Here is a 41,666-nt window from a genome sequence, read left to right on the forward strand (position 1 = left end):
TGGTCCTGAGAGCCGCTGATGCCTGGACGAGTAGCACTTGGTGCAAGGGAGCTTTGGTGGCATGGGCGTTTGTTTTGGCAAGGGAGCTTGTTGTGGCAAGGGAGTTTTCTGTGGCAAGGGCGCTTGTTGTGGCGAGGGAGCTTGCTCCCGCTGGGCAGCGTAGCGGCCCCAAGATCTTGGGAGCGCTGCGCACTCCAGCGGGAGCAAGCTCCCTCGCCACAGGTATTTCAACAATAAGAAAAGGGACTCTTCATGATCACTGGTTCACCTCGCTTCAAACCCTTCACCGCAGGCTCCTTGCTGCTGCTGTCAGTGGCGGCCCACGGGCAGTACATCGAAGCCGGCAAAGTCGGCGACCCCGGCAGTTGGCGTTCCGCCGAGTTCCAGAGCGACTGGGGCCTGGAGCGGATGAAAGCCAACGAGGCCTATGCGAGCGGCATCACCGGCAGTGGCGTGAAGATCGGCGCTCTGGACTCGGGTTTCGACCCCAACCATCCCGAAGCCTCAAAAGACCGCTATCACGCGGTCACCGCCAGTGGCACCTATGTCGATGGCAGCCCCTTCACGACCACCGGCGCGCTCAACCCAAACAATGACTCCCACGGCACCCACGTCACCGGCACCATGGGCGCGGCCCGCGATGGCGTGGGCATGCACGGCGTGGCGTACAACGCGCAGATCTACGTCGGCAACACCAACGCCAGCGACAGCTTCCTGTTCGGCCCCTCGCCAGACCCCAAGTACTTCAAGGCGGTGTACAGCGCGCTGGTGGATTCCGGCGTGCGCGCGATCAATAACAGTTGGGGCAGCCAACCCAAGGATGTCAGCTACCAGACCATTGGCGACCTGCACGCTGCCTATGCCCAGCACTACAACCAGAACACCTGGCTGGATGCCGCTGCGGAGGTGGCCAAGGCCGGGGTGATCAACGTGTTCAGTGCTGGCAACAGCGGCTACGCCAACGCCAGCGTGCGTTCGGCCTTGCCTTATTTCCAGCCGGAGCTGGAAGGCCACTGGCTGGCGGTATCGGGCCTGGACAAGGCGAACAACCAGAAATACAACCAGTGCGGCATCGCCAAGTACTGGTGCATTTCCACCCCCGGGGCGTTGATCAACAGCACCATTCCCGATGGCGGTTATGGGGTGAAATCCGGCACCTCGATGTCGGCGCCCCATGCCACCGGCGCACTGGCGCTGGTGATGGAACGCTATCCATACCTGAACAACGAACAGGCCTTGCAGGTGCTGTTGACCACGGCCACCCAGCTCAATGGCGCGGTCACCGATGCACCGACCACTCAGGTCGGCTGGGGCGTGCCGGACCTTGGCCGAGCAATGCACGGGCCCGGGCAATTGCTCGGGCCGATGAATGTCACGTTGGCGGCCGGGCAGGGCGATGTGTGGAGCAATGCGATCTCCGACAAGGCGCTGATCCAGCGTCAGGCCGAAGACAGCGCCGAAACCCTGGCCTGGCAGCAAACCCTGCGCGACAAGGGCTGGGAGAACGGCGTGGGCGCCGGCGCGAGTCAGCAGGACCAGACGGACTATGCCGTTGGCACTGCCCGTGCGGCAGCCGCGGCCCAGCGTATCTACGAAGGCAGCCTGACCAAGTCCGGTGCGGGCAGCCTGATCCTGGCGGGCGAAAACACCTACCGTGGCCCGACCACCGTGAATGGCGGCCGGTTGGCGGTGAATGGCTCGCTGACGTCCGCGGTGACGGTCAATGACAGCGGCACGTTGGGCGGCTCCGGTCGCATCGCGGCGTTACAGGTCAATAGCGGCGGCACCGTGGCGCCGGGCAATTCCGTGGGCACCTTGCAGGTGGCCGGGGATGTAAACCTCGCCGCCGGCTCCACCTATGCGGTCGAACTCACCCCCACCACCAGCGACCGGATTGTCGCCACGGGCAAGGCAATCCTCGGCGGCGGCACCGTGACCCTGGCCCTGGAAAACAGCCCGACCCTGCTCAGCCTGCAACAGGCGGAAAGCCTGGTGGGGCGCCAGTACAACATCCTCCAGGCGGCTGGCGGGATCCAGGGCCAGTTCGGTGCCGTGTTGCCCAACTACCTGTTCCTCGGCGGCACCCTCGACTATGCCGCCAACGGTGTGCAACTGGGCATTGCCCGCAGTGATGCGAGTTTCGCCAGTGTCGGTGCCACTCGTAACCAGCGTTCGGTGGCGGCGGCCGCCGAGCAGTTGGGCGCCGGTAATCCGGTGTACGAAAGCATCCTGCGGTCAGACTCGGCAGCCACGGCGCAGTCGGGTTTCCAGCAGCTGTCGGGAGAAATCTACCCGGCCATCGGCACAATGCTGATCAATGACAGCCGCCAGGTACGCGATGCCGTGGGCGAGCGCCTGCGCCATACGCCGGTTACCGGTGAGAGCAACGTGTGGGTCAAGGCGCTCGGCAGTTGGGGCAAGACCGACAGCCGCAGCGACACGGCAGGCTACACCAGCTCACTGGGCGGCATGCTGGCCGGTGTCGACGGCGCGCTGGACGAGCAGACCCGTGCCGGTCTCGTGGCCGGTTACAGCGACAGCTCGCTGAACATGGGCAGCGGCACGCATTCATCGGCGTCCATCGACAGCTACCACCTCGGCGCCTACGCCGGGCATGAGCTGGGCAATTGGCGCTTGAGCGTCGGCGGTGCCTACAGCTGGCATCGCGGCGACGTGAAACGCGACTTGCAGTACGGCGAAGTCAGCGGCAAGCAGAAGACCAAGCTGGATGCGCGCAGTGCCCAGGTATTTACCGAAGCGGCCTACCGTTTGAACGTGTCCTCGGTGGCGCTGGAGCCGTTCGCCAACCTGGCTTACGTGCATCTGGACAACGAGCGCTTTCACGAGAAAGGCGACGCCGCCGCGCTGGAGCGTGGCAGCGATAGCCGCGATGCAGTGCTGAGCACCCTGGGCCTGCGGGCGGCAAAAACCTTCCCCCTCAATGACCGCCAGCAACTGGACGTTTCCGGCTCGCTGGGCTGGCAGCACAGCCTGAGTGCCGTTGAATCCGAAGAGCATCTGGCGTTTGTCGCCGGAGGGCCGTCGTTTGCGGTGCAAAGCTCGCCGTTGATGCGCGACGCGGCATTGGTGGGCGTGCAGGCGAGCCTGGCGTTGAGCAAAAGCACACGGGTCAACCTCGACTACACCGGCCAATTGGCTGGCCGGGAAAAAATCCAGGGCGTGGGGCTGAGCCTGAACTGGCAGTTCTGAGCAAGATCCTGAGGCCGAAAGAGGTCAACTGTGGGAGCGGGCTTGCTCGCGAATGCGGTGTGTCAGTCGACGCACCTGTAACTGAGCCACCGCATTCGCGAGCAAGCCCGCTCCCACATTGGGTCGGCGACGCTTGGGAGAAACGTGATTTATACAAGTGCAATAAAAACTAAGGAAGGTCACCGTGAAAAAAACAAAACGAGGGTTTCAATCCGCCATCCCAACAGGCCCGGGCTACCCGCTCAAGGCCCTGAGCTGCGTGCCATACGGCGCGTTGCTGTGTTGCCTGGCCAGCCTGGGTACCGCCCAGGCCGCACCCTACGTGGAAACCGGAAAACTGGGAGATGCTGCCAGTTGGCGCAGTAATGAATTCAAGGCCGATTGGGGCCTGGGCGCCGTGCATGCAGACGCCGCCTACGCCGCCGGCTACACCGGCAAGGGTGTGAAGCTGGGGATCTTCGACCAGCCGGTGTATGCCCAGCATCCGGAATTCGCCAGCCCCGGCAAAGTCGTCACGATCGTGACCGAAGGCATTCGCCAATACACCGACCCGTACATCCCGGTGAAGGCCGGGGACGCGTTTCGCTACGACGGCACGCCTTCCCTGGGTTCCAACGGCAAGCTCGGCAATCACGGCACCCACGTAGGCGGGATCGCTGCGGGTAACCGCGACGGCGGGCCAATGCACGGCGTGGCGTTCGATGCGCAGATCATCAGCGCCGAAAACGGTGACCCGGGCCCCGAAGACGGGATCATCCTGGGCAACGACGGCGCGGTCTACAAAGCCGGTTGGGACTCGCTGGTGGCCAGCGGCGCACGCATTATCAACAACAGCTGGGGCATCGGCATCGGTGACCAGTACGCCAAGGGCGGCCGAGATCCGGCATTCCCCAACTTCACGGTCAATGAAGCCCAGGCGCAGTTCAATAACATTCGGCCGATCCTTGGGACGATCGCAGGTGGCGCTTATCAGGGCGCCATTGATGCGGCCCGCAGCGGCGTGCTGACGATCTTTGCCGCCGGCAACGACTACAACCGCAACAACCCGGATGCGATCTCGGGCCTGGCGTACTTCGTGCCGGAGATTGCACCCAACTGGCTGTCGGTGGCGGCCTTGCAACAGAATCCCGACACCGCCAGTTCCGATCCTTACGTGATCAGTACGTTTTCCTCGCGCTGCGGGTATGCCGCCAGCTTCTGCGTCGCGGCCCCCGGCACCAAGATCTACAGTTCGGTGATCAACGGCACCTCCCTGGAAAACCTGACCACCGACTACGCCAATTTCAACGGCACCTCCATGGCCGCGCCGCATGTGGCCGGCAGTGCAGCGGTGTTGATGGAGCGCTTCCCGTACATGAGCGGCGACCAGATCTCCACGCTGCTGAAAACCACCGCGACCGACCTCGGCGCACCGGGCATCGACTCCCTGTACGGTTGGGGCATGATCAACCTGGGCAAGGCCATCAACGGCCCGGGGATGTTTGTGACGGCTGAGGATATCCCGGCGGAGTTTCGTATCGACGGCGCCTACGGCTCCGGCCAGTTTGTCGCGGACCTGCCAGGGATTGGCGCCGTGGTGGATGCCGGCAAACCGACCCAGCGCACGTGCACCGATGTGCATTGCGGGCTGGATGTGTGGAGCAACGATATCTCCGGGCATGGCGGCCTGACCAAGCAGGGCATTGGCGCGCTGGTACTGACCGGCACCAACACCTACAGCGGCCCGACCCTGGTCAACCAAGGGTTGCTGGCGATCAATGGCTCGATCACCTCCAACGTTACCGTCAGCAGCAGCGGCGTAGTGGGTGGTTCCGGGCGCATTGGTTCGCTGACAGCGAACAGCGGCGGTACCGTGGCGCCGGGCAATTCCATCGGCACCCTGAACGTGGCCGGGGATGTGAGCTTCGCGGCGGGCTCCACCTATGCGGTGGAGTTGTCGGCCACCAACAGTGATCGCATCGTCGCCGGTGGCAAGGCCACCCTCAGCGGCGGCACGGTGACCCTGGCCCTGGAAAACAGCCCGACGCTGCTGACCCAGACCCAGGCCGAAAGCCTGATCGGTCGCCAGTACAACATCCTGCAGGCTGCGGGCGGGATTACCGGCAGCTTCGGTTCGGTGCTGCCCAACTATCTGTTTATCGGCGGCACCCTGAACTACGCCGCCAACGGCGTGCAGCTGGATGTGGGGCGCAATGCCAACACCTTTGCCAGTGTGGCCGCCACCCCGAACCAACGTTCGGTGGCCGCTGCTGCCGAGCAGTTGGGCGCGGGCAACGCCGTGTACGAAAGCCTGTTGCTGGCGCCGAATGCGGCTTCGGCCCAGGGTGCATTCCAGCAGCTGTCCGGGGAGATCTACCCGGCGCTGGAAACCGCGTTGGTGAATGACAACCGCTACCTGCGCGAAGCCGTGGGCGAGCGCTTGCAGCAAGGGGCGATGGGCGCATCGAGCCAGACCGTCGACAGCCGTGGCAACGTCTGGGTCAAGGCGTTGGGCGCCTGGGGCAAGACCAACAGCGGCAGCGATACGGCGGGCTACACCACCTCCATCGGCGGCATGCTGGCGGGTGTGGACGGCGCGCTGGATGAAGACACCCGTGTAGGCCTGGTGGCGGGGTACAGCGATACATCGCTGAACATGGGCAGCGACACCCATTCCCGGGCATCGGTGGACAGCTATCACCTGGGTGCGTATGCCGGGCATGAAATCGGTGCCTTGCGCTTGAGCGGTGGTGCGACCTACAGCTGGCACCGAGCCGATGTGAAGCGCGAGCTGCAATACGGTGAAGTCGCCGGCAAGCAGAAAGCCAAAGTGGATGCCCGCAGTACCCAGGTGTTTACCGAAGCGGCGTATCGCCTGAACCTGCAACCCCTGGCCCTGGAACCGTTCGCCAACCTGGCGTACGTGCATCTGGATGCCGATGGGTTTACCGAGAAGGGTGATGCGGCGGCCTTGAAGGGCCGGGATGACAGCCGCGATGTGGTGTTGAGTACCCTGGGTGCTCGAGCGCTGAAAACCTTGAATATCAATGACCATCAGCAACTGGAGCTTTCCGGCACCCTGGGTTGGCAGCACAACCTGAGCAGCGCCGATTCCGAGCGGCACCTGGCGTTTGCCTCGGGCGGCCCTTCGTTCACTGTGGAGAGTTCGTCGATGGTGCGTGATGCGGCATTGGTGGGGGCGCGGGTCAGCCTGGCGTTGAGCAAGGATGCGAAGGTGAATCTGGATTACAACGGCCTGCTGGCCAGCAAGGAGAAAGTCCATGGGGTGGGTTTGAGCCTGGACTGGGCTTTCTAAACACCGCAGTTGGAAATGTGGGAGCGGGCTTGCTCGCGAAAGCGGTGGATCAGTCAACCCATCCACCGACTGGCACACCGCCTTCGCGAGCAAGCCCGCTCCCACATTGATCCGGTTCCAATCGTCCATTTGTGCAGATTCGGCTTTCTCGACAATTCCAACAAAAGAGAGGCAATACCATGGGTGTTTTCGACTATAAAAACCTCGGCACCGAGGGCTCCAAAGCGTTGTTCGCCGATGCCATGGCGATCACGCTGTACTCCTATCACAACCTGGACAACGGCTTTGCCGTGGGTTACCAGCACAACGGTTTTGGCCTGGGGCTGCCCGCCACTCTGGTGGGGGCGCTGCTGGGCAGCACCGATTCACAGGGGGTTATTCCAGGGATTCCCTGGAACCCCGACTCGGAAAAAGCCGCCCTTGAGGCGGTCAACAAGGCTGGCTGGACGCCCATCAGCGCCAGTACCCTGGGCTACGGCGGCAAGGTGGACGCCCGGGGCACGTTCTTCGGTGAAAAGCCCGGCTACACCACCGCGCAGGTGGAAGTGCTGGGCAAGTACGATGGCGACGGCAAGCTGCTGGAAATCGGCATTGGTTTTCGCGGGACTTCGGGGCCTCGGGAAACCTTGATCAGCGACTCCATCGGCGATCTGGTCAGCGACCTGCTGGCGGCGCTGGGGCCCAAGGATTATGCGAAAAACTACGCCGGCGAAGCCTTCGGCACCTTGCTCAAGGATGTCGCGGCGTATGCCGGCAGTCATGGCCTGACGGGCAAGGACGTGGTGGTCAGCGGTCATAGCCTGGGTGGCCTGGCGGTCAACAGCATGGCCGACCTGAGCGGCAATAAATGGTCGGGGTTCTACAAGGACTCCAACTATGTGGCTTATGCCTCGCCAACCCAGAGTGCCGGCGACAAGGTGCTGAACATCGGTTATGAAAACGACCCGGTGTTTCGCGCGCTGGACGGTTCGTCGTTCAACTTCTCCTCACTGGGCGTGCACGACAAGCCCCATGAGTCGACCACGGACAATATCGTCAGCTTCAACGATCACTACGCGTCGACGCTGTGGAATGTCCTGCCGTTTTCCATCGTCAATGTCCCCACCTGGCTTTCTCATTTGCCCACCGGGTATGGGGATGGCATGACGCGGGTCCTGGACTCGCAGTTCTACGACCTGACCAGCCGGGACTCGACGATTATCGTGGCCAACCTGTCGGACCCGGCCCGGGCCAATACCTGGGTGCAGGACCTCAACCGCAATGCCGAGCCGCACAAGGGCAACACGTTCATCATCGGCAGTGATGGCGATGACTTGATCCAGGGTGGCAAGGGTGTGGATTTCATCGAGGGCGGCAAGGGCAATGACACGATCCGCGACAACAGCGGGCATAACACCTTTCTGTTCGGCGGGCAGTTTGGGCAGGACCGGGTGATTGGTTATCAGCCGACCGACAAGCTGGTGTTCCGGGACGTGGAGGGCAGTGCGGACTGGCGTGACCACGCCAAGGTGGTGGGGGGCGATACCGTGCTGAGCTTTGGCGCGGACTCGGTGACGCTGGTTGGCGTTGGGCTCGCCGGGGTTTGGGGCGATGGGGTTTCCATCGGCTAAGTAGCGCCACGGATTGATCGTTCCCACGCTCTGCGTGGGAACGCCGCCCCGGACGCTCTGCGTCCAACGGCCAACCCACGGTTCATGTCTTGCGCAGTGGTGACGCGGAGCGTCACGGGATGCATTCCCACGTAGAACGTGGGAATGATCATTGCAAAGAAACGATCATGGCCAAGAAAAGTGGGAGCCGACGGGCTCCCACTTTTTATTTCTCCTTCATCACGGTCGCGACGTCATCGGCCTTGACGCGAATATGCTTGCCGGCGATATCGGTGAATTCGTAGAAGCCATCGGCCGTTTTCGCGTTGGGCACGTCCTTGGTCAGGTATTGAGTGCCGTTCTGCAACGTCACCACCGTCTGCGTGGAGCAACCGGCCAATACCAGCAACGTGAACATACCCACCGCCAGACCCAAATTCTTCATGCTCATAACCCTTACCCTGATCCTTCGAAAACCCCGCACCTGAGCGGTCGGGGGAGACTCATTTAATGTGGCTGACAGCCATCTGATCATTATTACGCAAAAAGTTGCGTGTGCCTTTGATCTATTACTGATTGCAACAGTCGGTCAGGGACGGCACTCTGTATGCATAAACAGTGGTTGATCCAGTGCCTGACATGTCCAATCCCCTAGAAGATCCGCTCTATTACCTGCATAACTTCCGCCAAGTGCTCGCCTGGCTGGGGCAGCGTTATGCCGATTTGCTGGCCCCGGACGAAGAGCATTTCATTCAGCAATTTGACAGCTTGCCGCAGGCATCCCAGGCGTTACTGGTACGCATGGTGATGCGCAAGGGCGCGCATTTCCGGGCGGGCAAGCTCAACTATGTCGAGATCGGCGCGGTGCACGAGGCGGTCGTGCCTTTGCTGGAACAGGGTTGGGTGACGGACCAATGCCTGTTGTCGTTCGGCGAGCTGTTCGGCCTGTTGCAGAAAGCGGAAATCCTGGCGGCGTTCAAACCCTGGATCGAGCAACCCAAGGCCAGGAAGGCTGACTGGCTGGAAACGCTGTCAACGCAGTTTTGTGAACTGCGTCACTTCCGGCACTGGTGCCCGGACCTGGCCGATCAGCTTTACAGCCTCACCGTGATGGAACTGTGCGACCGCCTGCGTCTGATGTTCTTCGGTAATCTCTATCAGGACTGGTCAGAATTTGTGCTGGCGGACCTGGGGATCTTTACCTACGAGAAAGTCGAATTCTGCGCCGAATCCCGCGGTTTGCGCAGCCGTGACGATGTGCACGGCTTCCTGTTCCTGCATCAGTGCCAGCAGGCCTTTGAAGCGGGCGAGGCACTCGATGGCGTGCTGGAACAAATCGCTACCTTGCACACCGACAACCCCTGGCTGGAGAAACGTCGGGCCAAGCTGTTGTTCCAGGTGGGCCAGTATTGTGAGCGCAGCGCCGAGTTGGCCCTGGCGGAAGCTATCTACCGGGGCTGCACCTATCCCGGCGCACGGGCGCGGCTGATCCGGGTGCTGGAGCGCCAGGAGGATTTTGCCCAGGCGATGGGGCTGGCCCGTGAGGCGCAACAGGCCCCGGAAAGCGCTGCCGAACAGCAGCACTTGCTGCGCGTGATACCCAGGCTGCGACGCAAGCTCGGCGAGCCGGCGCTGCCCAGGGCAAAACCCCGCGAGATCGTGCGCCTGGACCTCGAACTGCCGGCCCCGGAACCGATGATGTCGGTGGAGTATTGCGTACAGGCGCACCTCAGCGACCATGGTGCACCCGTGCATTACGTCGAGAACAGCCTGATCAATTCGCTGTTTGGCCTGCTGTGCTGGCCGGCGATTTTCGCGCCGTTGCCGGGGTCGTTTTTCCACCCGTTCCAGCGCGGGCCGGTAGACCTGCACAGCGAGGATTTTCATCTGCGGCGCGCCGAGCTGTTCGCCGAGTGCCTGGGCCAACTGGACGATGGGCGCTACAAGCACACCATTCGCCAGCGTTATGTAGACAAATGGGGCATCCAGTCACCCTTCGTGTTCTGGAACGTGCTCAGCGAAGAACTGCTCGACCAGGCCCTCGACTGCCTGCCAGCGGCGCACCTGCGCCACTGGTTCGAACGCCTGCTGCTGGATATCCGCGCCAACCGCGCCGGCATGCCCGACCTGATCCAGTTCTGGCCCGAAGAAAAAACCTACCGCATGATCGAAGTCAAAGGCCCCGGTGATCGCCTGCAGGACAACCAGCTGCGCTGGCTGGAGTTCTGCGGCGAACACCAGATGCCCGTCACTGTGTGTTATGTGCGCTGGGCGGGGCAGGCCGCTTGAGCTACAGCGTCGCGGTGCGTGCATTATGTGAATTCACCGCCAAGGTCGGCGACCTCGACCTGCGTTTTACCCCGTCTCCCAGTGCCCAGGAAGGGATTGTCGGCCACCGCACGGTGGCCTCGCGGCGCAGCGCCCATTACCAGAATGAAGTCGCGCTGGAGGGCGAATACCAGCAGTTGAAAGTCCGGGGCAGGGCGGATGGCTACGACCCGGACCGCAACCAGCTGGAAGAGGTGAAAACCTATCGCGGCGACCTGGACAAACAACCGGCCAACCACCGGCAACTGCACTGGGCCCAAGTCAAGGTCTACGGCTGGTTGATGTGCCAGAAGCTCGGGTTGTCGGAGATTGTCCTGGCGCTGGTGTACTTCGACATTGTCGGCGAGCACGAGACGCTGCTCAGCCAACGGTTTCAGGCTTATGACCTGCAGGCATTCTTCGTGCAGCAATGCACCCTGTTCCTCGGCTGGGCCGAACAGGAAATGCACCAGCGCGAAGCCCGCAATGCCGCAGCGGTTGCCCTGGGCTTTCCCCATGCGGCGTTTCGCCCGGGCCAGCGCGCCCTGGCGGAAACGGTCTACAAGGCGGTCAGCACCGGCCGCTGCCTGATGGCCCAGGCGCCTACCGGAATTGGCAAGACCGTCGGCACGATTTTCCCGATGCTCAAGGCCATGGCGCCGCAACAGCTGGACAAGGTGTTCTTCCTGACCGCCAAGACCCCGGGCCGCAAACTCGCGCTGGATGCGGCGCAGGTGCTGTATGACAGCAGCCCCGATCTGCCATTGCGGGTGCTGGAGCTGGTGGCGCGGGACAAGGCCTGCGAACACCTGGACAAAGCCTGCCACGGCGACTCCTGCCCACTGGCGAAGGGTTTTTATGACCGCTTGCCGGCGGCCCGCGAAGCCGCTTCCCGCGTGCGCCTGTTGGACCAGCGCAACCTGCGGGAAGTCGCCTTGGCCCATGACGTCTGCCCCTATTACCTGAGCCAGGAAATGGCACGCTGGGCCGACGTGGTGGTCGCCGACTACAACTATTACTTCGACTTCGGCGCCATGCTGTTCGGCCTGGCCCAGCTCAACCAGTGGCGCGTCGCGGTGCTGGTGGACGAAGCCCACAACCTGGTGGAGCGTGGCCGCTCGATGTACAGCGCGGCCCTCGACCAGTACACGCTCAAGACCCTGCGCAAGATCGCACCCGAGCCGCTGAAAAAGCCGCTCCAGCGCCTGAACCGTGAGTGGAATGCCCTGCACAAGGAGCAAGTGGCACCTTATCAGGCCTACGCCCAGAAACCCGACAAACTGCTGCAGGCGCTGAGCCTGTGCACCAGCGCCATGGGTGAATATTTCAACGACCATCCCGAGGCACTCAATGGCGAACTGCAAGCCTTCTACTTCGAGGCCTTGCAGTTTGCCAAGGTCGCCGAGCTGTTCAACGAACACTTCATTTTCGACATCAGCAAACGCGAACTCAGCGGCAAGCGCAGTTCATCAAACCTGTGCCTGCGCAACGTGGTGCCCGCCGAATTCATTCGGCCCCGGCTGACAGCGGCCCGCAGCAGCGTGTTGTTTTCCGCAACCCTGAGCCCGCGGCACTACTACGCGGACTTGCTGGGGATGCCGCCTGACACCGCCTGGGTGGATGTGGAATCGCCGTTCAAGGCCGAGCAGCTGCGGGTGCATATCGTCGACCGGATCTCCACCCGGTTTGTGCATCGCCAGGCGTCCCTGGAGCCCATCGTCGAGCTGATTGCAGCGCAGTTTGCCCAGGCGCCGGGCAACTACCTGGCGTTTTTCAGCAGTTTTGATTATCTGCAGCAAGTGGCGCATTTGCTCGCCGAACGGCACCCGCGCATCCCGCTGTGGCAGCAGTCACGGGGCATGGCCGAGGCGCAGCGCCAGGGGTTTCTCGACCAGTTCACCCAGCACAGCCAGGGCATCGGTTTTGCCGTGCTCGGCGGGGCATTCGGCGAAGGCATCGACCTGCCGGGCACCCGCCTGATCGGCGCGTTTATCGCCACCCTGGGTCTGGCGCAACTCAACCCGGTGAACGAGCAGCTCAAGCTGCGGATGGGCGCGATTTTCGGCGCCGGTTATGACTACACCTACCTTTATCCGGGCATCCAGAAGGTGGTGCAAGCCGCGGGCCGGGTGATCCGCAGCCAGCAGGACCGAGGGGTGGTAATGCTGATTGATGACCGGTTTGGCGAAGCGCGAGTGCGGCAGTTATTGCCGCGCTGGTGGTCGATCACTGCGGCGGATACACCGCATCCCGCAACTGGTGGGTGAACTGGCCGGACATGCCTTCGTAAGCCGTATTGGTCAGTGCCACCACCGTAAGCTTCTGCTGCGGGTCGACAAACCAGCTGTGACCGTAGGCGCCGCCCCATTCAAAGGTGCCCCGGGATTGCGGTGTGCCTGTCAACGCCGGGTCATCCAGCACCGCCCAGCCATAACCGAACCCCCAGCCCGGGTCCTGGGTTTGCGCCTTGGCGCCGACCGAATCGGTGACCATCAACTGCACGCTGTGTGCCGACAGGATCGGAGCGCCGCCCCGGCGAATGGTTTCCAGGAACCGCGCAATATCACCTGCCGTCCCGGCCATGCCTGCGCCGCCGGAAGGGTAGGACTGGGGATCGAGAATCCGCCGCACATCAAACAGCGCGGTGCTGTTGCCCGAGGTGATCGTGGCCTTGTCGACCATGCGCAACGGCTGTGGCGAGCCATCCTGATAGGCGGCGGCCAGCCGCGTGAGGTCGGTCACGGCAAACCCGGTATCGCGCAGGCCCAGAGGCCCGGTCACCGACTCGCGGATCAATTCCGGCAAGCGCTGGCCCGACGCCTCTTCCAGCACCGCACCCAGCACATCGGTGGCCATCGAATACTGCCAGCGGGTACCCGGCGGGTAACTCAAGGGCACGCTGGCGATGCGCTTCAGGTTCTCGGCAAAGCTGATTTCCGGCTCGCCCAAACCATCGGAAACCCCGGCGGTGCGGTAGGGTCCGTGCGGGCTTTCCAGAAATCCGTAGCTGAGGCCGGCGGTGTGGTTGAGCAACTGGCTGACGGTGATCACCGGGATGGTGCCATCCGCCAGCTTGGGATTGAAGTCGGGCAGCCAGCGGCTGACCGGATCGTCCAGGCCCAAGCGACCTTGTTCCACCAGGTGCATCGCGGCGGCGGATACCAGCGGTTTGGTCACCGATGCCAGGCGAAAGATCGTGTCCTCTGTCATCGGGCGCCCGTCTTCGCGGTCCGCCAAGCCGGCAGCACGGTGATAAACCAGCTGCCCGTCCCGCAGCACCAGCACCACGGTGCCCACCAGGCGATTGTCGGCAATGGCGCTGTCGACCACCGCATCCACGCGCTTGGCGAGCAGTGGGTCGTGGCTGTCGGCGCAGGCGAGGGTGGCGCAAAGGGAGGCGGCAAGGGGCACGAGGTATCTGGCAGGAGGCTGCATGGTTCAGGTCGCTCATTGGCAGTGCATGACTGCCAAATATGAACGCTGGGGTCCCGGACTACAACGTGACATTGCACAACTGCTGACTCACTGCCCATAAGCGTTCGGCCTGCTCCGGGTCGACAGCCCAGGGCCATACGCCGTTACGGCTGGTGTCATCCTGCGACCAAGCGGCCACATCGCAATCTTCGCAGTAGAGTCCGCCCATGCCCTCCAGTTGCGGGCTGACAGCGCACCACACCGAGGTCGCGGCGCCTTGCTCGGGGCTCTTGTAGTGACTGGCGCTGCGGATATTACCGTGCTCATCCAGTGCGCCGACGAATGCCAGGTCGTCCTTGTCCAGATAACGGATCAAGTCGGTGAGGATTTCCCCCGGGTGCACGGAAAATGCGCGCACACCCTCCGCTTTACCTCGTCGGTCCAGTGCTACCGCGAACAGTGCGTTGGCGGTTTTTGATTGGCCGTAGGCGAGCCACTTGTCATAGGGGCGGTGTTCAAATTGCGGGTCATCGAAATGCACAGAGCTGAGACGATGGCCTAGGGATGATACCGAAACCACTCGCGCGCCATTAGCCTCACGCAGCGCCGGCCACAACCGCGCGGTTAGCTGGAAGTGGCCCAGGTGGTTGGTGGCGAACTGCGCTTCGAAACCTCGCGTATCCCGTTGCAGTGGTGTGGCCATGATTCCGGCGCTATTGATCAGAAGGTTCAATGCCCGGTCGCTGGCGAGGAAGTTTTCGGCAAAACGGTCGATGGAAATCGGGTCGAGTAAATCCAGGCTGGCGTGTTCAACACCGATGATGCCCGAGAGGTTGCGTTCGGCCTTTTCAGGATCCCGCGCGGGAACGATCACCTGCGCACCCGCGTCGACCAACACGCGAACCGTTTCCAGGCCAATGCCGGAGTAGCCACCGGTGACAATCACCGTCTTGCCTCGCAAATCGCTGCCCGCCAAGGCTTGCTGGGCGGTAGTGCCGGCATCGAAGCCGCTGCCAATTGGGGTTTGTTTGTCAGCCATGAAAGATCTCCTTATGGGAGGCCTAGAGTCTCTCGCTGGAGCCCGGACGCGGAATGCCCTAGAGTCCGTGTTTCTGTCGCGATCGTCCGGAGCTTTTATGGATACCCTTTCCGATGTGCTGGCACTGTTAAAAAGCCATCGCTCGACCTTCGCCGGCTTGAAGGCTGGCGGCAACTGGGCCATTGACTTTGCGGCGCCGGATGGCATCAAGTTCAACGCGGTGGTGGAGGGTAGTTGCTGGCTGGAAGTGGAAGGGCTGGCAGTACCGATACGCTTGTATGAGGGAGATTGTTTCCTGTTGACCCAGGCACGCCCGTGGAGGCTGTCCAGCAATCTGTGCCCTGAAGGACTCGATGCACGTGAGGTGTATGCCGATGCGGTGGGAGGCATCGCCACGGTGGGTGCCACGGTGGATCTGTTCTTGATCGGCGGACGATTTATCTACGGGGATGACGCCCGGTTGTTGCTTGACAGCCTGCCGCCGGTGTTGCGGGTGAGTGCCAACTCCGAACAGGCCGCCGTGTTGCGTTGGTGCCTGGATCGCCTGGCCCGGGAATACGCCAGCCCGTTACAAGGCGCGGCGCTGATGACCGAGCATTTGGCGCAAATGATGCTGGTGCAAATCCTGCGGCTCTATCAATCTTCCATGGGCACCCATACCACCGGCTGGCTGGGAGCCTTGACGGATCCAAGGCTGGCCCCGGTGCTGCGGGAAATTCACGCAGCACCCGCCCGGCGCTGGACATTGAGTGAAATGGCCGGCGTGGCGAGTCAATCCCGCTCCACCTTCGCCTTGCACTTCAAGCAACGGGTAGGGCTGGCACCGCAGGAATACCTGACCCGCTGGCGTATGCACCTGGCGGTACAGGCCTTGAAAGCCAGCGACAACAGCGTGTCCACGATCGGCCAGTCCCTGGGTTATCAGTCAGACAGCGCTTTCAGCAATGCTTTCAAGCGCGTGATGGCTTGTTCTCCCCGGGAATACCGCGAGCGAACCCCACACAAGGAACCCAGTGATGAGCGAAATCCAGCAGCAGAAGGTCAAGGTCAACGGCATTGAGTTGAACGTGCACATCGCCGGCCCCGAGAGCGGCCCGCCGGTGTGGTTGCTGCATGGGTTTCCCGAGTGCTGGCACTCCTGGCGCGAGCAGATTCCGGCGCTGGTGGCCCAGGGTTATCGTGTGTTTGTCCCGGAAATGCGCGGCTATGGACAATCCAGCGCGCCGCCGGAAGTGGCCGACTATGACCTGCTGACCCTGTGCGCCGATATCCAGGGCGCCATGGACCTGTTCGGGCATCGCCGGGTCGTCATGATTGGCCATGACTGGGGCGCCGTGGTGGCCTGGCACCTGGCGTTGCTCGAGCCAGAGCGCGTCAGCCAGTTGGTGACGATGTCGGTACCGTTCGCCGGACGCTCCCGCAGGCCGGTGATCGAGATTATGCGCGAACTGTACGCCGATCGCTTCAATTACATCCTGTACTTCCAGGCCCCGGGTGTGGCTGAAAAGGAACTGGATGCCGATATCGAGCGGACATTACGGCTTTTCATGCAGGACCAGGACGTTTTCCTGCAGAAGAAACCCGCCAGCGCGAAGCTGCTGGAAGGTGTGCCGCTGCCCGGTAAGCTCCCGGCCTGGTGCAGCCAGCAGGACCTCGACGTGTATGTTCAGACCTTCGCCAATGACGGCTTTCGCGGCCCGTTGAACTGGTACCGCAACTTCGAGCGCAACTGGCAGCGTACCGAGTTTCTCGCCGGCAGGCAGGTGCTGCAACCGACGCTGTTCCTGATCGGCGACCGCGACCCGGTCGGCGTGTTCGAAGCCCACACCCTCAAGCGCATGCCCGACGTCGTGCCGAACCTGCAACAAAGCGTCCTGGCCAACTGCGGCCACTGGATTCAGAACGAACAGGGGCCCAAGGTCAACGAACTGCTGCTCGGGTTTCTAGGGCGAACGTGAACGTCGCGCCGCGTCCTGGCACATCGATCAGGCGGATTTCCTGACCGTGCAGTTGCAGGATCCGGTGCACGATGCGCAAGCCCAGGCCGCCATCGCGTCGAGCCCCGCCAATGGTGAAGGCGCGCAGGAACAGACCTTCGCGCAGATCCGCCGAAATCCCGGGGCCGCTGTCGCTCACCGTGACTTCAACAAAACCGGACTTGGGGGCCAGGGTCACTTCAACTTCGCCATTGGGCGGTGTATGGCGCAGGGCGTTATCCAGCAGGTTGGTGAGTACCCGTTCGATCAGGCCCAGGTCGGCCAATACGGTTGGCACCACCGGCGGCAGGCTGGCGGTGAGGGTGATCGCCCGGGCTTCCGCGGTCAGTTCGAACTTCTGGAAAATGTCCTGCACCAGGTCGGGTATTGAAAAGCCTTCGATGACCGGCTGTACAAACCCGTGTTCCAGGCGCACCAGTTCCAGCAGCGACTGGGCCAGCCCGCCGACCTTGCGGCTCTGGTCGAGGGCGATGCCCAGGTAACGCCGGCGTTCCTGCGGGGTCAGGCTGGCGTCTTTCAGGGACAGGGTTTCCAGGTAGCCATGCAAGGAGGCCAACGGTGTGCGCAGGTCATGGGAAATATTCGCGACCATCTCCCGGCGTTCCTGCTCTTGGTGGGTGATGGCGCGCCACTGTTCACCCAGGCGGTTCTCCATCTGCACGAAGGCGTGGTCGAGCACGGCTATTTCATCCTGGCTGGCAACCTCGGGCGCCACGGCCTGCGGGACTTTCGGTGCGCCGTTGATATCGAACTGGCCGACCTTCTCGGTCAGTTGCCGCAAGGGCCGGGTGATCCAGGCGAACGCGGTCAAACCCGCGAGCAAGCACAACAATGCCACCAGGGCGATGGACCACAGGGCGATGTTCAGTGCCATGCCGGTGGCATCCCGGGCGTCGAACACATCATGGGCTTCGCCCAGCAGCACTACATACAGGTAGCCGGCCTGCTGGCCGTTGACCCGCAGCGGCGCGGCGCTGAACACCTTGAGGCCGTCGACGCTGCGCGGGTCGTCGCCGAGGATCGGCAGCATCGCGCCGCTGAGGAAACGGCGCACCGGTTCCAGGTTGACCTGGTCGCGGCGCAGGTGGCCGCTGGGCGCAGCGTTGCCGACCACGCGCCCGTTAATGTCCAGCAGGTACACCTCGACACTCGGGTTTACCAGCATCAACTGGCTGAACAGGTTGCGCACCGCGTCCGGCTTGAGACCGTCGGCGTCCATCAACTGCGTATCCCGGGCGATGTGCGCGGCGAGGTCGCGGGACAGGCCTTGCACCACTTCCAGTTCATGCATGTGGTTGGAGCGCACTTGCAGCCAGGCCGACGTGCCGCTGCAAATCAGCAGCAACAGCGCGAACACCAGGGACAGGCGCTGGGTAAGGGTCAGCCTCATGCCGATTGCTCGGCAAACTTGTAGCCACGGCCCCACACCGTGAGGATGCGCGCCGGGTTGGCCGGATCGGCCTCGACCTTGGCCCGCAGGCGGTTGATATGGGTATTGACGGTGTGTTCGTAACCTTCGTGGCTGTAGCCCCACACGGCGTTGAGCAGGTCCATGCGCGAGAATACCTTGCCCGGTTGGCGGGCGAAAAAGTACAGCAGGTCGAATTCCCGGGGCGTGAGGTCCAGCCGCTGGCCTTGCAGGGTGGCGTCACGGGTCAGCGGGTTGATGAACAACTGGCCGAGGTCGAGGCTGCCGGCGTCCATCTTCAAGTTGCGCGCCATGGCGTCGACCCGGCGCAGCAGCGCCTTGACCCGCGCCACCAGCTCCGGCATGGAAAACGGCTTGGCCAGGTAGTCATCCGCCCCCAGTTCCAGGCCGAGGATGCGATGCAACTCGCTGGAGCGGGCACTGGTGATAATGATCGGCGTGTAGCGCGTCATCGCCCGGGCCCGCCGGCAGATCTCCAGGCCGTCGACGCCGGGCAGCATCAGGTCAAGGATCAACGCATCCCAGCCGCCTTGCTCCAGCAGGCGCAGGCCTTCGTCACCATCGGCACTGTGAACCACCTCGAACTGCTCGTCCCGCAGGTGCAGGCAGATCAAATCGGCAATATGGGCATCGTCCTCGACCACCAGGACACGTTTGGGCTGATCCATTGATAAAAACCTGTCTTCTTGATTCGCGCATTGTGCGGCTTTTGCAACAGTGTAGTTATCACGAATTGTTTAACTCTGCGTGAGGATTCCGCGACCACCCCGGGCCTAACCTTACTCATCGCAACGGCAAAAGTACGCCCCCCTCATTGTGGCGAGGGAGCTTGCTCCCGCTGGGTCGCGCAGCGGCCCCAAAAAAGCCGGGAGCGCTGCGCACTCCAGCGGGAGCAAGCTCCCTCGCCACAGTTTGTTTGTCAGCCATAGGGGCTTCGCCAGCCATCCGCACTTGTGTGAGGAGCAACTCATGTATTCACGTCGACAGATCCTGCTCGCCGGCGGCGGCCTCGGCCTCGCGGTAATCGCCGGTGGCCTGCTGCAAAAAATCAACGCCGGCCCCGCCCTGATCGCCGAAGCCGAAGCCGCCGAACATTTCGAAGTCAGCCACACCGACGCCGAATGGCGCACCCTGTTGACCGCCGAGCAGTACGCGATCCTGCGGGAGGAGGGCACCGAACGCCCCTACAGCAGCGCCCTCAACAGTGAACACCGCAACGGCACCTTCGCCTGCGCCGGTTGCGCTTTGCCCCTGTACGCCTCAGCCACCAAATTCGAAAGCCACACCGGCTGGCCCAGCTTCTGGCAACCCCTGGAAAACGCCGTGGCCAGCCACGTCGACACCTCCTTCGGCGTGGTACGCAAGGAAATCCACTGCCGCCGCTGCGGCGGTCATCAGGGCCACGTGTTCGATGACGGCCCGGCACCCACCGGCCTGCGCTACTGCATGAACGGCGCAGCCATGACGTTCACCGCGACTTAATTCAATGTCTTCCTATAAGGGTCTACCCCATGTGGCTTTTGGTTCTCGCATATCTGGGCGGCGTGCTGACGATTGTCAGTCCCTGCATCCTGCCGGTTCTGCCTTTTGTCTTCGCTCGCACCGGGCAGCCGTTTTTGCGCAGTGGCTTGCCGCTGCTGCTGGGGATGGCGATGACCTTCGCCCTGGTCGCCTCGCTCGCGGCGGTGGGCGGCGGTTGGGTGGTGCAAGTCAATCAGTACGGTCGCTGGCTCGCGTTGCTGTTTGTTGCGCTATTCGGGCTGACGCTGCTGCTGCCAAGCCTGTCCGAGCGCCTGACCCGGCCGCTGGTGGCCGCGGGCAGTCGCCTGTCGGAAGCCGCCGGGGCCGATTCGCGGCCGCGTCCGGGCGCATCGTTCCTGATCGGCGTGGCCACCGGGCTGCTGTGGGCGCCGTGCGCCGGGCCCATCCTCGGGCTGGTGCTGACGGGCGCCGCGCTGCAGGGCGCCAGTATCGGCACTACCTTGCTCTTGCTGGCCTACGCGGCAGGGGCTGCCACCTCCCTGGCCTTGGCGCTGCTGGTCGGCGGTAAAGTCTTCGGCTTCATGAAGCGTTCGCTGGGCGCTGGTGAATGGCTGCGTCGTGGGCTCGGCGCCCTGATGTTGGCCGGTGTGGCGGCCATCGCCCTGGGCCTGGACACCGGGATCCTGGCGCGCCTGTCGACGGCGTCAACCGGTGGCCTGGAACAAAGCCTGGTGGAGAAACTCAGCGCCAAGCCTGAACAGAAGAGCGGGGCGATGATGGCCGGCGGCGCGATGATGGCCGCCAACCACAGTGACACGCTGCCAGTGGAAGGCCAGTTGCCGCCGCTGGACGGTGCCGTGCAATGGCTCAACTCCGAGCCACTGACTGCCGAGGCGTTGAAAGGCAAGGTAGTGCTGGTGGATTTCTGGACCTACTCCTGCATCAACTGCCTGCGCACCTTGCCGTACGTCAAGGCCTGGGCCGAGAAATACCGCGACCAGGGCCTGGTGGTGATCGGTGTGCACGCTCCGGAATTCGCCTTCGAACGCGACGTGAACAACGTCACCAAGGCCATGAAGGACCTGGGCATCACTTACCCGGTGGCCATCGACAACAACTACAAGATCTGGCGCGCCTTCAACAACCAGTACTGGCCGGCGCATTACTTTGCCGATGCCAAGGGCCAGATCCGCTATCACCATTTTGGCGAGGGTGACTACGCCGAGTCCGAACGAGTGATCCAGCAACTGCTGCGTGAGGCGGGCGCTACCAAGGTGGCGGGCGGCTTGATCGAAGCCGATGCCAAGGGCATCCAGGCCGCACCGGACATGAACGAAGTGCAGTCGCCGGAAACCTACCTGGGCTTCCAGCGCGCCGAGAACTTCGTGACCACCGGCACCCTGGGCACCGACAAGGTGGTGAACTACCCGGCAGCCGGCAACCTGGCCTTGAACAACTGGACCCTGGAGGGCCCATGGAACGTCGGCGGCCAGCAAGCCACCCTCGCAGCGGCCAACGGCAAGATCGTCTACCGCTTCCACGCCCGTGACCTGCACCTGGTGCTGGGCCCGGGCGCCGACGGCAAGCCGGTGCGCTTCAAGGTCAGCATCGACGGCCAGGCGCCGGGGGATGCCCACGGCACCGACGTCGCACCGGATGGCAGCGGCACCGTGACCGAACAACGCCTGTATCAACTGGTGCGCCAGCCGGGCGCGGTCAAGGACCGGACCTTCACCATCGAGTTCCTGGACCCGCAAGTGGCGGCCTATGCCTTCACCTTCGGCTAACCCATAGCGAAATTTGGCATGGTTAACCCGATCATGTAGGAGCTGGCTTGCCTGCGATAGCGATGTTGAATTCACCACCTCAATCGCAGGCAAGCCAGCTCCCACAGTTGACCGCATTTATCCTGATGTTTCGGAGTGACTGAGATGAAACTGCTTAAGTACTTACCGGCCCTGGCGTTCGCCGCCTTTGTCGGCCACAGCTCGGCGTTCTCCTTCGGCCCGTCCGACGACGCCGTGGCCATCGCGCCGCCGGCCATGGACCTGCCGGCAGACGCGAACAACCTGCAAACCGCGGTCTTCGCCGGCGGCTGCTTCTGGGGCGTGCAGGGTGTGTTCCAGCATGTGCAAGGGGTGAAAAACGCCGTCTCCGGCTATGACGGCGGCGCGGCGAGCACCGCGCAGTACGAAAGCGTCAGCGGCGGCGACACCGGCCACGCCGAGTCCGTCGCCGTGACCTACGACCCGAGCAAGGTCAGCTACGGCAAGCTGCTGCAGATCTACTTCTCGGTCGCCCACAACCCCACGGAACTCAACCGCCAGGGCCCGGACAGTGGCACCCAGTACCGCTCGGCGATCTTTGCCCAGAACGCCGAACAGCAAAAAGTCGCCCAGGCCTACATCGCCCAGCTCGACGCCGCGAAAGCCTTCGACAAGCCGATCGTGACCAAGATCGAGATGGGCAAAGCCTTCTACCCGGCGGAGTCCTATCACCAGGACTTCCTGACCGAAAACCCGTCGTACCCCTACATCGTGATCAACGACCTGCCAAAGGTGGCCCAGCTGAAAAAATTGTTCCCTGAGCAGTACCGCGCAGAACCGGTACTGGTGAAAAACCAGTAGACCTATGATCGTTCCCACTCTCGACGCTCGTTCCCACGCTGGACGATCGTTCCCACGCAGGACGATCGTTCCCACGCTCTGCGTGGGAATGCCGCCAGGGCGCTCTGCGTCCGCTCTTGAAGTCGTGACGCGGAGCGTCACCGGATTCATTCCCACGCGGAGCGTGGGAACGATCAGCGTGGGAACGATTATCAGACGACTTCAAGGTAGGAGCTATGAATCGCCCGCGCCAACTCCCGCACGGTGTCGATAAAATCCGTCAACCGGCTATGCAGCCCATCCTCCAGAATCTCATCAATCCCCGTATACCTCAGCCGCGCCTCAAACTCCGCCGCCAAACGCTGGGCCGTACGCCCATAACTCCCCGGCAGGTCCGCCAGGATATGGCTCAACTCCTCGATACACGCATGCAACGAGCGCGGCACATCACTGCGCAACAGCAACAACTCCGACACCGACCGCGCATTCAGCGCATTCGGGTACAGCTCGGTATACGCCTCAAACGACGACAGCGCCCGCAACAACGCGCTCCACTGGTAATACCCGCGTGCCGAAAGGTCGCTGACTTCCTCGGACTCTTCCCCAAACATTTCATACCGCGCGTCCAGCAACCGCAACGTGTTATCCGCCCGCTCGACAAACGTCCCCAGCCGAATAAACCGATACGCATCGTTACGCATGATCGTCCCGGACGTCGCCCCACGAAACAGGTGCGAGCGCTGCTTCACCCAGTCACAAAAGTGGCTGATGCCATGCCGCGCCAACCCGCCGGCCGCAATACTGCGCATCTCCAGCCAGGTGGCGTTGAGGTTTTCCCACATATCAGCCGTGATCCGCCCCCGCACCGCATGGGCATTACCCCGTGCAGCCCGCAGGCAGTTGTAGATACTGGCGGGGTTTTCCTCGTCGAGGGCGAAGAAGTGCAGCATGCGCTCGGCGTCCAGTTGCTGATGGCGCTCAAGGTAACTGTCCAGGGTGCCGCTGCTGAGCAGCGACATGGCCAACTCGTCCAGCCCGTCACTGCGCCCGGCCTGGGGCATCAACGACAGCGAATAACTGACTTCCAGCATGCGCGCCAGGTTCTCGGCACGCTCCAGGTAACGGGACATCCAATACAGATCTGCGGCGGTTCTACTCAGCATACTCAGCCCTCCACCACCCAGGTGTCCTTGGTTCCGCCGCCTTGCGACGAGTTGACGATCAATGAGCCTTCGCGCAGCGCCACGCGGGTCAAGCCACCGGGCACCAGGCGGGTTTCCTTGCCCGAGAGCACGAACGGTCGCAGGTCGATATGCCGCGGCGCGATGCCGTTTTCGACAAACGTCGGGCAAGTGGACAGGCTCAAGGTCGGTTGGGCGATGTAGGCGTGAGGGCGGGCCTTGATACGCTGGCGGAAGTCCTCGATCTCGGCCGCGCTGGACGCCGGGCCCACCAGCATGCCGTAGCCGCCGGAACCCTGGGTTTCCTTGACCACCAGTTCCGGCAGGTGCGCCAGTACGTGGGACAGCTCATCCGGCTTGCGGCACTGGAAGGTCGGCACGTTTTGCAGGACCGGCTCTTCATCCAGGTAGAACCGGATCATCTCCGGCACGTACGGGTAGATCGACTTGTCGTCCGCCACGCCGGTGCCGATCGCATTCGCCAGCACTACGTTGCCCGCGCAGTACGCCGCGACCAGGCCGGGCACGCCGAGCATCGAATCGGGGTTGAAAGCCTGCGGATCGAGGAAGGCATCGTCGATGCGGCGGTAGATCACATCCACGGCCTTGGGGCCGTCGGTGGTACGCATGAACACCTTGAGGTCGTGCACGAACAGGTCGGCGCCTTCCACCAGCTCCACGCCCATTTCCCGGGCCAGGAATGCATGCTCGAAGAACGCGCTGTTAAACCGGCCCGGCGTCAGCACCACCACATTCGGGTTGTCCAGGCGGCTGGAGCTTTTCAGGGTCTTGAGCAGCAGGTTGGGATAGTGGTCCACCGGGGCGATGCGTTGCTTGGCGAACACCTCGGGGAACAGGCGCATCATCATCTTGCGGTCTTCGAGCATGTAGCTCACGCCGCTGGGGGTACGCAGGTTGTCTTCGAGCACGTAGTAGGTGCCGTCGCCATCGCGCACCAGGTCGACCCCGGAGATGTGCGAATAGATATCGCGGTGCAGGTCCAGGCCGACCATGGCTTTCTGGTATCCCTCGTTGCCCAGCACCTGATCGGCGGGAATGATCCCGGCCTTGATGATGCGTTGGTCGTGGTAGATGTCGGCAAGGAACATGTTCAACGCATTCACCCGCTGGATACAGCCACGCTCGATGACACTCCACTCACTGGCGGGGATGCTGCGGGGGATGATATCGAAGGGGATCAGGCGCTCGGTGTCTTGCTCGTCGCCATACAGGGTGAAGGTGATCCCGGCGCGGTGAAACAGCAGGTCGGCTTCACGGCGGCGCTGGGCCAGCAGTTCTGGCGGCGTGTTGGCCAGCCAGCGGGAGAATTCCTGATAATGCGCACGGCAAACGCCTTGTGCGTCATTCATTTCATCAAAGAAAGATCGAGCCATTCCAATTACCTTGTCAGTGCCGGGACTAACTGCGCTTTGGCACTGCCGCTTTAGAAAACGCATTTTTTTATGAGCCCGTGGCTGATGGTGCCAGCAGGCCTGGTCCTTACTTTCTTTTGGGGTGGGCTCTGGGTCGGGGGGTAACGATTGCTCCTGTATCCGGGCAGATAAAGGACTAAAGCAATGCCTGTGCCATCCACCTTGTGGCGAGGGAGCTTGCTCCCGCTGGGCTGCGCAGCGGCCCCAAAAAGGAACCAGACCGCTGCGCACCGGAGCGCTGTCCCGGTCCAGCGGGCCCAAGCTCCCGCGCCACCGATGCGGCCCTATCGCCTCAAAACGGTGCACTGATTACTTGAACTTTGCACCAGCCCGGTTCTTCTAAACTGCTTCAAATGCCAGCACGGAGCACGGATGTGCCCAGAATCATCTCACCCGACACCCCGGAATCGAGCCTGACCGACCACAGCGAACACAACGCCAAGATTTTCGGTTCGCCCAAGGACCGTCTCGACTTTTACCGGCGTGAAATCCAGTACGAAACCAGCATCCTGGCCAACCGCACCGACGCCTACCTCACGGCCCAGTCATTCCTGGTGATCGCCTTCGTGTCCGGCATGGGCAACCTGAACCCCGAATGGGGCAAGCTGTTCACCCTGGTGGTGCCCGTGTTCCTGGCGACCCTGGGCATTCTCAGTTCCCTCAACGCCTGGCCGGGGATTCGGGCGGCCTACGAAATCATCGACCACTGGCATTACAAGCAGAGCGAACTGCTGCGCAGCGAGCCGGTGATGGGCCTGGCCTACGATGAGTCGCCACTGTTCAGTGAGATGGAGTCGTCCCACAAGGGCTATCGCAAGTCGCTGTTGTTCTCGATGCGCGCGCCCTGGCTGTTCATGGTGTTCTGGGTGATGCTGGGGGCCTACGCGTTTTACATCCAGGTGGACAATCCCGGCTCATAAGCAATTGGAACTTCACCGACCCGCACGGGACCTTACCTTTACGCAGTCTGCGTTTTCCAACAGAGGTGAGCCATGAGCACAGACAACGACCCGCAAACCAGCAATCGTAACGATCCCGCCATCGACCGCGGCGAACCGGCCCCCGGCACCGCGGCCGACGCGCCAAAAGACCCCAAGCCTGCCAGCGACCCCAAGGCCAAGGAAAACGACTACAGTCCAGACTTCAAGCCCGAGCGCGAGCCAAAGCCTGAAACCGATGCCGATATCGATACCCAAGGCGGTTAGAGGAGACGGTGATGTCAGTTGAAATAGACGAAGACGATGAACTCAATGACCCGGGCAATGAAGATCCGGGTTCATTGATGGATGATGCCGAAGTACCGCTTAACGACCTGGATGATGCCGCTGACGTCGGCAACACTGAAAACCAGGAGTAGACGTCATTGTTGTGCCTGGGCACGTCGTTCATACCACGCCAGCATCGGCTGCGTGCTGAGACCATGAACGACGATGCTCAGGGCAATGACTGACAGCGTCAGGTTCACCGCGACCGCGCTGCTGGTGCCCACCAGCCCGTGGTTGATGGCATAGAACAGGTAGTAGATGCTGCCGATCCCGCGAATCCCGAACCAGCCCACCAGCCCGCGCTGATGGCGATTCAGCAAGCTGCCCCAGGGTATCGACAGCACGCTGAGGGGGCGAATCACACAAAACAGCACCGCCCCCACCGCCAGGGCCCGCCAGTCCCAATGGCTGACCAGCACCACGCCCAGCAAGGTCACCAGGAACACTTCCATCGAACGCTCCACCAGCCCACCAAAGGCGAGCATGTCGCCCATCATTACCCCGGCGGCGATCTGCGTGTCCTGCAGTTGCCCGACATCGCCATGCAACGCATGCTCCGGCTCAACTTCCATGTGGCCAACCACCGGCTGTGCCAGATGTTCCGCCGGGGTTTGTGAGTTGCCGGTGGACTTGAACTCGGCCTGGCGCAGCCCCAGGCCGGCGGCAAATACCGACAGGAAGCCGTAGCCGCCGATGGCTTCGGCCACCACATAGGCGAGGGCGATCAGGGCCAGCGTCAGGTAGTCATTCGGTGACAGGGTGCTGTCGGCATTGGTGATACGCATCTTCAGGGTGACGCGACCGATGCCACGCCCCATCCAGTAGCCCACGAGCAACCCGGCAGGTACGGCCCAGAGCAGGTTTTTCAGCACCCAGCCGCCCAGCCAGTCACCGTCGAACCCGCCGTGCTGCATGAAAAACAGCGCAAAGATCACGAACGGGAAGGCCGTGCCGTCGTTCAAGCCTGCCTCACCGGAAAGACCGAAGCGCAGCGCGTCATAATCCTGCGCGTTATTGACCTGCACCAGGCCCGCGAGCACCGGGTCGGTGGGCGCAAGAATCGCCCCCACCAGCAGTGAAACCCCCCACGACAACCCCAGCAGCCAATGCAGCACCAGGCACGTCCCGAGGATGGTCAAGAGCATCACCGGCCCGGCCATGCCAAACGCAATGCGCCAGGTTCGGTGCTTGAGGGGCAGGCGCAGTTTCAGCCCGCTGACGAACAGCGAAAACAGCACCGCGACTTCCGTCAGGTGTTCCATCCAACTGGCCGAGGCCTTGATGTCCAGATGCAGCAGGTCCATGCCCAACGGGCCGATACACACGCCGAGCAACAGGCACACCGCCGAGGTGGTGACCGGCATCCAGCGCAGGTAGGAGGAGGTGAGGGCGAGGGTGAGCAACACCGCGCCCAGTACGGCCATCCATAGGATGAAGGTCATTGAATAGTCCCGGGCATGGTCTGTGTGAACGTTTGAGGTTTGCCGGGAGAGAGAGGTTCAAAAAACGCGCATTGCCTGCTCGGGCAATGCGCGGTTTGTCAGGTCGCCAGGCGTGTTACGTTGGCATTGAGGGTGCTGTTTGGGGTGAAGGAGAAGGTGAACCCCGAGTCGAGAAACTTTTGCAGCCCGTCATTATCAAGACTGAATACCGTTGCACCGACCGATTGATCAAGAGTGCCAGTGGCATCGAACATGGCTTTGTCCAGGCCGGCTTGGTTGGTGTTGTAGATATAGAGCTTTCCATCACTGCTCTTTTGAATATAGGCGGTGTGTACGATATTGCCGTCTGCTCTATTGCTCATGAAATTGATAACGCCTGATTCGGTAATGTCCGCGGGCCTGAATACGGCGCTGGTATTCTCGGCAGTAATACCCATCAGATCCTTGTAGCGTTGCGTGTAATTGGAATCCCCGCTCCTGACCACACTGCCCAGCACGGCCTCGCGAGTTTTCAACGGGAGTGCATTGTCTGCCATCCCGACGAACATGGTTTTTTCGTAGCAGATTGTCCCGGTGTATCCCGTTTTGGCATGGAGCTTCTCCAGTTTGTCGCGAAGCGCTTCTACCGGCACGGCGTCAGCTTTGAAATTTTCCAGCGGCTCGCCAAAGGGCTGTCTGGTTTTCACATTCAAGGCGTGCCAATTACCGGTGGCGTCATCAAACTTCGCAAACACCTTGGCTTCTTCGGTCGCATTGGCCGCCTTGTAAGTGCCTTCGGCAATGCCGGGCTTTTTCGCCAGTGACGTCAGGTCGACACTGCGCAAGGCGCCACGCAGATGATTGACGCCGTTACGTCCAGCGGCAAGCGTGGTGCGCCCCAGCTTCAATGCACTCCGGGCCAGATTATCTGCCCCGCTCAACGGATTGAAACTCCCCAGCGCCGCGCGCCCGACAATCTTCGCGCCCTGGGCGAACTTGCTGAAAGCCGATGCGCCGGCGGCCACGGCCTTGGCCCCCCTGGCTGCCGCACCGAGGCCCACGGCAAACCCAAATATATCCAAGGCCAGGTCGCCGACACCTTCGCCGATGTTGCCGTTTTGAAAGTTGACGATTGCCGACCTCAAGGGGATCAGGTTGAGGAGGAATTCATTGACTTTCTTGTAAAAGGGAACCTCGGTATCCAGCGTGGTGACCCCCTCGGCCTCTTTTTTGAATGACCGGATATCAACATCCGTCACCATGGCATCGGCAATATAAGACGTTCGGGCACTGCCAAAGCTCTTGGGGTTGGCGGCCTGGATTTTTTCATCCGTCAACCCGGGTGCGTACTCGCCCGAAGGTATGACTTCTTCCAGGTCTTTATGGTAATGGGTGTGGTTGGAAGGTTGTTTGCCTGCCGTGAAGTCACCCAGGTCCGTACGCTCGGTAATCTTCGCGGTCCTGAGATTGATTTCGTAGGTGTGCACCTGGTTTTTGCGCCTGGTTTTCACCAGCAGGCAATTGTCTTCGGGCACCCGCTTGCGGGTTTCCTTGCCAAAGTTGTCCTTATCGACGTCGACTTCCCTGACCACTGTGATTTCGCCGTATTCCAGGTTTTTACGGTCTTCTTCAGGGAGCCGCGAAACCATCCACTTCACCTGGGCCGCGACGCTTTTTTCGATGCCGTCGGCGTATTCCCCGAACGCGTCCTGAAACACGTTCGGCATACTTGGCAGGTCTTTGGTTTTTTCCAGCACCTCGCTGAGGTTCAACGTACTGGATGAGGTCACCCAATGATTGTCAGCGGGGGGCGGGGGCCCAATTCCAAGTACCCCTACGGCCGGTGGTTCTTCGACGCCAGGTCGATGGTGAAGCGCGTCCTTCATATACAAGTCGAGGATCGAATAAGGCCCCGGGAAATCGCTATGGGCGGGTTCCAGCGTGATGCTCTTGTCTTCCAGGGTTGCCGTATCCATGCCCGGCAGGGCTTTGCGCAATTGCTCCAGGGCCATTTCCTTGCGTAATGGCATCGGCATGCTCTGTGTTTGACTGGCCGCGCTCAGTTCGGTGATCTGCGCATCGAATGCATCGCGTACATCATTCATTTGGCCTTCGGTCACCGGATACGGCATACCGTTCGCGCTTCCCCAATCCTTGAGCGCCTCTTGCTGGGCGGCATATTCGACATAACGCTCCTGGGCGGAGACCGGCGCGACCTCAGCGTGGAGCATGACCTGCCCATAGGACATCCCTGCGGTTGAACCCGGAGACTGCGCTTCGATGCGTTCTACCGCGGTGACAAAACTGACCCAACTATGTGAACCCGGGGTGACCTGGTCCGGGATGTCTTTAACCAGGAACTCCGGAGCGCGGGTGGAGAGCAGCAGATGCGCTTGTAGCGCCGCTGCCTCGGGTGACGATGCCTTGCCGGTGCTGACAAGATGTTCGGCCAACCGGCTGACGATACCGGATGCGGGTTTGCCCCAGGTACTGTTCCCGGTCACGGCAAAACCGGCGATGTGATGCCTGGACCTGGGGTCTGTCGCGCGGAACGAGTTGTCTTTGTCCACACTCATGGCTGCCAACAGCCAATCAGTGGCACTGCCTTTGATGGACTGCGCGTCAAATTTTGCCTGGAGGGCCTCGCCCAACGCCTTGCCCTTGGGGGAGCGGATCAGCGAGTCGAGCACCCGCTGCGGGTCAGCCAGCTCGGAAGGCGTGAACGACTTGCCCTGCATGAGGTATTCCACTACGTTCCTGGCGCCGTTCAAATCAACGTCGCCGATCTTGCCGCGGCGCAGGTCGGACCGCAGCTGATTCGCCGCCTCGGGCGCAAGCGGGGGCTGCCATTCCAGCGCACCGCCATAGTTGCCATGGAGCGGCGTCTGGAGTTCAGGCCTGAGCAGATAATTCGTCAGGTTCTCCACCTCCTCTGGCGTGGTTGGCACGTCCCAGCCATTGATCTCAAGGAATTCCTTGAGGCTAATGGTGCTCCCTGAGTCGGTGCTCCCGACCTGGCGGTAAGCGCTGTCCGGGTGAAGCTCGACTTTATTCTTTTGCAGGTAGTCGAGAACGTCACCGCTCCCAATGCTGCCCGATCGAATCCGCTCAAGCAGGTAATTGAGTTCACGCCCCACGGTGTTCAGCGTCTGGGTATTGCCCACCAGGGCTTTCTGGCGTTCAACCTCATCCTCACCACGGGTTTCGTGCAGGTCCGCAAAACGCGGGCCGCTCACGCCGGTAAAAGCTTTGTCGCGCGCCAACTCATCTGCACGCTCGTGGGCATGATCCGGCAGGATATGTTCTTGCTCTTTGTAGAATTGGCTCACCAACCACAGGGGGGCACTGTTGCTGTTTTGGGAGAGCGGCGGTTTGAAGGGGATCGGGTTACCGTCGCCGATAACGCGTGCGGCGTCCCTGACCTGTGCGCCCACCTGCGCCCAGCCTTTGTCATCGGGGCCGTTGGGTTGCGCGGCGGCGGAGGGCCTGCGCTGGTAGGTGATCTTCCCGGTATTGGGGTCAATCATCACTGAATTGGGGTTTATCCCGTTTTCCCTCATCCAGTCACGGACTTGCGGGGACTCCATGGCACGCCCCAACTGCGACCACCACTGCCCGAACGTTGAGTTCGGCGGAATGTTCTCGACCATGATCGCGTCGTCATGGCCGTCGCCCTTGACCTGACGCAGCGCGCTGGCTACCTGGCCTGCCAGTTCACCGTCGGCATCGGCACGCGGGCTGGGGATCCTGGTCCCGGGGGAGCCTGGCGCGGCATTTTCCGGCGCTGCGGCCTGGAGCCGCGCCGGGGGAAGCGGCTTGTCAGGTGCGTTCAAAGGAATGAAAGAAGCCGTAGCCTGAGTAGGAGCAATTGTCATAGGAGGGGATCCGGTAATTTATCGAGTACACCCAAGCAGCGCTTCGCACCAGCGGGTGTAACTCTTCGTACCCAATGCCCCCTCAGCGATTCCATCCCACTGGCATGCAGATTGATACGGCGTCTTACGCGCCCATGCTAAGGGTGCGCCGCGGTCCTCAGCCGAATCATGTCGATCAGCTGGCGCAATCCCGGCTGCGACTGACGCCGGCTGGGGTAGTACATGCACAGCGGCGCGCCGATGCAGGCCCAGTCGGGCAGCACTTCCACCAGGCGCCCGTCGGCCAGTTCCGCCAGCACGCGATTCTCCAGGCAGTAGGCGATACCCACGCCTTGCAGGGCCGCATCAACGATGGTCTGGGTGTCGGCCGCGCTGAAGTGGCCGGGCACATCGAGCCGCTGTTGGCGTGCGCCATTGCCCAGTTCCCATTTGTAGGTGGTCTTGTCGCCCAGGTACATGCGTACACAGGAGTGCGTGAGCAAGTCCCTGGGCACTGCAGGTGTCCCTGCCTGTGCGAGGTAGACCGGGGAGGCGACCATGATCCAGCGCAGCTCGCCGGTCAGCGGCACGGCCACCATGTCCTGGGGCACCGTGGCGCCATAGCGGATTCCTGCGTCGTAGCCCTCTGCGACAATGTCGAGCATGCGGTCCTCGATCATCACGTCCAGGCGCAGTTGCGGGTAGGTGCGGGTGAACTCGCCGAGCACCGGCGAAATCAGCAGCACCGCGGCATCCCGGGGTACGTTCAGGCGCAGGCGGCCAATCGGCGCCTCGCGGTACAGTTCGAGGGTGTCGAGGCCGTCCTGGATCGTCGCAAAGCCGGCACTGAGTTTTTCCGCCAGTACCACGCCGGCATCGGTAGGCTCTACGGCGCGGCTGGTGCGATACAGCAACTTGACCCCCAGGCGCGTTTCCAGGTTGCGCATGGTGTGGCTCAGGGCCGAGGTGGTGACGCCAAGTTCATTGGCAGCATGCCGGAAACTGCGGCGACGGATGATCGCCATGAAAACATTCAGGTCGGCCAACTCGGAGCGGTTGAACGCAGCCATATCAAGCACCTTTTATGGGGTTTGGGTTGCACGCGGCGTTGAGCCCGATTCAACCACGGATGATCTAGAGTAATCGTTTTTTTACTGATTGTTTCTGGCGGAGGCTTTTTCATGAGTATCGAAACCATCAAGATCCCGGGCATCGACAAGGCCGTCTCGCGGATTGCCCTGGGCACCTGGTCCATGGGTAGCTCGATGTGGGGCGGCGCCGATAATGAGGTCTCGGTCAAGACCATTCGCCATGCGCTGGCCAGCGGCATCAACTTTATCGACAGTGCGCCGGTCTACGGCCTTGGGCTGTCGGAAGAACTGATCGGCCGGGCCCTGCGCGGTGTACGCCACACGGCGGTGATCGCCACCAAGGCCGGGTTGCAATGGGACGACGGCACGGTGCGCCGCAATGCCACGGCCCGACGTATCCGCAAGGAAATCGAAGACTCACTGCTGCGCCTCGAAACCGACTACATCGACCTCTACCAGATTCACTGGCCCGACCCGTTGGTAGCTCAGGAGGAAACCGCCGGCGAGCTGGAAAAACTGCGCCGTGAAGGCAAGATCCTTGCCGTAGGGGTGAGCAATTATTCGCCTGCGCAAATGGACGATTTCCGCCAGTACACGCACCTGGACACCGTGCAGCCGCCCTACAATCTGTTTGAGCGGGCGATCGACAGCGATATCCTGCCGTACGCCAAGCAAAATTCACTGGTGGTTTTGGCTTACGGTTCGCTGTGCCGGGGTTTGTTGAGCGGCAGCATGCACGCGGCCACGGGTTTTACCGGGGATGACGTGCGCAAGCTCGACCCGAAATTCAAGGCGCCACGCTTTGAGCAGTACCTGGCGGCGGTCGCAGCATTGGACGTGTACGCTCGCGAATGCCACGGCAAGTCTGTGCTGGCCCTGGCGTTGCGCTGGGTGCTCGACCAGGGCCCCACGGTTGCACTGTGGGGCGCCCGCCGGCCGGAGCAGCTCAAAGGCGTTGAAGATGCGTTCGGCTGGCAGCTCACGGCCGACGACCTGCAACATATCGACCGTATTCTGGCCAGCACGATAAAAGACCCGGTAGGGCCGGAGTTCATGGCCCCGGCCCAGCGTTAACCTTTGCGACAGGGATGTCTTGCAGCTGCAAAACAACAAAAGACATTCCTTTGGCGTTGAGGTTTTTGGCATGAAGCGCGGTCCCTTGTTCAAGATCATGGGTGGTTTGCTGTGTGTGGTGGCGGTGGCAGCCGCCTGGAAATGGCGCGGCAATCCCGATGTGCTGTGGCAGATCGTCAGCCGTCAATGCGTGCCCGACCAGAACCAGCACCAGAATCCGCGCCCCTGCCTCGAGGTTGATCCGGACAAGGGGTTCGCGCTGCTCAAGGACCTCAACGGCCCGTACCAGGACTTACTGATCCCCACCGATAAAGTCACCGGAATCGAAGACGTCGCGCTGGCCCGGGACTTGTTGCCGCATTACTTTGCCCAGGCCTGGAAACACCACGATGTACTCTCGGCCGGCCTGCAAACGCCGATTGCCGACCGTTATGTATCCCTGGCGATCAACTCGCGGTATGGCCGCACGCAAAACCAGTTGCACATTCATATCGCCTGCCTGCGCCCCGACATTTTCAACACCCTCAACGAACGCGCGGCAACCCTCGACGAGCACTGGCAAACCCTGCCGGTAAAACTGCAGGGGCATACCTACAGTGCCCGTACGTTGTCGGCGGTGGAATTCGACCTGCGCGACCCATTGGCCATCCTGAATGACTACGTGCAGGCCCAGGGCGACGCCATGGCCAGTTACAGCTTGCTGTTGGCACCGGCGGCGAACGGCAACTTCGTACTGTTGACCACGCGGTTGACGCTCAAGGAATGGAACCTGGCCTCCGCCGAAGAACTGCAGGACCGCCAATGCAACTTGATGGGCAAACCACCACAACGACCTGTTTTAGCTGTTAACGACATCCGGTGAAGTTTGCCGTTGAACGAGTGTTCAGTTTCAATTATGTTGGCTGCACCCCCTGCCTGGTAACAGGCGGGCTTGCGCTTTTTCTGATTGAACGAGAGGCACTGGCATGCGGTTTTCACCTTTTGTCGAGCGAATTGCAGGGCAGGGCGTAGCCGCCTGGGACATCCACCATGCCGCCTTCCAGGCCAGCAGCAAAGGCGAAGACATCATCATCCTGAGTGTGGGCGATCCGGATTTCGCCACACCCTCGTTCATCACCGACGCCGCCGTCGAGGCCCTGCGCCAGGGCGACACCCACTACACCGAAATCCCCGGCCGCCCGGCACTGCGCGATGCCATCGCCGCGCGCTACAGCCAGTCCCTGGCTCGCCCGCTCGACGCTGAAAACGTCATCACCGTGGCCGGTGCGCAGAACGCCTTGTTCGTCACCTCGCTGTGCCTGTTGCAGGCCGGTGATGAAGTGATCGTGCTCGACCCGATGTACGTCACCTACGAAGCGACCCTCAAGGCCAGCGGCGCAACGCTGGTGCGGGTGCCGTGTTCCGCCGACTCGGGCTTTCGCCTCGACCCGGCACTGCTGGCTGCCGCCATTACGCCTCGCACCCGGGCGATCTTCTTCTCCAACCCCAACAATCCCACCGGCGTTGTCCTCAACCCTCAGGAATTGCAGGTGATCGCCGACCTGGCGATCGAGCATGAACTGTGGGTAGTGGTGGACGAGGTCTACGAAAGCCTGGTGTTCGATGGCGAATACCATAGCCTGGCCGCGTTGCCGGGCATGGCCGATCGCTGCATCGTGATCGGCAGCCTGTCCAAGTCCCATGCCATGACCGGCTGGCGCATCGGCTGGATCGTCGCCGCGCCTGCGATGGTGGCCCACGCGGAAACCCTGGTATTGAGCATGCTCTACGGCTTGCCGGGGTTCGTGATGGAAGCCGCGACCGCCGCCGTGCTGGCCCACGATGAAGTCACCCAGGGCATGCGCGAAACCTACCGCCGCCGCCGCGACCTGGTGGTAGCAGGCCTCGGCGGTTGCCCGGGCATTCACGTGCGGGCCCCGCAGGCAGGCATGTTCGTGTTGGTGGATGTGCGGGATACCGGCCTCGGCTCCCTGGATTTCGCCTGGCGGCTGTTCCGCGAAGCCGGGGTTTCCGTGCTGGATGCCGCGGCCTTCGGCGAACCGGCCCAGGGGTTTGTGCGGCTGTCGTTTACCCTGGGTGAAGCGCGACTGGCCGAAGCCTGTGAACGTATCAGCCGCTTCGTCGCCAAGCTCGCCGGAGAACCGCGAATCGAGCCTGCGGCGAAAATCATCAGCGTACAGCCGGTGGCTGCGAAGAAGATGATCGAGGTGCTCGACCTGCATAAACGCTTTGGCAATATCGAGGTGCTCAAGGGCATCTCCCTGACCGCCCACGAAGGCGAGGTGATCTCGCTGATCGGCGCCAGCGGCTCGGGCAAAAGTACCTTGCTGCGCTGCATCAACATGCTCGAAGTGCCGGACCAGGGCAGCATCCACGTCGACGGTGAAAGCATCAAGCTCAACTACGGCCGGCCCGGCGCACCGCTGGTGGCCGACGCCAGGCAACTGGTGCGGATTCGCTCGACACTCGGCATGGTGTTCCAGAACTTCAACTTGTGGCCCCATCGCACTGTGCTGGAGAACCTGATCGAAGCGCCGATCCAGGTGCTGCGCGAAAGCCGGGCCGAAGCCATCGAGCGCGCCGAAGCCTTGCTCGACCGGGTTGGCCTGGCCGCCAAGCGCAATGAATACCCGGCGTTCCTCTCCGGCGGCCAGCAGCAGCGGGTGGCCATCGCCCGAGCCCTGGCCATGCGCCCCAAAGTCATGCTGTTCGACGAACCCACCTCGGCCCTCGACCCGGAGCTGGTGGGCGAAGTCCTGCGGGTGATTCGCTCCCTGGCCGAAGAAGGCCGCACCATGATCCTGGTGACCCATGAAATGGCGTTCGCCCGGGATGTGTCATCCAAAGTCGCGTTTTTGCATCAAGGCCTGATCGAGGAAACCGGCTCGCCGGACTCGGTGTTTATCGACCCACGCAGTGAACGTTGCCGGCAGTTCGTCAACGCGCATCAAACTCGCTAACTCCAAAAAAAGACGGGGCAAGATCATGAAATCCAAACGATTGGCAAAGTGGTTGAGCAGTGCTGTGTTGATGCTGGCGGCAGGTACTGCGTTGGCGGCGGAGAAACCCATTGTGTTCGCGGTGGCGGCAGAACCCTACCCACCGTTCACGGTAAAGGGCGGCAATGGTGAGTGGACGGGCTTTGAAGTCGACCTGATCCATAAGCTCTGCGGCTTGATGAAGGCTGAGTGCCAGATCAAGGAAGTGGCCTGGGACGGGATTATTCCGTCGCTGCTGGCGAAGAAAATCGACGTGATTTTCTCCTCGATGTCGGTCACCGAAGAGCGCGAAAAACAGATCGCGTTCAGCCGCGCCTACTACGATTCGCTGCTGGGCATTGCCGGCCCCAAGGGCACCACGGTCGAAGTCTCGCCGGCAGGGCTGAAGGGCAAGATCATCGGCGTGCAGATCTCCACGGTCAGCGCCAACTACCTGAAGAAGTACTACGAGAACATTGCTGACCTGAAGTACTACGATACCCAGGAATCGGCCAACGCCGACCTGATTGCCGGGCGCACCGACCTGATGATGGCCGACGGCGTCGCCATCGCCATGATGGTCAAGACCCCTGAGGCCCAGGGCCTGGCCGAAATCGCCGAAGTGCCTTACGACCCGATCATCGGCCGCGGCGTGGGGGCCGGTCTGCGCAAGGAAGACACCGAACTCAAGGCCCGGCTCGACAAGGCCATCGGTGAGTTGCTGGTGAGCAAGGACTACGCCGACCTGTCCCAGAGCGTGTTTGGGGTATCGGTCAGCCCGTGCAAACGCGCCGACACGCCTGCCTATGTGAGCAAAGTCTGCGACAGCCCCTACACAAACTAACCCTTTAGAGAGGGCGTTTTTGTGGTGAGGGAGCTTGCTGTGGCGAGGGAGCTTGCTCCCGCTGGGGTGCGAAGCGCCCCCAAACAATGGGCCTGCTACGCAGTCCAGCGGGAGCAAGCTCCCTCGCCACAGGGTCACCGCGTGTCATCGAAATAGGGAGCCGCGATGTTCGATCTACTCAACTTCAGCGAACAAGGCTGGGGCAACGCATTGCTCAAGGGGTTATGGATGACCCTGCAGATCTCCGCCGGCTCGTTTGCGGTGGGGCTGCTGATCGGCCTGGTGGTGGCCTGCGCCAAGCTCAGTGCACCGCGCCCGATAGCCATGCTGATGCGCGGCTACACCACGGTGTTTCGCGCGGTGCCCGAGTTGCTGCTGATCCTGCTGCTGTATTACGCAGGCTCGATGGGCCTCAACGCATTGATGCTGTGGCTGGGGTTTGCGCAGTTCAACATCAGCGGCCCGCTGGTAGCGGTCCTGGTACTGGGGCTGGTGCAAGGCGCGTACGCCTCGGAGATTTTCCGCGCGGCGATCCTCGCGATTCCCCATGGCCAGATCGAAGCGGCGCGGGCGTTTGGCTTGAGCGGCTTTGGCCTGTTCCGTCGGGTGACCCTGCCGATCATGGCGCCATACGCCCTGGCGGGGATGTCCAACCTGTGGATCAATCTGATCAAGGACAGCGCGCTGATCAGTGTAGTGGGCACCAACGAACTGCTGTACACCGCCAAACAGGCGGCGGGCTCGACCCGGCATTACCTGTTGTTCTACCTCACGGCCGCCGCCTTGTATTACCTGGTGACACTGGCCTCCAACTACCTGTCCGGGCGCCTGGAGCGACGTATTCGTCGCTGGATGCCGGTTGTCGAGTGAGCCGCACATGCCTGAGTGGATAAGTTATTACGCAGGACTGATCGCCAAGGGCTTGCAGACGACGCTGTCGCTGCTGGTGATCTCGGCAGTGCTCGGCTTCGCCCTGGCGGTGCTGGTAGCGCTGGCGCGGCTGTCCCGGCGCAAGTGGCTGGCCCGTTGCGCACTGGGCTACACCAGTGTGCTGCGGGGCACGCCGTTGCTGATCCAGATCTACATCTTCTATTACGGCCTGGGCAGCCTGTTTGCCCAGTTCCCGATGATTCGCGGGAGTTTCCTCTGGCCGTTCCTGCGGGACGGTTACTGGTACATCGTGTTCGCCCTGGTGTTGTCGGTGGGCGCGTACGTCGGTGAAGTGATTCGCGGCGGGCTGCTGGCCGTGCCCAAGGGTGAAATGGAAGCCGCCTCGGCGTTCGGCATGACGCCACGCCAGGCACTGTTGCGGGTGCGCCTGCCACGGGCCATGCGCCTGCTGCTGCCGACCCTGGCGGGGGAGACGGTGATGCTGCTCAAGTCCACGGCGCTGGCCTCGACCATTGCGGTAGTCGACCTGCTTGGCGCCGCCAACGTGGTACGCGCCCAGACCTTGCAGATCTACCAGCCGCTGCTGCTGGTGGCCGGGGTCTACCTGTGCCTGACCTTTTTGATTGAAGCCCTGTACGCCATTGCCGAGCGACGCGGCACACCGTTGCGCAGGTCTGCCGGATGAAAACCGATCGCTCGTTGCAAGGGATTGCCCTGTGCTCGCTGGCCTATGCGTTCCTGGCGCTGCAGGACGCCGGGATCAAATGGCTGGTGGCCGACTATTCAGTGTTCACCATCCTGTTCTGGCGCAGCCTGGTGGTGGTCGCCGCGTGCGTGATCGCCGGGCGAATGGGTTTGCTCAAGCGTGCCTGGCACTCGGTCAGCCGCAAGCTGTTGATCATCCGCGGCCTGCTGTCGCTGCTGGCCTGGCTGCTGTACTACACCGCCGCCAGAGACCTGACCCTGGCGGAAATGACCACGCTGTATTTTTCCGCACCGATCATGGTCACGTTGCTCGCGGCATTGATCCTCAAGGAGCGCGCCAGTCGCGGCCAGTGGATTTCGCTGATCATCGGCTTTGTCGGCGTGGTGATCGCTTGTCGCCCCAGCAACATGCTCGATCCGTTGCCAATCGCCCTGACATTGGCGGCAGCACTGTGCTGGGCGTTTACCTATATCCAGTTGCGCCAGGTGGACGACAACACCTCGGTGCTGGAGCAGATGCTGATCACCAATGTGGTGTTTGTGATCTGCATGGCGCTGACGCTGCCCTGGACCCACACGCCATCGCCGACCCCGGCATGGCTGGGCATGCTCGGCGCGGGGCTGGTGGGCGGGATTGGCCAGTTCCTGCTGTTTGCGAGCTTCCGCCGGGCCACGGCGACGCTGCTGGCGCCGTTTGAATACACCGGTTTGATCTGGGCGTTCCTGCTGTCGAGCCTGGTCTGGGGCACGGTGATGGACGTGTCGCTGATTTTCGGCGCCGTGCTGATCGCCATCAGCGGCACCCTGGCCATGCTCAGCGCCCGGCACCCGGTGTCACAGGATGTGGTCGGCGCCGAATGCTCCGTGACGCAGCCCCTGTATCCAGCAACGGCAGATGTGCAGCCCGTTGGCGGGGCTGAAGGTGCCGGGGTTGAGGCACCACTCGAGCCAGAGTCCGTCGAGCATCGCCGATAAGCCGATGGCGGCCAGGCGCGTGTCGTGGATCACGAAGCCTTCGCTCTCGGCCAGGTCGTCGAGCAACTGGCGGATCAGTTCGAGGTAGGCGCGGTAGCTTTTTTCATGGGAGTCATTCACGTGGTTCGAGTGGCGGATCAGGCTCCAGAACACCACCCAGACGCCCAACAGTTTCGGGTCCATGACCCGCGAGGAAAACGAGCCGGCGAGGAATGCATCGAGCCGCGCGGCAGGGCCCACGGCCTGGTCGACTTCCTGCCACAGGGCGGTGGTCAGTTCGCTGGCGAGTTTGTGGTAGGTCTCGGCGATCAGTGCATCGATGCTGCCGAAATGGTGATTGAGCAACCCCACCGAAACCCCGGCTTCAGCGGCGATGCGCCGCACGGAAATGCCGGCATGCCCGTCACGGGCGAGGCTGGTGAGGGTGGCGGCAATCAACAGGTCGCGACGGTCTTCGGCCACAGGCACACCCTCGGTGAAGATACATGGTTGAACGTGTGTTCAATATATACCTGCAGAACCAACAAGAGGAGGGCAACGGCATGGCAAAAGACCTTTCGTGGCAAGTCCCCGGGGATTCCGGGAACACCCTGCACATTGGCGCCTGGCGCTTCGAGGGTGACGGCGACGGCCCTCGGGTGCACCTGCAGGCCGGTGTGCATGCCGATGAAATCGCCGGGATGCTGGTGTTGCATCAACTGCTGCCGCGTTTGCAGGCCTGCCAGGATCAGGGCCGGCTCAAGGGCACGGTGACGGTGGTGCCCCAGGCCAACCCGTTTGGCATTGGCCAGTTTCGCCAGGGGCGGTTGTTGGGGCGGTTTCACGAAGCCACCGGGCAGAATTTCAACCGGGCGTTTGATCATTCATTGGCCATGGAGCGGCCGGCCAGCAACCTGGCGCAATGGCAGAAAAGCCTGGTGCAACTGGCCGCCGATGCTGACCTGGTGCTGGACCTGCACACCGATGATGAAGCCCTGCCATATCTCTACATCCACCGCAGCTTTTGGCCAGAGGGCCAGGTATTGGCGGCGGCGTTGCAGGTGGATGTGGTGATTGTCTGGGACGAGGGCGGTGATGGGTCGTTTGAGGAGACCATCATTGATCACGGGAAGCCGCGGTTGGCGGCGACGATTGAATTGCGTGGGCAGGCGGATGTGAGTGATGCCCTGGCCGGGCAGGATGGTGATGGGATCTGGGCTTGGCTCTGCGCCAGCGGGGTGATTGATGAGGCGCCGGTGATTGCGCAATGGCACGGGCAACTGGTGGATATGGGCTGTATGGAGACCATCCTGGCGCCGTGTGCCGGGGTGTTGGTGTTTGAAAAAGGTTTGGGTGAACAGGTGGAAGAGGGTGAGCGGTTTGCGCGGATTATTCGGCGGCCTGGGGATCCGGCTTCTGAGGTTGTGCTGCATGCGGCGCAAACCGGGCGGATGGTGACGGGGCATCGGGAGCGGCTGGTTTCACAGGGTTCGGTGGTGGCCAAGTTTACCGGGACGCGGTTGTCTGAGGGGTACAGCGGGGGGGTGTTGGATCCTTAGGCGGGAGTACATATCCGTTTCTTCGGTTATGGCTGGTATTGGTTCCGC

At 62.2% G+C, this 41,666-nt stretch carries 31 protein-coding genes and 1 pseudogene; 21 read left to right on the forward strand and 11 right to left on the reverse strand.

Annotation, left to right across the window (positions count from 1 at the left end; genetic code table 11):
* The first annotated feature begins 252 nt into the window (after window positions 1–252).
* From HX873_RS08235 to HX873_RS08245, 3 genes are all read left to right on the forward strand, one after another.
* The gene (locus tag HX873_RS08235) at window positions 253–3,210 is read left to right on the forward strand and encodes an autotransporter serine protease (protein WP_177122558.1); all 2,958 of its coding nucleotides are present in this window, start codon (window positions 253–255) and stop codon (window positions 3,208–3,210) included.
* A gap of 184 nt (window positions 3,211–3,394) precedes the next feature.
* Window positions 3,395–6,505 (forward strand): autotransporter serine protease, encoded by a 3,111-nt coding sequence (locus HX873_RS08240; protein ID WP_177122559.1) that lies wholly within the window; start codon window positions 3,395–3,397, stop codon window positions 6,503–6,505.
* Window positions 6,506–6,684: 179 nt separating this feature from the next.
* The gene (locus tag HX873_RS08245; RefSeq protein WP_008433771.1) at window positions 6,685–8,115 is read left to right on the forward strand and encodes a lipase; all 1,431 of its coding nucleotides are present in this window, start codon (window positions 6,685–6,687) and stop codon (window positions 8,113–8,115) included.
* 205 nt (window positions 8,116–8,320) lie between these two features.
* Here the strand turns inward: HX873_RS08245 and HX873_RS08250 are convergent, their stop codons facing one another.
* Window positions 8,321–8,545: a YgdI/YgdR family lipoprotein gene (locus tag HX873_RS08250; RefSeq protein ID WP_102369114.1), complete on the reverse strand. Its 225-nt coding sequence runs from the start codon at window positions 8,543–8,545 to the stop codon at window positions 8,321–8,323.
* A gap of 188 nt (window positions 8,546–8,733) precedes the next feature.
* Between HX873_RS08250 and HX873_RS08255 the strand changes: the two genes are divergently transcribed.
* Together HX873_RS08255 and HX873_RS08260 are read left to right on the forward strand one after the other, a co-directional pair.
* Window positions 8,734–10,383 (forward strand): VRR-NUC domain-containing protein, encoded by a 1,650-nt coding sequence (locus tag HX873_RS08255; protein WP_177122560.1) that lies wholly within the window; start codon window positions 8,734–8,736, stop codon window positions 10,381–10,383.
* Window positions 10,380–12,668 carry an ATP-dependent DNA helicase gene (locus tag HX873_RS08260; protein WP_177122561.1) on the forward strand — a complete coding sequence of 763 codons (2,289 nt, stop codon included), beginning with the start codon at window positions 10,380–10,382 and terminating at the stop codon, window positions 12,666–12,668. Before HX873_RS08255 ends, HX873_RS08260 begins: the two co-directional genes overlap by 4 nt.
* On the opposite strand, the gene HX873_RS08265 is transcribed toward HX873_RS08260, so the two are convergent.
* The gene (locus tag HX873_RS08265) at window positions 12,628–13,836 is read right to left on the reverse strand and encodes a serine hydrolase (RefSeq protein WP_177122562.1); all 1,209 of its coding nucleotides are present in this window, start codon (window positions 13,834–13,836) and stop codon (window positions 12,628–12,630) included. The two genes, HX873_RS08260 and HX873_RS08265, sit on opposite strands and share 41 nt — an antisense overlap.
* Before the next feature lie 58 nt (window positions 13,837–13,894).
* The gene (locus HX873_RS08270; RefSeq protein ID WP_003217093.1) at window positions 13,895–14,854 is read right to left on the reverse strand and encodes an oxidoreductase; all 960 of its coding nucleotides are present in this window, start codon (window positions 14,852–14,854) and stop codon (window positions 13,895–13,897) included.
* Between the two features lie 97 nt (window positions 14,855–14,951).
* Between HX873_RS08270 and HX873_RS08275 the strand changes: the two genes are divergently transcribed.
* Together HX873_RS08275 and HX873_RS08280 are read left to right on the forward strand one after the other, a co-directional pair.
* On the forward strand, window positions 14,952–15,914 hold the full coding sequence (locus HX873_RS08275) for an AraC family transcriptional regulator (RefSeq protein WP_177021710.1): 963 nt from the start codon (window positions 14,952–14,954) through the stop codon (window positions 15,912–15,914).
* Window positions 15,871–16,812 (forward strand): alpha/beta fold hydrolase, encoded by a 942-nt coding sequence (locus HX873_RS08280; protein ID WP_177122563.1) that lies wholly within the window; start codon window positions 15,871–15,873, stop codon window positions 16,810–16,812. The genes HX873_RS08275 and HX873_RS08280 overlap by 44 nt, the downstream gene beginning before the upstream one ends.
* On the opposite strand, the gene HX873_RS08285 is transcribed toward HX873_RS08280, so the two are convergent.
* A complete protein-coding gene (locus tag HX873_RS08285; RefSeq protein ID WP_008433761.1) occupies window positions 16,775–18,241 on the reverse strand; it encodes a HAMP domain-containing sensor histidine kinase in 1,467 nt (488 codons plus the stop codon). The two genes, HX873_RS08280 and HX873_RS08285, sit on opposite strands and share 38 nt — an antisense overlap.
* Window positions 18,238–18,948 (reverse strand): response regulator transcription factor, encoded by a 711-nt coding sequence (locus HX873_RS08290; protein WP_003217086.1) that lies wholly within the window; start codon window positions 18,946–18,948, stop codon window positions 18,238–18,240. Before HX873_RS08290 ends, HX873_RS08285 begins: the two co-directional genes overlap by 4 nt.
* 301 nt (window positions 18,949–19,249) lie before the next feature.
* Here HX873_RS08290 and msrB point away from each other — a divergent pair, with 301 nt between their 5' ends.
* The 3 genes from msrB to msrA all read left to right on the forward strand — a co-directional run bounded on the left by msrB (window position 19,250) and on the right by msrA (window position 22,389).
* Entirely contained in the window at window positions 19,250–19,762 is a 513-nt protein-coding gene (gene msrB / locus HX873_RS08295; RefSeq protein ID WP_003217084.1) for a peptide-methionine (R)-S-oxide reductase MsrB, read from the forward strand.
* Between the two features lie 29 nt (window positions 19,763–19,791).
* Window positions 19,792–21,549 (forward strand): cytochrome c biogenesis protein DipZ, encoded by a 1,758-nt coding sequence (locus tag HX873_RS08300; RefSeq protein WP_087692313.1) that lies wholly within the window; start codon window positions 19,792–19,794, stop codon window positions 21,547–21,549.
* A 144-nt stretch (window positions 21,550–21,693) separates the two neighbouring features.
* Window positions 21,694–22,389, forward strand: a complete 696-nt coding sequence (msrA, locus tag HX873_RS08305) for a peptide-methionine (S)-S-oxide reductase MsrA (RefSeq protein WP_008433754.1) — start codon at window positions 21,694–21,696, stop codon at window positions 22,387–22,389.
* A 191-nt stretch (window positions 22,390–22,580) separates the two neighbouring features.
* Here the strand turns inward: msrA and HX873_RS08310 are convergent, their stop codons facing one another.
* Both HX873_RS08310 and HX873_RS08315 read right to left on the reverse strand, forming a co-directional pair.
* On the reverse strand, window positions 22,581–23,531 hold the full coding sequence (locus HX873_RS08310; protein WP_003217078.1) for an alpha-E domain-containing protein: 951 nt from the start codon (window positions 23,529–23,531) through the stop codon (window positions 22,581–22,583).
* Between the two features lie 2 nt (window positions 23,532–23,533).
* Window positions 23,534–24,943, reverse strand: a complete 1,410-nt coding sequence (locus tag HX873_RS08315; RefSeq protein ID WP_003217076.1) for a circularly permuted type 2 ATP-grasp protein — start codon at window positions 24,941–24,943, stop codon at window positions 23,534–23,536.
* Between the two features lie 413 nt (window positions 24,944–25,356).
* Here HX873_RS08315 and HX873_RS08320 point away from each other — a divergent pair, with 413 nt between their 5' ends.
* From HX873_RS08320 to HX873_RS08330, 3 genes are all read left to right on the forward strand, one after another.
* A complete protein-coding gene (locus HX873_RS08320) occupies window positions 25,357–25,902 on the forward strand; it encodes a hypothetical protein (protein ID WP_003217074.1) in 546 nt (181 codons plus the stop codon).
* 72 nt (window positions 25,903–25,974) lie between these two features.
* Window positions 25,975–26,187, forward strand: coding sequence for a hypothetical protein (locus HX873_RS08325; RefSeq protein WP_003217072.1), 213 nt, complete (start codon window positions 25,975–25,977; stop codon window positions 26,185–26,187).
* Window positions 26,188–26,198: 11 nt separating this feature from the next.
* Window positions 26,199–26,339: a hypothetical protein gene (locus HX873_RS08330; RefSeq protein WP_003217070.1), complete on the forward strand. Its 141-nt coding sequence runs from the start codon at window positions 26,199–26,201 to the stop codon at window positions 26,337–26,339.
* Window positions 26,340–26,342: 3 nt separating this feature from the next.
* On the opposite strand, the gene HX873_RS08335 is transcribed toward HX873_RS08330, so the two are convergent.
* The 3 genes from HX873_RS08335 to HX873_RS08345 all read right to left on the reverse strand — a co-directional run bounded on the left by HX873_RS08335 (window position 26,343) and on the right by HX873_RS08345 (window position 32,592).
* Window positions 26,343–27,689 carry a sodium:proton antiporter gene (locus HX873_RS08335; protein WP_177122564.1) on the reverse strand — a complete coding sequence of 449 codons (1,347 nt, stop codon included), beginning with the start codon at window positions 27,687–27,689 and terminating at the stop codon, window positions 26,343–26,345.
* 98 nt (window positions 27,690–27,787) lie between these two features.
* Window positions 27,788–31,543, reverse strand: a complete 3,756-nt coding sequence (locus tag HX873_RS08340) for a hypothetical protein (protein ID WP_256349590.1) — start codon at window positions 31,541–31,543, stop codon at window positions 27,788–27,790.
* A gap of 137 nt (window positions 31,544–31,680) precedes the next feature.
* Window positions 31,681–32,592, reverse strand: coding sequence for a LysR family transcriptional regulator (locus HX873_RS08345; RefSeq protein WP_177122565.1), 912 nt, complete (start codon window positions 32,590–32,592; stop codon window positions 31,681–31,683).
* 111 nt (window positions 32,593–32,703) lie between these two features.
* Between HX873_RS08345 and HX873_RS08350 the strand changes: the two genes are divergently transcribed.
* From HX873_RS08350 to HX873_RS08380, 7 genes are all read left to right on the forward strand, one after another.
* A complete protein-coding gene (locus tag HX873_RS08350; protein ID WP_177122566.1) occupies window positions 32,704–33,687 on the forward strand; it encodes an aldo/keto reductase in 984 nt (327 codons plus the stop codon).
* A gap of 70 nt (window positions 33,688–33,757) precedes the next feature.
* On the forward strand, window positions 33,758–34,549 hold the full coding sequence (locus HX873_RS08355; protein ID WP_102369106.1) for a CDP-diacylglycerol diphosphatase: 792 nt from the start codon (window positions 33,758–33,760) through the stop codon (window positions 34,547–34,549).
* Window positions 34,550–34,652: 103 nt separating this feature from the next.
* Window positions 34,653–36,647, forward strand: coding sequence for an aminotransferase class I/II-fold pyridoxal phosphate-dependent enzyme (locus HX873_RS31955; protein ID WP_177047942.1), 1,995 nt, complete (start codon window positions 34,653–34,655; stop codon window positions 36,645–36,647).
* Between the two features lie 25 nt (window positions 36,648–36,672).
* The gene (locus HX873_RS08365; protein ID WP_087692319.1) at window positions 36,673–37,509 is read left to right on the forward strand and encodes a transporter substrate-binding domain-containing protein; all 837 of its coding nucleotides are present in this window, start codon (window positions 36,673–36,675) and stop codon (window positions 37,507–37,509) included.
* 165 nt (window positions 37,510–37,674) lie between these two features.
* Complete coding sequence (locus HX873_RS08370) at window positions 37,675–38,379, forward strand: ABC transporter permease (RefSeq protein ID WP_134326647.1); 705 nt, start codon at window positions 37,675–37,677, stop codon at window positions 38,377–38,379.
* 7 nt (window positions 38,380–38,386) lie between these two features.
* On the forward strand, window positions 38,387–39,085 hold the full coding sequence (locus HX873_RS08375) for an ABC transporter permease (RefSeq protein ID WP_003217050.1): 699 nt from the start codon (window positions 38,387–38,389) through the stop codon (window positions 39,083–39,085).
* Window positions 39,082–40,080 carry a DMT family transporter gene (locus tag HX873_RS08380; protein WP_008433732.1) on the forward strand — a complete coding sequence of 333 codons (999 nt, stop codon included), beginning with the start codon at window positions 39,082–39,084 and terminating at the stop codon, window positions 40,078–40,080. Before HX873_RS08375 ends, HX873_RS08380 begins: the two co-directional genes overlap by 4 nt.
* On the opposite strand, the pseudogene HX873_RS31745 reads toward HX873_RS08380, so the two are convergent.
* Window positions 40,036–40,548: pseudogene (locus HX873_RS31745) on the reverse strand (TetR family transcriptional regulator C-terminal domain-containing protein); the annotation flags it as partial. The gene HX873_RS08380 and the pseudogene HX873_RS31745 overlap by 45 nt on opposite strands.
* Window positions 40,549–40,622: 74 nt before the next feature.
* Between HX873_RS31745 and HX873_RS08385 the strand changes: the two are divergent.
* Window positions 40,623–41,618 (forward strand): succinylglutamate desuccinylase/aspartoacylase family protein, encoded by a 996-nt coding sequence (locus HX873_RS08385; RefSeq protein ID WP_177122567.1) that lies wholly within the window; start codon window positions 40,623–40,625, stop codon window positions 41,616–41,618.
* The last annotated feature ends 48 nt before the right edge of the window (window positions 41,619–41,666 follow it).

The sequence above is a fragment of the Pseudomonas sp. P7758 genome (assembly GCF_013386485.1).
Lineage (GTDB): Bacteria > Pseudomonadota > Gammaproteobacteria > Pseudomonadales > Pseudomonadaceae > Aquipseudomonas.

What these genes read in the sequence shown, in the direction of transcription:
- HX873_RS08300 (WP_087692313.1), top strand. Translation starts at nt 19,792, where the DNA reads ATGTGGCTTTTGGTTCTCGCATATCTGGGCGGCGTGCTGACGATTGTC.
- HX873_RS08350 (WP_177122566.1), top strand. Translation starts at nt 32,704, where the DNA reads ATGAGTATCGAAACCATCAAGATCCCGGGCATCGACAAGGCCGTCTCG.
- HX873_RS08385 (WP_177122567.1), top strand. Translation starts at nt 40,623, where the DNA reads ATGGCAAAAGACCTTTCGTGGCAAGTCCCCGGGGATTCCGGGAACACC.
- HX873_RS31955 (WP_177047942.1), top strand. Translation starts at nt 34,653, where the DNA reads ATGCGGTTTTCACCTTTTGTCGAGCGAATTGCAGGGCAGGGCGTAGCC.
- HX873_RS08255 (WP_177122560.1), top strand. Translation starts at nt 8,734, where the DNA reads ATGTCCAATCCCCTAGAAGATCCGCTCTATTACCTGCATAACTTCCGC.
- HX873_RS08315 (WP_003217076.1), bottom strand. Translation starts at nt 24,943, where the DNA reads ATGGCTCGATCTTTCTTTGATGAAATGAATGACGCACAAGGCGTTTGC.
- msrB (WP_003217084.1), top strand. Translation starts at nt 19,250, where the DNA reads ATGTATTCACGTCGACAGATCCTGCTCGCCGGCGGCGGCCTCGGCCTC.
- HX873_RS08365 (WP_087692319.1), top strand. Translation starts at nt 36,673, where the DNA reads ATGAAATCCAAACGATTGGCAAAGTGGTTGAGCAGTGCTGTGTTGATG.
- HX873_RS08355 (WP_102369106.1), top strand. Translation starts at nt 33,758, where the DNA reads ATGAAGCGCGGTCCCTTGTTCAAGATCATGGGTGGTTTGCTGTGTGTG.
- HX873_RS08310 (WP_003217078.1), bottom strand. Translation starts at nt 23,531, where the DNA reads ATGCTGAGTAGAACCGCCGCAGATCTGTATTGGATGTCCCGTTACCTG.
- HX873_RS08235 (WP_177122558.1), top strand. Translation starts at nt 253, where the DNA reads ATGATCACTGGTTCACCTCGCTTCAAACCCTTCACCGCAGGCTCCTTG.
- HX873_RS08265 (WP_177122562.1), bottom strand. Translation starts at nt 13,836, where the DNA reads ATGCAGCCTCCTGCCAGATACCTCGTGCCCCTTGCCGCCTCCCTTTGC.
- HX873_RS08340 (WP_256349590.1), bottom strand. Translation starts at nt 31,543, where the DNA reads ATGACAATTGCTCCTACTCAGGCTACGGCTTCTTTCATTCCTTTGAAC.
- HX873_RS08345 (WP_177122565.1), bottom strand. Translation starts at nt 32,592, where the DNA reads ATGGCTGCGTTCAACCGCTCCGAGTTGGCCGACCTGAATGTTTTCATG.
- HX873_RS08380 (WP_008433732.1), top strand. Translation starts at nt 39,082, where the DNA reads ATGAAAACCGATCGCTCGTTGCAAGGGATTGCCCTGTGCTCGCTGGCC.
- HX873_RS08330 (WP_003217070.1), top strand. Translation starts at nt 26,199, where the DNA reads ATGTCAGTTGAAATAGACGAAGACGATGAACTCAATGACCCGGGCAAT.
- HX873_RS08370 (WP_134326647.1), top strand. Translation starts at nt 37,675, where the DNA reads ATGTTCGATCTACTCAACTTCAGCGAACAAGGCTGGGGCAACGCATTG.
- HX873_RS08285 (WP_008433761.1), bottom strand. Translation starts at nt 18,241, where the DNA reads ATGAGGCTGACCCTTACCCAGCGCCTGTCCCTGGTGTTCGCGCTGTTG.
- HX873_RS08245 (WP_008433771.1), top strand. Translation starts at nt 6,685, where the DNA reads ATGGGTGTTTTCGACTATAAAAACCTCGGCACCGAGGGCTCCAAAGCG.
- HX873_RS08280 (WP_177122563.1), top strand. Translation starts at nt 15,871, where the DNA reads ATGAGCGAAATCCAGCAGCAGAAGGTCAAGGTCAACGGCATTGAGTTG.
- msrA (WP_008433754.1), top strand. Translation starts at nt 21,694, where the DNA reads ATGAAACTGCTTAAGTACTTACCGGCCCTGGCGTTCGCCGCCTTTGTC.
- HX873_RS08290 (WP_003217086.1), bottom strand. Translation starts at nt 18,948, where the DNA reads ATGGATCAGCCCAAACGTGTCCTGGTGGTCGAGGACGATGCCCATATT.
- HX873_RS08375 (WP_003217050.1), top strand. Translation starts at nt 38,387, where the DNA reads ATGCCTGAGTGGATAAGTTATTACGCAGGACTGATCGCCAAGGGCTTG.
- HX873_RS08270 (WP_003217093.1), bottom strand. Translation starts at nt 14,854, where the DNA reads ATGGCTGACAAACAAACCCCAATTGGCAGCGGCTTCGATGCCGGCACT.
- HX873_RS08250 (WP_102369114.1), bottom strand. Translation starts at nt 8,545, where the DNA reads ATGAGCATGAAGAATTTGGGTCTGGCGGTGGGTATGTTCACGTTGCTG.
- HX873_RS08275 (WP_177021710.1), top strand. Translation starts at nt 14,952, where the DNA reads ATGGATACCCTTTCCGATGTGCTGGCACTGTTAAAAAGCCATCGCTCG.
- HX873_RS08335 (WP_177122564.1), bottom strand. Translation starts at nt 27,689, where the DNA reads ATGACCTTCATCCTATGGATGGCCGTACTGGGCGCGGTGTTGCTCACC.
- HX873_RS08325 (WP_003217072.1), top strand. Translation starts at nt 25,975, where the DNA reads ATGAGCACAGACAACGACCCGCAAACCAGCAATCGTAACGATCCCGCC.